51 protein-coding genes and 1 riboswitch are annotated in these 50076 nt (G+C 36.7%); of the genes, 24 read left to right on the top strand and 27 right to left on the bottom strand.

Translation table 11 applies throughout. The features are described from left to right. Positions 1–887 precede the first annotated feature (887 nt). Positions 888–1175: a GIY-YIG nuclease family protein gene (locus LB452_RS12795; RefSeq protein ID WP_224462129.1), complete on the top strand. Its 288-nt coding sequence runs from the start codon at positions 888–890 to the stop codon at positions 1173–1175. A 684-nt stretch (positions 1176–1859) separates the two neighbouring features. Here the strand turns inward: LB452_RS12795 and LB452_RS12790 are convergent. The 8 genes from LB452_RS12790 to LB452_RS12755 all read right to left on the bottom strand — a co-directional run bounded on the left by LB452_RS12790 (position 1860) and on the right by LB452_RS12755 (position 6819). Then, positions 1860–2546, bottom strand: coding sequence for a formylmethanofuran dehydrogenase subunit E family protein (locus LB452_RS12790; RefSeq protein ID WP_224462128.1), 687 nt, complete (start codon positions 2544–2546; stop codon positions 1860–1862). Between the two features lie 6 nt (positions 2547–2552). Then, entirely contained in the window at positions 2553–3005 is a 453-nt protein-coding gene (locus LB452_RS12785) for a DinB family protein (RefSeq protein WP_224462127.1), read from the bottom strand. Positions 3006–3017: 12 nt separating this feature from the next. Continuing rightward, positions 3018–3998: a permease gene (locus tag LB452_RS12780; protein ID WP_224462126.1), complete on the bottom strand. Its 981-nt coding sequence runs from the start codon at positions 3996–3998 to the stop codon at positions 3018–3020. 6 nt (positions 3999–4004) lie between these two features. Then, positions 4005–4451 (bottom strand): rhodanese-like domain-containing protein, encoded by a 447-nt coding sequence (locus LB452_RS12775; protein WP_224462125.1) that lies wholly within the window; start codon positions 4449–4451, stop codon positions 4005–4007. Positions 4452–4461: 10 nt separating this feature from the next. Further along, positions 4462–4845 carry a rhodanese-like domain-containing protein gene (locus LB452_RS12770; protein ID WP_224462124.1) on the bottom strand — a complete coding sequence of 128 codons (384 nt, stop codon included), beginning with the start codon at positions 4843–4845 and terminating at the stop codon, positions 4462–4464. Positions 4846–4950: 105 nt separating this feature from the next. After that, positions 4951–5181: a thioredoxin family protein gene (locus LB452_RS12765; protein WP_224462123.1), complete on the bottom strand. Its 231-nt coding sequence runs from the start codon at positions 5179–5181 to the stop codon at positions 4951–4953. A gap of 81 nt (positions 5182–5262) precedes the next feature. Further along, positions 5263–5562 carry an ArsR/SmtB family transcription factor gene (locus LB452_RS12760; RefSeq protein WP_224462122.1) on the bottom strand — a complete coding sequence of 100 codons (300 nt, stop codon included), beginning with the start codon at positions 5560–5562 and terminating at the stop codon, positions 5263–5265. Between the two features lie 333 nt (positions 5563–5895). Beyond that, positions 5896–6819, bottom strand: coding sequence for an ABC transporter substrate-binding protein (locus tag LB452_RS12755; protein ID WP_224462121.1), 924 nt, complete (start codon positions 6817–6819; stop codon positions 5896–5898). A 3-nt stretch (positions 6820–6822) separates the two neighbouring features. After that, positions 6823–6918: riboswitch (TPP riboswitch) on the bottom strand. Between the two features lie 908 nt (positions 6919–7826). Between LB452_RS12755 and LB452_RS12750 the strand changes: the two genes are divergently transcribed. Continuing rightward, positions 7827–8768: a DMT family transporter gene (locus LB452_RS12750; RefSeq protein WP_224462120.1), complete on the top strand. Its 942-nt coding sequence runs from the start codon at positions 7827–7829 to the stop codon at positions 8766–8768. Positions 8769–8940: 172 nt separating this feature from the next. Here LB452_RS12750 and LB452_RS12745 read toward each other — a convergent pair whose 3' ends face one another. The 4 genes from LB452_RS12745 to LB452_RS12730 form a co-directional block, all read right to left on the bottom strand. Continuing rightward, entirely contained in the window at positions 8941–9810 is an 870-nt protein-coding gene (locus LB452_RS12745) for a polyphosphate kinase 2 family protein (RefSeq protein ID WP_224462119.1), read from the bottom strand. Between the two features lie 127 nt (positions 9811–9937). After that, positions 9938–10948 carry a choice-of-anchor J domain-containing protein gene (locus tag LB452_RS12740; protein WP_224462118.1) on the bottom strand — a complete coding sequence of 337 codons (1011 nt, stop codon included), beginning with the start codon at positions 10946–10948 and terminating at the stop codon, positions 9938–9940. Between the two features lie 5 nt (positions 10949–10953). Beyond that, positions 10954–12414, bottom strand: coding sequence for a SusD/RagB family nutrient-binding outer membrane lipoprotein (locus LB452_RS12735; protein ID WP_224462117.1), 1461 nt, complete (start codon positions 12412–12414; stop codon positions 10954–10956). Positions 12415–12432: 18 nt separating this feature from the next. Beyond that, positions 12433–15615, bottom strand: a complete 3183-nt coding sequence (locus LB452_RS12730) for a SusC/RagA family TonB-linked outer membrane protein (protein WP_224462116.1) — start codon at positions 15613–15615, stop codon at positions 12433–12435. Positions 15616–15891: 276 nt separating this feature from the next. On the opposite strand from LB452_RS12730, the gene LB452_RS12725 reads away from it, so the two are divergent. Continuing rightward, positions 15892–16395, top strand: coding sequence for a carboxypeptidase-like regulatory domain-containing protein (locus LB452_RS12725; protein WP_224462115.1), 504 nt, complete (start codon positions 15892–15894; stop codon positions 16393–16395). Further along, entirely contained in the window at positions 16392–17372 is a 981-nt protein-coding gene (locus LB452_RS12720) for a hypothetical protein (RefSeq protein ID WP_224462114.1), read from the top strand. The genes LB452_RS12725 and LB452_RS12720 overlap by 4 nt, the downstream gene beginning before the upstream one ends. Positions 17373–17413: 41 nt before the next feature. Here LB452_RS12720 and LB452_RS12715 read toward each other — a convergent pair whose 3' ends face one another. Continuing rightward, on the bottom strand, positions 17414–18493 hold the full coding sequence (locus LB452_RS12715; protein ID WP_224462113.1) for a CNNM domain-containing protein: 1080 nt from the start codon (positions 18491–18493) through the stop codon (positions 17414–17416). Between the two features lie 367 nt (positions 18494–18860). Here LB452_RS12715 and LB452_RS12710 point away from each other — a divergent pair, with 367 nt between their 5' ends. From LB452_RS12710 to LB452_RS12660, 11 genes are all read left to right on the top strand, one after another. After that, complete coding sequence (locus LB452_RS12710; protein ID WP_224462112.1) at positions 18861–19157, top strand: hypothetical protein; 297 nt, start codon at positions 18861–18863, stop codon at positions 19155–19157. Between the two features lie 84 nt (positions 19158–19241). Next, the gene (locus LB452_RS12705) at positions 19242–19850 is read left to right on the top strand and encodes a porin family protein (RefSeq protein ID WP_224462111.1); all 609 of its coding nucleotides are present in this window, start codon (positions 19242–19244) and stop codon (positions 19848–19850) included. A 204-nt stretch (positions 19851–20054) separates the two neighbouring features. Continuing rightward, positions 20055–20549 carry a hypothetical protein gene (locus LB452_RS12700; protein WP_224462110.1) on the top strand — a complete coding sequence of 165 codons (495 nt, stop codon included), beginning with the start codon at positions 20055–20057 and terminating at the stop codon, positions 20547–20549. A gap of 171 nt (positions 20550–20720) precedes the next feature. Beyond that, entirely contained in the window at positions 20721–21749 is a 1029-nt protein-coding gene (locus LB452_RS12695) for a sensor histidine kinase (protein WP_224462109.1), read from the top strand. A 5-nt stretch (positions 21750–21754) separates the two neighbouring features. After that, on the top strand, positions 21755–22504 hold the full coding sequence (locus LB452_RS12690) for a LytR/AlgR family response regulator transcription factor (RefSeq protein ID WP_224462108.1): 750 nt from the start codon (positions 21755–21757) through the stop codon (positions 22502–22504). A 42-nt stretch (positions 22505–22546) separates the two neighbouring features. Then, entirely contained in the window at positions 22547–23053 is a 507-nt protein-coding gene (locus LB452_RS12685) for an NADPH-dependent FMN reductase (RefSeq protein ID WP_224462107.1), read from the top strand. A 59-nt stretch (positions 23054–23112) separates the two neighbouring features. After that, on the top strand, positions 23113–23802 hold the full coding sequence (locus tag LB452_RS12680) for a DUF2490 domain-containing protein (protein ID WP_224462106.1): 690 nt from the start codon (positions 23113–23115) through the stop codon (positions 23800–23802). Positions 23803–24000: 198 nt separating this feature from the next. Continuing rightward, entirely contained in the window at positions 24001–24264 is a 264-nt protein-coding gene (locus LB452_RS12675; protein ID WP_224462105.1) for a hypothetical protein, read from the top strand. Between the two features lie 34 nt (positions 24265–24298). Next, positions 24299–24988, top strand: coding sequence for a DUF2490 domain-containing protein (locus LB452_RS12670; RefSeq protein WP_224462104.1), 690 nt, complete (start codon positions 24299–24301; stop codon positions 24986–24988). Positions 24989–25036: 48 nt separating this feature from the next. Beyond that, positions 25037–25780, top strand: coding sequence for a carbonic anhydrase family protein (locus tag LB452_RS12665; protein ID WP_224462103.1), 744 nt, complete (start codon positions 25037–25039; stop codon positions 25778–25780). Positions 25781–26059: 279 nt separating this feature from the next. Continuing rightward, positions 26060–26593 (top strand): phosphoribosyl-AMP cyclohydrolase, encoded by a 534-nt coding sequence (locus tag LB452_RS12660; protein ID WP_224462102.1) that lies wholly within the window; start codon positions 26060–26062, stop codon positions 26591–26593. Positions 26594–26672: 79 nt separating this feature from the next. Here the strand turns inward: LB452_RS12660 and typA are convergent, their stop codons facing one another. Continuing rightward, positions 26673–28469, bottom strand: coding sequence for a translational GTPase TypA (gene typA, locus LB452_RS12655; RefSeq protein ID WP_224462101.1), 1797 nt, complete (start codon positions 28467–28469; stop codon positions 26673–26675). A 123-nt stretch (positions 28470–28592) separates the two neighbouring features. After that, on the bottom strand, positions 28593–30002 hold the full coding sequence (locus LB452_RS12650; protein ID WP_224462100.1) for a hypothetical protein: 1410 nt from the start codon (positions 30000–30002) through the stop codon (positions 28593–28595). A gap of 134 nt (positions 30003–30136) precedes the next feature. On the opposite strand from LB452_RS12650, the gene LB452_RS12645 reads away from it, so the two are divergent. Further along, positions 30137–31768: an ABC-F family ATP-binding cassette domain-containing protein gene (locus LB452_RS12645; RefSeq protein WP_224462099.1), complete on the top strand. Its 1632-nt coding sequence runs from the start codon at positions 30137–30139 to the stop codon at positions 31766–31768. A gap of 78 nt (positions 31769–31846) precedes the next feature. Here LB452_RS12645 and mltG read toward each other — a convergent pair whose 3' ends face one another. The 3 genes from mltG to dapF are packed head-to-tail and all read right to left on the bottom strand — an operon-like array spanning position 31847 to position 34185. Further along, positions 31847–32890, bottom strand: a complete 1044-nt coding sequence (mltG, locus tag LB452_RS12640; RefSeq protein ID WP_224462098.1) for an endolytic transglycosylase MltG — start codon at positions 32888–32890, stop codon at positions 31847–31849. Further along, positions 32880–33407 (bottom strand): GNAT family N-acetyltransferase, encoded by a 528-nt coding sequence (locus LB452_RS12635; protein ID WP_224462097.1) that lies wholly within the window; start codon positions 33405–33407, stop codon positions 32880–32882. Before LB452_RS12635 ends, mltG begins: the two co-directional genes overlap by 11 nt. Then, positions 33394–34185: a diaminopimelate epimerase gene (gene dapF / locus LB452_RS12630; protein WP_224462096.1), complete on the bottom strand. Its 792-nt coding sequence runs from the start codon at positions 34183–34185 to the stop codon at positions 33394–33396. The genes LB452_RS12635 and dapF overlap by 14 nt, the downstream gene beginning before the upstream one ends. A 125-nt stretch (positions 34186–34310) precedes the next feature. Between dapF and LB452_RS12625 the strand changes: the two genes are divergently transcribed. The 4 genes from LB452_RS12625 to obgE all read left to right on the top strand — a co-directional run bounded on the left by LB452_RS12625 (position 34311) and on the right by obgE (position 38001). Continuing rightward, complete coding sequence (locus LB452_RS12625; RefSeq protein ID WP_224462095.1) at positions 34311–35717, top strand: trypsin-like peptidase domain-containing protein; 1407 nt, start codon at positions 34311–34313, stop codon at positions 35715–35717. Positions 35718–35849: 132 nt separating this feature from the next. After that, positions 35850–36389 carry a hypoxanthine phosphoribosyltransferase gene (gene hpt, locus LB452_RS13595; RefSeq protein WP_322966422.1) on the top strand — a complete coding sequence of 180 codons (540 nt, stop codon included), beginning with the start codon at positions 35850–35852 and terminating at the stop codon, positions 36387–36389. Continuing rightward, positions 36382–36954 (top strand): adenylate kinase, encoded by a 573-nt coding sequence (locus LB452_RS13590; protein ID WP_322966421.1) that lies wholly within the window; start codon positions 36382–36384, stop codon positions 36952–36954. The genes hpt and LB452_RS13590 overlap by 8 nt, the downstream gene beginning before the upstream one ends. 24 nt (positions 36955–36978) lie before the next feature. Beyond that, positions 36979–38001 (top strand): GTPase ObgE, encoded by a 1023-nt coding sequence (gene obgE / locus LB452_RS12615; RefSeq protein WP_224462094.1) that lies wholly within the window; start codon positions 36979–36981, stop codon positions 37999–38001. Here the strand turns inward: obgE and LB452_RS12610 are convergent. Next, positions 37998–39146: a sensor histidine kinase gene (locus LB452_RS12610; protein WP_224462093.1), complete on the bottom strand. Its 1149-nt coding sequence runs from the start codon at positions 39144–39146 to the stop codon at positions 37998–38000. The two genes, obgE and LB452_RS12610, sit on opposite strands and share 4 nt — an antisense overlap. 116 nt (positions 39147–39262) lie before the next feature. Between LB452_RS12610 and LB452_RS12605 the strand changes: the two genes are divergently transcribed. From LB452_RS12605 to LB452_RS12595, 3 genes are read left to right on the top strand one after another with little or no spacing between them, the layout of a single operon-like run. Next, complete coding sequence (locus tag LB452_RS12605; protein WP_224462092.1) at positions 39263–40426, top strand: 5-(carboxyamino)imidazole ribonucleotide synthase; 1164 nt, start codon at positions 39263–39265, stop codon at positions 40424–40426. Between the two features lie 2 nt (positions 40427–40428). Then, entirely contained in the window at positions 40429–40908 is a 480-nt protein-coding gene (gene purE / locus LB452_RS12600; protein WP_224462091.1) for a 5-(carboxyamino)imidazole ribonucleotide mutase, read from the top strand. Between the two features lie 55 nt (positions 40909–40963). Continuing rightward, the gene (locus LB452_RS12595) at positions 40964–41476 is read left to right on the top strand and encodes a DUF4136 domain-containing protein (protein WP_224462090.1); all 513 of its coding nucleotides are present in this window, start codon (positions 40964–40966) and stop codon (positions 41474–41476) included. Between the two features lie 140 nt (positions 41477–41616). Here LB452_RS12595 and LB452_RS12590 read toward each other — a convergent pair whose 3' ends face one another. From LB452_RS12590 to pyrR, 8 genes are read right to left on the bottom strand one after another with little or no spacing between them, the layout of a single operon-like run. Continuing rightward, a complete protein-coding gene (locus LB452_RS12590; RefSeq protein WP_224462089.1) occupies positions 41617–42519 on the bottom strand; it encodes a Ppx/GppA phosphatase family protein in 903 nt (300 codons plus the stop codon). A gap of 2 nt (positions 42520–42521) precedes the next feature. Continuing rightward, the gene (ppk1, locus tag LB452_RS12585; RefSeq protein WP_224462088.1) at positions 42522–44594 is read right to left on the bottom strand and encodes a polyphosphate kinase 1; all 2073 of its coding nucleotides are present in this window, start codon (positions 44592–44594) and stop codon (positions 42522–42524) included. Continuing rightward, positions 44594–45079 carry a SixA phosphatase family protein gene (locus LB452_RS12580; protein WP_224462087.1) on the bottom strand — a complete coding sequence of 162 codons (486 nt, stop codon included), beginning with the start codon at positions 45077–45079 and terminating at the stop codon, positions 44594–44596. Before LB452_RS12580 ends, ppk1 begins: the two co-directional genes overlap by 1 nt. 1 nt (position 45080) lies before the next feature. After that, on the bottom strand, positions 45081–45731 hold the full coding sequence (gene pdxH, locus LB452_RS12575) for a pyridoxamine 5'-phosphate oxidase (RefSeq protein ID WP_224462086.1): 651 nt from the start codon (positions 45729–45731) through the stop codon (positions 45081–45083). Positions 45732–45788: 57 nt separating this feature from the next. After that, positions 45789–46697, bottom strand: a complete 909-nt coding sequence (locus LB452_RS12570; protein WP_224462130.1) for a ribonuclease Z — start codon at positions 46695–46697, stop codon at positions 45789–45791. A gap of 4 nt (positions 46698–46701) precedes the next feature. Further along, positions 46702–47034, bottom strand: a complete 333-nt coding sequence (locus tag LB452_RS12565; RefSeq protein ID WP_224462085.1) for a ribonuclease Z — start codon at positions 47032–47034, stop codon at positions 46702–46704. Continuing rightward, entirely contained in the window at positions 47024–47962 is a 939-nt protein-coding gene (locus tag LB452_RS12560) for an aspartate carbamoyltransferase catalytic subunit (RefSeq protein ID WP_224462084.1), read from the bottom strand. The genes LB452_RS12565 and LB452_RS12560 overlap by 11 nt, the downstream gene beginning before the upstream one ends. 9 nt (positions 47963–47971) lie before the next feature. Continuing rightward, positions 47972–48511, bottom strand: coding sequence for a bifunctional pyr operon transcriptional regulator/uracil phosphoribosyltransferase PyrR (gene pyrR / locus LB452_RS12555; RefSeq protein WP_224462083.1), 540 nt, complete (start codon positions 48509–48511; stop codon positions 47972–47974). 138 nt (positions 48512–48649) lie between these two features. Between pyrR and LB452_RS12550 the strand changes: the two genes are divergently transcribed. Then, entirely contained in the window at positions 48650–49879 is a 1230-nt protein-coding gene (locus LB452_RS12550) for an Nramp family divalent metal transporter (protein ID WP_224462082.1), read from the top strand. Positions 49880–50076: the final 197 nt, after the last annotated feature.

The following is a 50076-nucleotide window of genomic DNA, read 5'->3' as shown; positions in this document are numbered from 1 at the left end:
ATTTGAGTTTATATCAAAATGGAAAAGATCTAAATCGAAGTATAAGTTGCGAACTTAGAGTGCTTTGGTAGTGTATCTTTTCCGTTTTTAATTTAATCATTTTATAAAAAACGAATCTAAAGGAGTGATTTAGTTGCTCGACAAGGGCAAGAAAATAGTATCGAGAAGTTTGTCTAAAAGCATAAATACTTATCAAAAAATTGTTCAAGTTGAGTCGAGTTCTCGATACAATTTGTTTCGCTGACGCTTCACAAATCACTCGAACTGACAAGAATCGAGAAATGCTGTCACTTTGAGTGATTTAGTTGCTCCTCAAAAGCAAGTAAATAGTATCGAGAAGTTTGTCTAAAAGCATAAACACCTCTCAAAAGATGTTTCTATCAGGTCGAGTTCTCCGAATGTCAGTTCGAGTGATTTTATGAAATGAAATGGAATAAAATTGTATCGAGAACTGGGTTTACTATCAAAGCATCAAATAACTAGAAAAAAGTCTTGCGTCAGGTCTAGTTCTCGATACTATTCGTTTCGCTACCGCTTCACGAATCACTCGAACTGACAAGAATCGAGAAATGCTGTCACTTCGAGTGATTTAGTTGCTCCTCAAAAGCAAGTAAATAGTATCGAGAAGTTTGTCTAAAAGCATAAACACCTCTCAAAAGATGTTTCTATCAGGTCGAGTTCTCCGAATGTCAGTTCGAGTGTCCGCCTCAGGCGGATGTATCGAGAACTGGGTTTACTATCAAAGCATCAAATAACTAGAAAAAAGTCTTGCGTCAGGTCTAGTTCTCGATACTATTCGTTTCGCTACCGCTTCACGAATCACTCGAACTGACATTACTCAAAGATTAAATAGAAATTTATTAATTTTAAATAAATCAATTTAACTTATGTATTGTGTTTATATCCTCCTTTGTTCTGATCAAACATTTTACACTGGTATAACTTCAAATTTAGACAAGCGGTTACAAGACCATCAAAGCGGTAGGCATTTTGGAAGCTATACTTTTGATAGAAGGCCAGTTGAATTAAAGTATTATGCTGAATTCACTGAAGTTGAAAGAGCTATCGCTATGGAGAAGCAAATCAAAAAATGGTCAAAAGCTAAAAAACAAGCTTTGATTGATGGTCAGTTTGAAGACTTACCAAATCTTGCTAAAAAGAAATTTGAGGATTGATTAAATCACTTTTGGATCAGGTCGGGTTCTCGAAATGTCACTTCGAGTGATTTAGTTGCTCGACAAGAGCAAGTAAATAGTATCGAGAAGTTTGTCTAAAAGCATAAATATCCTCAAAAATTGTTTCCGTTAAGTCTAGTTCTCCAAATGTCACTTCGATTGTCCGCCTCAGGCGGATATATCGAGAACTGGGTTTATTATCAAAGCATGGAATAACTAGAAAAAAGTCTTGCGTTGGGTCAAGTTCTCGATAAGATTCGTTCCGCTGCCGCTCCACGAATCACTCGAACTGACAAGGATCGAGAAGTTTGCCTAAAAGCATAAACACCTCTCAAAAGATGTTTCCATCAGGTGGAGTTCTCCAAATGTCACTTCGAGTGATTTTATGGAATGAAATGGAATAAAATTGTATCGAGAAGTACTTTCGTAAAACATAAATACTTATCAAAAAAAATGTCCGCGTTAAGTCGAGTTTTCGAAATGTCAGTTCGAGTGATTTTATGAAATGAAATGGAATAAAATTGTATCGAGAACTGGGTTTATACTAAAACATGAAGTAATTGGAAAAAATACAACCATCAAGTCGATTTCTCGATACTATTCGTTTCGCTACCGCTCCACAAATCACTCGAACTGACAAGGATCTAACTAACATAGCTTGAGTCATACTCCATCCTAAAACAATTACTCCATTACATTTTTATTTATAATATCTGTTTTGGGATAGTTATGTTTAGAACGAGGTGACCATTGAAAATCGGTGATGACCTCAACATCAAATAACTCCTTTGCAGGGGTACTTAACAAAACAGCACTAAACTCATCTTCTATCTGTTTCAAATGGTTTAATTCTTCAAGATTCAATCGCTCTTTGATGGCGAGTTGTCCAAGACTATCTATTTCTTCTGGTTTTACTCCTGCCTTTAAACTTACACTTAGCGCTTTTTGGTGATCAAGTCTTTGTAAGTAGTAAATTCCATCGATAGAATTATCCACATAAAATGTATTGTATGGATACCTTCCTCCAGTGAGATACATGGCAGCATCCGTCAAACATGGTGACGACTTACTGATGATTCTGGTGTTGGTACGATCGACAGGCCCTTCGGGGTACAACTCTTTAAAAGCTTCATGCAGACCCAGATACCCTACAACCAAACCATCGCATAAATGCCCGTGAAGTTTTACTAAATCATCCAGTTGTATATCTTGAACATGATTAAGCTGACCTTTGGAAAAGTCAGTATCAATTACCTTTATAGCGGGGGCTTTGGAGGTATCAATTTGAGCGGAGGGATCTGAACATGAAACCATGATGGTACTTATAAAAATGATTAGATATGTAGAATTTATAAAACTCAATGATTTCATTGTCATTTATTTGATAGTTCCGTATTTATGGACAATCGCTATCTGACCGGCGTGATAGGCGGTGTGGGAAGTCACCCTTCCAAAAGCCTCCGCCAGGGTTTTCGTGCCAAACTCGTCGGTGCTCACTTCACTTTCCCAGGCCTTATCGTCCTGAGCTTCGATGGCTGTTTTGAGCTGCTCAAAAGCGTAGTTACTCATGTCTTTAAGCTTATCTAAATCAGTCCACTTACCTGTGTCTTTACCGTCGATGATGGTTTTAGCAGTAACTCTGACACCATCCAGTTTAAAAATGTTTTTGGCAAATAGCAATTCAACCTCAGCGATATGTCGGATTAAAAATCCGAGTGAATTAGGCCCGTCGCCCAGGGTTTTCTTCAAATCTTCTTCTGAAATGGATTCTACTAGATTGGAGAATCGGGTTCGGGCTTCGAGCCATAAGTCTGTAAAATGAGACGTCATAGGTCTTGAGTTTTAGAGTAAAATATTAAATAAGAATCCGGATAAGATGATGAACAGGGTGACTACCCCAAAGAAAATCGCGATCAGTTGCCAAGACATCACTTTCTTGAGCAAGGTCCCTTCGGGAATAGATAAACCAACAGTAGCCATCATAAAAGCAATAGCGGTTCCCAGCGGCACGCCTTTGGCGACAAAAACCTGAATCACAGGCACAATTCCTGCGGCATTGGCATACATCGGTACCGCCAGAAGGACTGCCAGCGGAACGGTCCACCAGGCGCCGCTTCCCAGATATTCTGCAAAGAAATTTTCGGGCACATAACCGTGCATCGCCGCCCCTATTCCAATACCAATAATGACGTAAATGAGAATGCCTTTGACCAAATCCCAGGCTTCTTTGGTGATATCTGGTAAACGCTGCACAAGGCTTTGTTTGGAATCATCTTGATATTCTTCAGTATCAGCTTCAGAATTATTCAGAATTTTCTGTACCCAATCCGACAGTAATGGCTCCAGATTGAATTTCCCTAAAATCCAGCCGCCCAAAGTTCCTAAAATGATACCTGATCCAGCGTAAATTAAAGTCGCTTTCCAGCCAAATAAACCAAGGAACATAGCAATGGCGACTTCGTTCACCAAGGGTGAGGTAATCAGAAAGGAAAAGGTCACACCCAGTGGTATTCCTCCTTGAACGAAACCAATAAATAAAGGTACAGAAGAGCAAGAACAAAAGGGCGTTATGGCTCCAAATGTAGAACCTAACAAATACTCTAAACCGTAAAGTTTTTTTCGATTCAGGTAATTCTTTAAACGTTCAATAGGGAAATACATATTAACCACTCCCATGATAAACACAATCACAAAAAGAAGCACCAAAATCTTAATGGTGTCGTACACAAAAAAGTTTAAGGCTTCACCAAGACTGGAGTCTGGAGCAATGTTGAACACCTTATAAATCAGCCAGTCGGCGAAAGCTTGTGTCCATTCGAACATAATATATTAATTTTTAAGATTTTTGATGAATTCATTAGCCCGATCACCTCGGAGGTGTTCAGCTAGTCCTAATAATCCATCTTTGAGATAAGCGGCTTGATAACCTTTACTCCTCAGATACATCATCGCCATGATCGCCCGGTCCTTATGCGGACAGGAAGCCACAATAAGTTTATCTTTAGGCAATTCAGAATACCGCTGAGGTAAAGTGGGCAAAGGCATTTTTAAAGCATACTCCATCCTCCAGGCCAATTGTTCTTCCTCAAAGCGGATATCTACTAAAATCGCTTTGTCCTCGAGTAAAAGTTGAACAATTTCTTTGGAAGAAATCTTCATCTCTTTTCGGCTCTCATAAGTGAAATTAGTGAGATAAGTATCCAGTTCAGTTTGCGAATATGCCGAGGTCAGGCTTAAAATTATAAAGCTTAAAGAAAGTAATAGTGCTTTGGTCATAACTTTGAGTTTAACAGCAGTCGGTTGAACTGCAACAATCGCTTGAGGCTGATTTCACTTGCGCTAGGCTTCCTTTGACAGGAAAACCTTTTTCAGCCCATTTGATAATACCACCCTCCAGATTTTTCACCTCCTGATATCCCTGATTGATCAGATAATAAGCCGTTTTAAGACTTCGGGCTCCACTCCTGCAGACCATCACTAGAGATTGATCTAGTGGGATTTCAGTGTAGCGATCTTCAAATTCACTCAATGGCACATGAAGTAGATTTTGAACATCAAAGCTCAGTTCTTCAAGCTCCTCATTTTCTCTTACGTCCACTAATAGGGCTCCCTCATTTTCAAGCTTGGAAGTTGTCGTTGGGCAGATATTTTTAATTTCTTGATCTTTCATTTCTTATTGCATTTTGTTTGAATTGTACTTACTCCAGGTATAGATTCTGATTTCAAATCAGCAAACAAATCATCAGCGAATCCTCAAATCATATCATCCATACTACTAAAGGTAGCTTTCAATTTCTGAAACACTGGCGGCTTTGCCTTTGACCTTGATGTCTTCGTCGATCACTAAAACAGGAGTTGATAACACATTGTATTTCATGATTTCCTGAATGTCTTCGATCTTTTCAACATTGGCGTCAAGGCCTTTGTTTTTCAAAGCTTCATTGACATTGTTGAACATGGTTTTACATTTTGGGCAACCTGTTCCTAGAATTTTTATAGATTTCATAAGTCTTACGTTTTTAATTGTTCGCAAATATACGAACAATAATTCGCAATTCGTAAAACTACGATCAAAGATCTAAAAAAATTAGTTGAGGGCTGAAGAAAGTAATTTTTTGGCTAAATCGAAGTTTTCACGATTGATGCAATACTTAATGGTAGGTGAAGTAATGTTTCCCTGAATAAGACCAGCATTTTTCAATTCCTTCAGGTGCTGAGATAAGGTTGACTTAGCTACTGGTAAGATTTCGGCCATATCACCGTGGAAGCAACAGGCCTGAGAATTAAGCAACTCCAAAATCGCTAACCGAATGGGATGACCAAGTGCTTTAGCAAACTTGGCAGTTTGTAATAATTCTTCTGAAAGTAGTTCTTTTGTAGGTTGCATAACTTTAATCTGTTCGCAAATATACGAACTTTAGATCAACTTCATTATGAAATTAATCTTTGTTTGTTGTTACTGATTTCTACTTCGCTCAGAAGAGTTTTCGGGAAACTTGTCACTTCGAGCATGCCCGACGAAGTCATTCAGGCGGGTGATCCCAACATTTTCGTTCGGATTGTATCGAGAAGTCTTAAATCTTAAAGCATTTAATAAAGTTTAGAAAAATGAATTAGTTAGAATGAGTTCTCGATACAATTCTTTGCCTAAAAGAAGTCAAAGAAATCGAACTGAAGAAGTCATCAAGCACAAACTCTAACTTAAATCAATCACTAAAATTTACTCGTTTAGATATTCATTCGTAAAAAGCAGTTGTTGATCCAATTGATTTTTCTCATCCTTATCAATCAATTTATTTTCAGCTAACCAATGGACAAAAGAATTCCAACGCTCAGCTTTCATTTCTCCCCATTGATTAGTGTCAGTGAGGTAATATTTACTGATGTAACGCTGACTTTCTTTTAAAAATTCCATATCCTTATTATCGACGTGAGGCAATAGCAATTCGGCAGCTTCGTCCGGGATTTCGGCGGCCCACTGAAAACCTTTTGCAGTGGCTGCCAAAAAGTTGATCATCGCCTTTTGCTTTTCCTCAAGAATTTCCGGATGACTGAGTAATACAGGAGAATAGCCATAAGGAATATCATACTCCTGGAGCTGAAATACATTGAGCTCTACTCCTTTTCTTTGAGCTTCTACTCCTTCCCAGGGCATAAACACCCAGGTCGCATCGGCTTCTCCTTTGAGTAGCGTATCCCAGATGCCTAGTTTCTCTGGAGTGATTTTGATGTGCTTACCTTCTCCACCATCATTTTTGATCATCTGCGAAATAATCGTGTCTTCAAAACGCGCATCATAGGACGCGTATTTCTTTCCGTCCAGCTGTTTCATATGATCGATCCCTGAAGTTTTGAGAGTGACAATCGCGCTTGTATCTTCCTGTAAAATGGCGGCAATGGCCATCAAATTGGGCTTATCGGGCAGAGTTTGATAAGAAATCACTGACTCGGAAGGTGCAATGGCAAAATCAACATCTTTGTTGGCTAATAATTTTGCTGGTGTGGATTCATAACTATCGACCTGTGGCGATCTCAAATGCACGTCCAAGTTTAAATCTGAGTAAAAACCTTTTTCAAGTGCTACAAAAAATCCAGTGTGAATGGTGTTAGGCGTCCAGTCCAGAGCCAATGTCAATTTATCCATAAGTGTATGATTTATCATTCATTACTACGCTTGCATTACCAAGATCAGTTTTAAGAGTATATTCTCAGCCCTTATTTTAAGGCACCCCTGTGTGAATCTCAAATGTATTGAGAGTGATCATCAAATACAAAGAAATTCTTATTTAATTGTAAGTTGGGTTTCCATCTCGACAAATGAGCTTGCCCGAATGAATTCGTTCAGGTGGGCTTGCCCGAATGAATTCGTTCAGGTGGGCTTGCCCGAATGAATTCGTTCTGGCGGGCTTGCCCGAATGAATTCATTCAGGCAGGCCCTGCCCGGCAAAGTCATTGAGGCAAGTAATACCGGTATTTTCGTTGGGATTGTACCTGCCTGCAGGTAGACAGGTCAAAGCTAATCTACGATGCCATCCACCCTTTAGGGCTAGGCAAAGATGGCGAGTGTTAAATTCCAAAAAAGCCTGTCCGAAACAATCACTCAGGCGGGCCTGCCCGAATGCCTTATCAGGCGGGCTTGCCCGAATGCCCTGGCAGAGGGGCGTCCCGACAGATGGCGTTGGGAAGTAATGTAAACAAGTCGTGTTTCGTGTTTCGTATTTCGTGACTCCTGAATCTTCTGCTCATTGTTGACCATTCACCTTTAACTTTTGACCAACCCTAGCTGGCGGTGATTCGACGGTAGGAGAATCGCGGCGCAATGAATAAAGCCAAAATGTATCGAAGCCAGCATTTTTCATCATTTAAATTTTGTTAATGACTTTTGGTAAAGTCGAGTACTCAAAATGATTTTTTATTAAAAAAAGTCCAAAGCATCCTTTGAATTGACGAGGACCAACAAGAACTCTTATCGTATAGCCCGCCTGACTTTAGCAGCAATACAGACAAGCTCAAATCAAAATCTGCCAAGTCTCAAAAATCAGAATACTGCAGTAATATTATTAAACATTAACTATTATACTCCGAAGAAAATATTTTTTTAAGGTAATTCCTGAATTTCTTTGATTAATTGCTGCTTTAAATTATTGTATTATGACTAAAAAGACTGTCTTACTCGTTGTAGGGTTTGTGATTTTTTGGAATTCAGGATTTGTTGGCGCTGAATATGGTCTGCCGTTTGCAGGCCCTTATACTCTGCTTTTTTGGCGTTATTTGGGATTAACACTACTTTTATGGACTTATCTTAACATAAGAGGACGTTTTAAATGGGTCTCATGGAAGAAAGCTAAACCCAATTTACTGATTGGAATATTGGCACATGGCGTTTGGCTTACGTGCGCATTAGTTGCCATCTCAAATGGTGTGCCTGCTGGAATCGTTGCGCTTATCATTTCATTACAACCCCTTGTCACAGGCTCCGTATCGGGTAGGATTACTGGAGAACGTAATTCCATTCAACAGTGGCTGGGGTTAAGCATTGGTTTTTTGGGAGTCGTCTTAAGTGTTGCCTATAGAATTGATATAGAAAATTCTACATCAGTGGTTAGTTACCTTATCCCCTTAGGTTCGATAATTGCTATGGTAATGGCGAGTTTATTCCAACGCAATATGGAATTAAATAAAAGCGTAAATAAATTACCTTCAGGCCTATCCCTGTTTTATCAAGGTCTGGGTACAACTGTTGTCCTCTTTTTTCCGGCTGTTTTTTTCGAAAATTTAGTCACTGAATGGACAACTGAATTTATCCTCACTCAAGTTTGGCTCATTCTTGGTGTTTCACTTCTTGCATACACTTTCGTTTGGAAGCTGATAGAACGCATGAGCGCTACAAGTTTTTCGAGCTTATTCTATCTTGGGCCACCAGTGACGATGTTTATGGCCTGGCTTATGTTTGGAGATGCGATATTGGTTTGGGACATTCTAGGTCTCACCGTTATTGTAGTAGGCTTGCTAATAACGCAAATCAATTTTAAAAAACAATTTACTCATCTTAGAAAGACACCTAGACTTCGAGGACTAACTAAAAACCATTAGTATGCTTGCTGAAATCTCACTGAAGTCAATCCTGGTAACGGAGCCTGCCTTGCCTGCCAAAGAAACTCAGGTAGGCTAGATATACAACCTTAGCTCTTATGGCTAAGCCTGCCCGCCTCAGTAGGAGAATCGCGGCTCATTGATAAAAACCGAAATATATCGAAGCCGGCAGCTAAGAATCCTTCAACTGCTGTTTATAATACGAAATCTGATCCTGAAGCGCTTCGGGGAGACTTGGGTTTTGGATATCTGTATAAGTTTCCATGCGTTCTTTTATAGTTCTGGCCACGAGTAATCTTGCATGATGCTTTGAATCTGAAGGGATGATGTACCAGGGGGCATGCTCTTTTGAAGTCTCAGAAATTGCCTGCTCGTAATATTTGGTGTAATCATCCCAAAGCTCTCGATCCTTTAAATCTTCTGGTGAAAACTTCCAGTTTTTACTGGGTTTGTTGAGTCTTCTCAAGATTCTGCGCTTCTGTTCACCTTTAGAAATATGAAGAAAAAACTTAAAAACAATACACCCATTTTCATGAATGGTCTTTTCAAAATTATTGATTTGCTCCAGCCGTTTGTTCCAAAACTCTGGTGTAATGTCCTTTAGAGAATTGATATGTGGAATCCTTTCATTTAAAACTATTTCTGGCTTAACCCTTGAAATAAGCACATTTTCATAATGCGATCGGTTAAAAACAGCATACTTACCTCTGGCTGGTAAGGCTCTGTAATGCCTCCATAAGAAATCATGGTTCAGCTCTCTTTCTGAAGGTTTTTTAAAACTGTAGGAAATCACTCCTCTCACATTAAAGTCTTTGAAGACTTCACGGATTAAACTGTCTTTCCCTGAAGTATCCATTCCTTGTATACAAACAAGAACTGAATATTTACCGTGGGCATAGAGCGTGTTCTGCATCTTCCCAAGTTCTCGTCTCTCTTTCCTCAGCTGCTTTTTTAAAGACTTATTGCTGAATTTATGATCGAGCTGAGTGGGAAAGTCGTCTAACTTCAATTGGCCTTCAACTTTAAAGTCCAGTAATTCCATAGTGCTAATGTAACGGATTATGATTTAGTTATTTGCAATAACTAAAAAAGAATAGAATCAGTGAATGCAGAAAAGGATAAGATTACCAAAAAGTATGTTTATTCTTGGTCTCGTAATTCACTCCATTCTACTCCACCACAACATCGGAAATTCTTATCGAAGTCGCTTGAAAATAAGCGTCTGCAGCTCTATAAATAAAAGCAATGCTAATGTCTTCACCTTCGTATTGAGCAAGGCTCAATTCTCCCGTATTGCTTATATCATCAGAACCAGGATTATTGGCTACCATGGCATCGAGTGCAGGCTGGAAGACCTCCCAATTGGCGGTTTCGAAATTAGTACCATCATAGTCAGTCGAAATCTGAAGCCCATAAGCCAGGGTATTTTCATCGATAGGGGCGTCGAAACGCCTGTCAAAATTAAAACTTAATTTAGGATCTTCTGCCCCGCCCAGGCTGATGCTCGGTGAAATGAGCCAGGCTTCAGAATAATCATCTCCAGAGGTGGCTTCTCCAGCTGGCGTAAATGGGTTGGTTCCCACTCCAGTCACTCCTTGTCCAGTGTAGCAAAAGAAACCACCAGTGCCAAAAGAATTCTGAACAACGTCAATGATCGTCCACCCGTCCGGAGGAAGTTCAAAACTTCCATTGGGCCCGCAAACTCCAAAGTTTTCTATAAATGGTAAATCGTCTTCCTGCACACGCTCGTTGACTAGATTGAAGCTTAAATATCTTCCGTCAAATTCATTGGTGGCAAGTCCGGGACCAACAGCAATGATTTCAAATTCCTGAGCAAAACCATCAAACCGAATCCCTTCTTCTATCAGAATCATTTCAAAACTTGCAGAGGTTGCTCCGGCACTCACCGGAATGTTTATTTCTCCACCACTAAGCGGCGGCTCAGTGGTAAAAAGGTTTCCGTAGGTATTTTGAGGGGCGATGATTCTTATATTGGAAGCTTGTGGAGAAGCCGGTGAAATATCAAAATTGATCGTTACCGGCTGGAGTGTATCTGTCACCACTTCTACATCTGGAGAAGAAAAACTTACCAAAGCTACCGAATCATCATCGCTACAAGAGGTTAGTAAGATCAAACTCAGAAGTACGAAAAAAATAGGTTTTATTTGAAAGAGTCGCATAAGTTTTAATTTTGAATTGACCACATTACTGCATTTACATTATCCCCCAGAGGAAATTGACGCTGAATCGCTTGCTGGAGGTTGTCTACATTTTGATTGATTTCAGAAAAAGGATACATCCAGCGTTTGGGAACACCTTCCTCATTGATGATTCCACCGCCATCCACATTAAATTCTGGGAAACCTGTTCTTCTGTTATCGTAAAAAGGCTCCCAACCTGAATTCAAGAACATAGCTGTGTGCTTTTGCGTCAGAATTTGCTCCAAACCTGTTGAAGTCTGATAAGTAATGATGGGTTGAGCTAAATAGTTATCGACCAGATTGGCGTCTATGTCATAGTAGTCCATGGATGCTCTGATGCCCGCCTCATAAAAGCCATCGGCATCTGCAGGAATCCAATTGCGATGAGCGGCTTCCGCTAAGATAAAATTTAACTCTGCGAAGCCTAGTGAAAGGTTAACCTCGGCTTCAGCATCTTCTACATAACGGCTATTTAGCGACGAACCTTCTCCACTGGTAAGTCTGGCCACGTTAGCGTTAAGAGGAGCACTTCCAAGAAGTCCTGAATAACTATCAAATGAAAGTGGATCGTCGTCACTGGAATTACTATCGGGCGAAGCCATTTCAAACAGTCGTGGGTCACTAAAAGTTTTAAGTCTTTCCACAAAGGTTTCTTCCAAAATATAGGAAGTTGTAATAGAAGCGTTTCTCCAAAACGGATAAACATTTCCTGTTTCTTCGGAATAGGAATAAAAGGCATTATCGTCTGTAGATTCCATAATTGGATAAACCCCAGCATTGGAATAAATGGTGTTGAACCGTGAAGGTAAATTTAAATTAGGATCGTCCTCTCTTACAGATAAGCTCATCAAGACTCTTAAATGAAAACTATTGATGAATTTCTTCCACTTGAGTAAATCATTGTTAAACACAACATCGCCATTGATAGCTGGTCCTGTAACTTCCAGCAGAGAGTTAGCTTCTTCCAGCAATTCAAAAATCCTGAGATACACCTGTTCCTGCGGATCATAAACAGGTTGAAAATTACCAGACTCGGCTAGCATCGCCTCCGATTGTGGAATATCTCCAAATTGTCTTGTGATTTGCTCGTAGATGAACGCCTCAAAAAATCTGGCTATCGCTGTGAAGTTTTGGTTTTGGAAATTTACTGCTTCCTCTTCCATTTTCTTCACCTGTCTCAATGTGTTATAAAACCCAAAGCTTGCTCTGTCCCAGCCATAATACTGAGAATCTTCAACCAAATTGACATTGACCAAATGTCTGGAGGCCATAGAAGCATTTAGATCTATGGAATTTAGGGTGCTCACTTCAATGTTGGTAAGCAACAATCCCGGATTAGCCTGAGTTGTCCTGTTGGGATCGTTCTGAAATTCGTCGTAATCCTGGCAACTCACTAAAAGAAGTAAACCGAAAACTAAAAGTAAATATGAGGTCTTGAACTGCATGTGTTGTCGTTTTTCTAATTAAAATTTAGCATTGAGGTGAATCCCGAAATTTCTCATGGATGGCGTTTGCATGTTCTGGTCTGTACCAGAATCTGGATCGAGGTAATCAATTTCCGCCCACAAAGCCAGGTTTCTTCCTATAAGGGATACGGTTGCGGTTTCTATAAATGTATTTTCCAGCAGCTTTGAAGGAAAATTGTAACTTAAGCTCACTTCTCTAAGTTTTAGGAAGGACATATCGTAATAGTGATTCCCGTAAGCTCTTGAATGGTAAGTAGTCATGTAATCTTCATAATTCACCACCTGTTCGTTTGAAGCATATTGCCTGGTATCGCTAGTGATGTTTCCTTCAGTATCGTATTGGACATCTCCTCCAACCACAACAACTCCATCGGCTACATAATTGCTTACCCCGCTAGCTGAGGCTGCCCTATATTCATTGACCGAACCTGGGTGAGAGCCTGACCACCATAAATTTCTCAAGGTTCTGCTTTCTGCCAGTCCTCCTATTCTACCATCAATTCCTACGAAAAGATTGAAATTTTTGTACCTGAAGTTATTAAGGAAACCATAGACCCAATCCGGATCTCTAAAACCGATATGCCTGTTGAATGGGTCTCTGATGTTTATTCCGTTATTTCCAATAATGGGCTGTCCATCTGGAGTTTCCTGCCACACGGTGGTGAACAGTTTATCCACCCGATCGCCTTCTCTTAGCTGACCAATATTTTCCTGATTGTCGATTTCACTGATATAGGTTCTGTACTGACTCAAATTGAAAGTGACATCCCAGCCAAAGGTTTTATTCTTTATCGGACTTGCGCGAGTGACCAATTCAAACCCCTTTTTTTCAAATTCATTGGCGTTGATCAATCTTGAAGAAAATCCGGAAGCAACTGAAATTGGAACATTGGTGAGGTTATTGAAATTTCTTACATAAATGAAATTGGTATCGAAGCTTAATCGGTTTTCGAAAAAACCAACCACCAAGCCTCCTTCAAAAGCTGAAGAGGTCTGTGGACTTAAATCTGGACTGATCAAATTACCAGGAAAAACAAGTGAAGCATTGTTCTGCCAGTTTAGCCCGCTATTATATGCGGCAATATGAGAATAGGTTCCTCCAAAATCACCATTGGAGACCTCAGCCCAACTTCCTCTTACTCTTAAATTAGAGATGACTTCAGGTAAATCAAACATCTTACTGGGAACGTAACTCAAAGAAACAGACGGATAGAAGAATGAATTATTTTCTTTTGGTAAGGTGGTCACCCAATCGTTTCTTCCAGTGAACCCAAGGTAGATTGAATTGAAAAAACTTAAATCTAAGGTCGCATAAGCTGAACTGATTCTGGATTCGGATTCAAAATTACTGCCCTGTACCGCGTTTCTAGAATTGGAAATATTATAAAAATCGGGAACGTTGAGTCCGTTAGTGCTCACACTGGAAGCCGTACTGCTTCTGTAAAGATTGGACACCCCAACAGTCGACTGTATATTAAAATCTTCAGAAAACACTTTGCTATAATTCATGAAAACATCAGTATTGAAATCGAAGCCGGAATTATAGGATTGTGAGAAATTACCATCGGTTCTGTTGAAGTCTCTCACAAAACTGATGGGCTGTTTGGTTGTTCGATCAAGAGAAAAATAGTTGAATCCATTTCTCATATTAATCGTTAAATCTTTGGCTAAATCATAAGTTAGAAACACCTGGCCATAAGTTACGTCTCGGTAGTATCCTCTGTTAAATTCATTAGCCAAAAAATGAGGATTGTTGTAAAAACTGGTACTGTAGTGTCTTTGCTGAAAACCCTCCTGCCCAGGGATCCAGTAATCCTTCAAATCATTTACATCCACGTTTGCTCCCATCCATAGCGCCAGGTTGTAAATGAAACTTTGGGAGCTAAAAGCGACTTCAGGAATATTGTCAGATTGTTGTTTGTTGTAATTTAGAGACGCGTCTACGGTAAGTTTTTTATGTTTAAATCGTCCGGATACACTGAAATTCGAGTTGTTCAAATCAGTATTGGGAACAATACCACGCTGATAGCGATTACCAACAGACACTCTAATGTTTCGCTCAGCATTTCCTGCGGTAACGGCTAAAGTTGTATTACTTATCACTCCGGTTCTAAAAAAATTATCCAGATTATTTTGTCCTCTGGAAACCCAAGGCAAAGGGACTCTCTCGCCCGTAACCGGATCAATAGGGCTGTTGTATTGTACACGCTCCACAAAACCACTTGGTGTTGAAGGATCTGGTCTGTCTAAACGAGGGCCCCAGGAAAATCCACTACCTTCCTGACCTGAGCCGGTTCCATCTGTGTACTTGTAAACTCCGTTACGTCCAGACCCATACTGGCTTTGATTTTCCGGAACTCTTAAAAAATCAGTTTGAAACATGGTATTGGAAGATACTTCTACTTGCAAGCCTCCGTCTGTATTTCCTCTTTTAGTAGTGATCAAGATAGCACCATTTCTACCAATGGAGCCGTAAAGTGCTGAAGCAGGTGCGCCTTTTAGAACGTTTATGGATTCAATATCATTACCATTGAGCTCATAAAGATTTGTGGACGTGTTGGGAACACCATCGATCACGATTAATGGGCGTTCACCTCTCAAGCTGTATCCTGGATTGGCAAAGAAATCAGTCGAGTTAAAAACCGTCAAACCAGCAACTTTACCAGTTAAATTCGATATCACATTGGCTTCCTGAGTTTTAACTAGAGACTCACCGTCTACTTTTTGTGTAGCGTAACCTAAACGTTCTTTGGACTTTTTAATGTTTAATGCAGTGACGACCACTGCATCCAGAGCATTGATATCACTTGTTAACTTGACCTCAAGATATTCGGTATTTTTTAATAAAATTTCTTCTGTTTTAAAACCTATGTAGGAAAATGTAAGTCCAGGAGTAGGTTCCTCAAGATAGATTTCAAATTCTCCATCATAATTTGTAGTTGTCCCATTTACTGTGCCCATGGCTATAATAGATACTCCAAGTAAAGGCTCACCAGATAATTTATCGGTGACCTGACCACTTATGGCCAGAGGAAATGAAGAATCTGGAATAAGGTCCTGCTGAGTTGCAGAATTCAAATTATTAGTTTGTGCAAGCGATTGCTTCTGAAAGGGGCACAAAGCAAAAACCAGGATAAAAATATACTTGAGGAACGATTTTAAACGGAGATTACAATTCATATGAGAAGTGAAATTTTGATAAATATACTTAAGTGTAAAGTTAATTGTTTTTTAACTGATTTAATAAACGATTGATTGTGTGATCAATAGATTTTTAGACTTTTTTCAAATCCAAAAATACTTATAAACTTAAGTAACCTAAGTGTACAATTGTTAAATAAAAGACTAAGCCTTGGTTTCGACAAACTTTAGAAAGGTTTTAAATTAAGTGATTTCATCTTAAATTTAATTGTGTAACAATCTCACAACCAAAGCGTCTCATTAGAAATCAATCTTATGAAATCAAGCTTTACTCTCGCTCTCTTCCTTTTAATCAGTATTCAGTTTTCAGCACAAAGCCTCCGAGGGCGTGTGGTGGAAGCCAGCAATCAACAAGGAATTCCTTTTGTGACCGTTCAACTTGGAGACAATTATGGTGTCATTTCCAATGCAGAAGGTTATTTTGTTCTTCAACGCAAAACCACTTCAGAAGAAACGCCAATCTTATTTTCATCTATGGGGTTTGAATCTGTTGAAATACTTTTGAAAGATTTTGAAGAAAACCAAATCATCAGTTTAAAGCCTGCAACTTACGAGTTGGATGAGGTATTATTGTTTGATAAGCAATTGACTGCTGAAGAGATTCTTGAAAAATTTGAAGCCAATGCTAAAGAAAATCATCAACTCAGCAATGCGAAAGTTCAGGTGTTTTTAAGATCGAATGACGACTACAAAGCTGAAACTTTTGGAATAGATATTAAAAAGCATCCTACCTCAGCAAATCAGAACGTAAAGAGATGAACGCAAACATGGAGGACCTGGGGAATAAAATCACTTCAAAGTCTTCCAAATCCTACCGTGAACGCTTAATCAACATTTATGCTCTCGAAGACACTTTAGTCAATGAGTACCAAAAGGCACTCAATTTAATCAATAGAGAGACAACATTTGATACTGAAGACATACAGGAAGAAGTTTTCTTCGAATTGATGAAAAGCTTAAAATCTCCATATTCTTTTAAAGTAAAAACCGGTATAATTCCCATAGATAAAGATGTGTCACTTAATGAATTGATTGAAGATATAGAAAATGATAAGCTCAAATTACCTGATACTGTTTACCATAAAAACAGCTGGCGAAGAGAGAGTTACAAAAACAAAGCGACAAGATTTAATAAGGATTTCCTTACTTCAACCAAGCATTATAATTACGAACTTATGGGAGTTACCAAAGTTTACGGCGAGCCTTGTTATCATATTAAGTTTTCACCAAATCCATGGAGATGGAAAGGAAAATATGTTGATAATCTTTACATCAACACCAGAGATTTCGGTATGGTAAGTTACAACTACGATTTAGATGAAGGAGAAAAAGCGATGAATGTCAACCTGAAATTTGTACTCGGTATAAAAGTAAATAGTTTTGTAGATAGTGGATTTTTAATATTTACCAGAAATAACGATAATACCTATTATCCAAAATACATCAAGCAAACCGACGGAAGTTATGCTTACATCAGTCGTAGTTTATCATTCAAAGAAAACAACCCTGATCGAAGTCAACGAAAACAACTGAAATTGGCCTTTGAACTAGAATACAATTTGATGGAAACTACAGAATATGTAGGAGTAGAATATCAATCGATATCACCAGATCTTTTTAACTCACTGAGTTTTGATGAGTATATTCTTATTGATGAAGTTGAAAAATACGATACTAATTACTGGAAAGATTATAACATTATAGAAGCAACTGAAGCTATAAAAACTTATAAATAAAGATTTTGCTATGCTACTTAGATCAGAAAAAGTGATCGAATTTACTCTTTTTTGTTTTTGAGTTTCTTATCGATTCTGTTTAAAAAGCTGTTTTTCTTTTCAAGTTTCTTCTTCCACAATTCCTTGGCATATTTTTGCATGTCGGTAACGCTATCTTTTTCATCAACGATTTCCAGACCCAAAATCGTTTCTATAATATCCTCCATAGTTACGATCCCGTCCATGCCTCCATATTCATCAACGATAATAGCAATATGCTCTCGGTTTTCTAAGAGTTTTTCCCACAAAGTGAAAAGAGGCATTGTGCCGGAAACGGCACTAATTTCACGTTTAAGGTCTTTAAGCTGAAGCTTCTGTTCACCTTCTGCAAGCTTTTCCAGCAGTTCCTGACGGAACACGCAACCGGTTATATTGTCCTCACTAATTGAGTAAACCGGCAATCTGGAAAACTTGGTGTATTTCTGGTTTTTTAAAAATTCCTGCAAAGTGGTATCTTCATCTTCAGTAATCACAACCACTCTAGGGGTCATAATTTCTTTGACCATTATATTCTTAAGTCTTAAGATGTTCTGTATGATTTTGTTTTCTTTTTCAGTGAACAGTCCTTCTTTATTACCAATACTTGCCAATGCAGCAATTTCTTCCCTACTGGTAGATTTTTCATTTTTATTGCTGGACAACATCTTTGTAATGACTGAGGACATCATGACTAATGGATAAGTCAGGAAAATCATAACTCGAAGAATCTGATATGATATTTTGCTTAAGCGTTTCCAATATCTTGCTCCTAAGGTTTTGGGAATAATTTCGGTAACTACTAAAATCAAAAGTGTAAGAATTGCCGATACTATCCCGAAATAAGCGTCTCCAAATACTTTTACTGCCTGGGCTCCTACTCCAGCTGCACCTATGGTATGAGCTACTGTGTTTAAGGAAAGAATGGCTGATAAAGGTTTATCGATTTCTTCTTTGTAAGACATGAATGAATTGGCCCACACATGTCCATTTTCTTTTTTTACAATGAGATAGGAGCGGTTGGTGGATAGTAGCACAGATTCCATTATCGAACATAAAAAAGACACGAATAGAGCTAGAAATAAATATGCAAAAAGTAAAAACATTCTTTTATTTCAAAACTAAAACATATAAAAGGCTTTACTGCCAATTTTTTGTTATCCTAAGCTTAGAAACTTTAAACAAAATTTGTTTGTCATTTTTGGTCATAACAAAATCCGTTCATTTTCATTTAAAAAACAATCTTCAACTTAAATCAAAAAAGGGCAAGGTAAAGATTCTAATCGTCTGTCCTTTAGTGTTTCACGATCTAAAGACAAAACGGTTGAATTTGAACTCGCAACGGAAAACCAAAGACCATTGCTATTACGATATTTTTAAGAAAAGTAGAATTTTCTTCACAAATTAAAATTAAATGAAATTTTATTGGACACTATAGTCTATAAATTTGCCGTTGTAAAGTAAACATTGATTATGAAAGAGAATTTTGATTTAATAGAAGACGTAGCGAACTTTACAAGTGCTGGCACATCTCAATTATTTCTAAATACTCCTGAAGGAGTGGAACAGGTAGAGGTAGAAAATATCTCTCATTTGGATTTTGATTATAAGAATACTGATCTTGGACGACTATACGCGGAATTTTCCGAGAACATCATTAAGATTCAGAAAATAAATTTTCAAAATAATAGCTTCTTCAATTGCTATTTCAATTGCGAGGATACCATAGAGATCCTAAAATTTGATGAAAATGGTACTCAGATAAGCTAAACTCTGCCAAGTAATTAAATTATTATCGAAGTCTTTGACTTCAAACTCACTTTTTAAATTTAACAAGGCTTAAACTATTTCAAGATGAACAAAAGATTGAAACAATTAACTTATGCTCTAGCCTTAGGCCTTATGGCATTTACTACACAAGCACAAGAAAATGTCTTTGGGGTGAAAGGTGGACTGAATTTATCCAACTTTTTTACAGAAAATGTAGATGATGAAAATTTACGAACAGGACTCAACTTTGGAATATACTCCAGAAGTCCTTTGATAGATGAAGTACTCTATCTTCAAGCGGAACTTGGCTATTCTGGCAAAGGAGCTAAACTTGAAGGCAATGGTGGAGAACTAGAATTAGGTTTAGGATACTTAGAATTACCTATTTTGGCTTCCCTTGGATTTGGTGACTTACTGTTCATAGAAGGTGGAGCTTATGCGTCTTACTTGCTTGATGCCAATATTTCTGGAGAAAATAGCTTCGGTGAATTCTCAGATGATATTAGTACCGATAATTTTAAAGATTTCGATTATGGTCTAGCTGTCGGTGCGAATGTCAACCTATCTCCTTTAGTTATAGGAGTTCGTTATTACTATGGATTACAAGATATAGTAAGTGATGACATACAGTTTTTTCCCGGTTTGGAAGCAAGAAACTCAACATTCCAAGCTTATGTAGCTTTTGAGTTTTAAGTCAAAAAATGATTTTAAAAAAAGCGTATCTAAACGGATGCGCTTTTTTTATGCGTTAGATTTAGAACTTTTTAAAATTGAAAAACAAAGTCTTCAGTGAATGCTCAGAAAAGCTCTCAAATAATTGGCTTAACATTGGCTTAACATACGTATAAGTAAGACTTACTAAGCTTAAATTTGCTTAGAATAATATAATATTTAGTTATGAAAAAGTTACTTATTGCTGTGTGTTTCATAGTTGCCTTCGGATTTCAATCTCAGGCGCAATCTATTGCTGAACATGCTATTGGATTAAGATTTGGAGGAAATAATGGTTATGGAGCAGAGATTTCTTACCAGAATGCGTTAGGAGATAATAACCGTCTGGAAATCGATTTAGGATGGAGAAACAATGATAGATTTGATGCTTTTAAACTGACCGGTTTATACCAATGGGTCTGGAACATTGAAGGAGGATTCAATTGGTTTGTCGGTGTTGGTGGTGGACTTGGTAGTGTGAGTTATGATGAACGCTATGGCAATGATGATTTCAATGATGACAATGAAGTCTTTATCTTTGGTGCTGGTAATATTGGTATCGAGTATAATTTCAATATCCCCTTACTCATTGCATTGGACTTTAGACCCGAGATTGGTTCTGGAAATTATAACAACGACTTGGATTTTGATATTGCTTTGGCTCTACGTTACCAATTCTAGAAATACATTAATAAAGTTTAAGTTGAATTTGAAGCCTCAGAGATAATCTCTGGGGCTTTTTTTATGTCAAATTCAAGCCAAACTTCCATTCATCTTTCAAATTCATCGACTCATCGGAAAAATAATTTTAAAGAGTATCTTTCAAATTACTTTTGACTCAAAAGATAAGTCATGAAAGAAACTTCTTTACAAACACTGATAAAGTTCATTTGGATATCTGCCCTGATCGCCTTATTCATTCACCTCATCAATTTTATAGCTGTTGGCTGGTCGCTCAACTATCTTACAAATTATAAAGCTATATTAGGTCACTTTGCCTATGCCTTTATTATTGGCATATTTAATATTGTATTTATTACGTTCATACAAAGTAAATTCTCGTGGCGTAAAGAACCTAAAGCCTTGATTATTATAGGAATACCAGGCACAGTTATCGTTTCAGTATTTGGTTTTTTCGTAGCGAGAATCGTTCATAGTGTTTGGATTTACGGCCATACATTTGAGCGGTTTTTAGAAAATGAAAGTGTATTTAGTTATGTCTTTGCTGTACTCATCGCTATCATAGTCAGTTTAGCTTTTCACGCCTATTACTTCTATAGATTTGGAGCCGATGCAGAATTGAGAGCTCAAAAGGAAATTATAGAACATACCAAAGCCAAGCACAAAGCGCTAAAAGATCAGCTAGATCCTCACTTTTTGTTCAACAGCCTGAGTGTCTTAGCATCACTCATTGAAGAAGATCCAAAACGAGCTACTGAATTTACCACCAGTCTGTCCAAAGTTTATCGCTACGTCTTAGACCAAAGGCAGGAAGATTTGGTAAGTATTTCTTCTGAATTGGATTTTGCCAAAGTCTATTTAAATCTATTATCTACTCGATTTGAAGATAGTCTGATATACAGTATTGATGTTTCAGACGAATCTGATTTTACCGTGCCGCTTTCATTACAGCTCTTGATTGAAAATGCTGTAAAACACAACAAAGTAACAGAAAAGAATCCCTTACATATCAAAATCTATAAGACTGAAGATTATCTAGTTATCCAAAATAATGTCAGTCCTAAAGCGACTAATTCTGAAAGAAGTGGGATTGGTTTGCTCAACATCAAAAAGCGATTTGAAGTTTACACTAAAACTCTAATAGAAATTGAGAAGAAATCAAACACATTTACTGTAAAGTTACCTTTAATTAAAACTTAGAACTCATGAGCAAAATAGTTATAGTTGAAGATGAAAAGCCAGCGGCAAGACGACTTGAGAGATTGCTTTCTGCACTTCAGTATGAAATATTAAAGAAATTGCACTCTGTAGAAGAGGCCATCGACTGGTTTCAAAAACAACCTAAAGTGGACTTGATTTTTCTGGATATTCAACTGAGTGACGGTTTGTCCTTTGAAATATTTGAAAAGGTTGATATTGAAGCAGATCTAATTTTTACCACGGCTTACGATGAATATGCCTTAAAGGCATTTAAAATCAACAGCATCGACTATCTTTTAAAACCTATTGACCCTATTGAGCTTACATCTGCTTTAAAAAAGTATGAGAAACGCAAGTTTTCTCAATCTATCGATGCAGAACTTTTGAAAAGTTTGTTGGTTCAACCACAAAATGAGCAAACTTACAAAACACGTTTTTCCGTCAAGGTAGGCGAAAAGCTTAAAACCTATTCAGCAGATGAAATTTCTTGCTTTGAAAGTTCAGATAAAGCCACCTCTCTGGTCACTTTGGAAGGTAAACATTATGTCATCGATGAATCGCTCAACCAACTTGAACCCAAACTTTCACCAAAGGATTTTTTCAGAATAAACAGAAGCCACATTATTCATTATCAATCGATTCAAGACATGGTGAGTTATTCTACGAGTAGAATCAAAATTAATCTTAAGGCTTTAGATCAACCCGTTATTGTAAGTCGAGAGCGTGTTAAAGACTTTAAAACTTGGATAGGATAATAGTCTCTAAAGTTCTGAAATTACTTATATTCAACATAAAAAATGAAGATTTTATGCATCTCAGGTTCTGCTTCTAAGGCTAGTAGCAATGTCAAATTTTTAAAAGCTATCGCAGAGCATTTATCTGAAAACCACACGATAGAAGTCTATGAAGGACTTTATAATTTTCCTTTATTTACGCCAGAACGACTTAACGCGGGCATGCCTGAACAAATCAATCTTCTTCGCGATAGAATTGTGAATGCTGACCTTGTCATATTTTCTACGCCAGAATACAACCACAACATACCTGCAGTGCTTAAAAATATGCTGGAATGGTTGACAGATTCCGGCGAATTGTTTGGAAAAAAAGTATTGCCTATCACCTTCACCCCTAAAGCCCCGAGAGGAGAGCATGCGCTTCAATCTTTCCAGATGAGCTTAAAAGCTCAGAAAGCAAGTATTATTTCTGAAGCCAATTTTTATAAAACCGATATTGAGTTTGTAGATGATCTCATCATTTTGCCTGACGACATTAAGTTGATGTTTGATGGCCTTTTAGACTTTTAAACCTCGTGGTTTGTCTAAATTTGCCGATTCGTTTTTGTTCAAAATCAAACCTCATTTAAATGAAATATTTTCTCCTTAGTCTTGGACTTTTTCTATCGTTTAATGCCTTTTCTCAGATAGAGGAATCCAAACTCGGAAGCTGGTACATGTACTTTTACAATGTCAATTTTGAAGAATCCAATTTTGGGGTTCAAGGTGATTTTCAGTACAGAAACTGGAATACCATCGGAGACTTGGAACAGCTCATGCTGAGATCTGGAGTCACTTATAAAGCTGATGATTCTTCTGTTTTATTTACTTTAGGTTATGCCAATATAACTACTGGAACACCTGGAGAACAATCTTCAACAATAAATGAAAGTAGAATTTATCAGGAAGCGCTTTTCGGTCAGGAGATTTTGCAAAGAGTTCATCTTACTTACAGATTTAGGTATGAACAACGCTGGGTAGAACATCAGGACTTCAGAACTCGATTTAGATATAATCTATTTATTAATGTGGGATTGAATTCAAAAAAGCTTTTGCCAAAAACTTTTTATACTGCCTTTTACAATGAATTATTTATCAATGGAGAACGCGATACAGGACCAGGCGATGTAGAGCTTTTTGACAGGAACCGGACTTATTTTGGTTTAGGCTACATCATAAGCAATAGCTCTAAAGTTCAGCTTGGATGGATGCGACAAGAAACTGAAGTTTGGACCAAAAATCAGCTGCAGTTCAGTTTTCATCACAATTTGAATTTTTAAGTTTATCCGCAACTCTTTTTTCTGAAAAGATAGTACAATATTCTAAAAAACATAGAAAAGGAAAGGTACACAGCCGAGTAATATCATGAAGGCATTATTATTAATATCAATTAATATTTTAAAACTTATAGTTAAATATTATTTATAGTTAGATCAGTATTTGCAAAAAGCTAGTATCATTTCTGAATAATTTTTAAAATGAAGATAATCGTATTCATATTAGGTGTTGTACTTCTTTCGAGTCAAGTTGATTACTATAACATGGACTTAATTGAAACATCTATTGTTCTTGATATTGAAGAGAACAACACCTTAGTTGAAGAATATGTGATTACCTTCCAAAACTCGTCTTCAGAATCTAATATTATTCCAGAAACTTTAAAAGTCTGGAAATCTTATATACTCACATTTGATCAGATCCATCTTGATCAAGAAATAGACCCTCCTGAAACCTTAGGTTAATTGTAAAAACTATAATTAACTTAATATAAATTCAATGAAACATATTTTATTGACGGTAAGTCTTGTCTTGTCGTCATGTACATATGCCCAAGTCGAAGAATCAAAACTTGGTAGCTGGTATATGTATTTCTATAACGTCAATCTTGAGAATTCCAACTTTGGCATTCAGGGAGATTTTCAATACAGAAATTGGAATACCATCGGCGATTTGGAGCAGTTGTTATTAAGATCTGGGGTGACTTACAGACCAGACGATTCACCTGTTCTCTTCACGCTTGGGTTTGCAAATATTACCACAGGAACACCAGGAGAAAGTACTTCAACAGTTAATGAAAATCGAATTTATCAGGAAGCGCTTATCAATCAGAAAATACTTCGGAGGGTTCATCTCGTCCACAGGTTTAGGTATGAACAACGGTGGGTAGAAGATCAGGAGTTCAGAACCAGATTGCGTTACAACCTATTTGTAAATGTAGCCTTAAATGCGAAAGAATTGGTTCCAAAAACTCTGTATGCAGCATTTTACAATGAGCTATTCATCAATGGTGAGCGAAACACTGGAAATTCTGACGTGGAACTTTTTGACAGAAACAGAACCTACTTTGGTTTGGGATATGTCCTGACAAAGAGTACGAGACTTCAACTTGGCTGGATGCGACAGGAGACAGAGGCCTGGACCAAGAATCAATTACAATTTAGTTTACATCAAAATCTAAACTTTTGATTGATCAAAAAGCTGTTATCAAATAATAAAATTTAATACACTAAAAAGATGAAAAAAATTAAAGTTTTAGCGATGTTTTTTATCGCAGTAATAATGATAGCCTGCACCAAGCAAGCAGAAGAATCAGCAACTGAAAATCTTCCTGAGGTAGAAAAAACAAAACCACTTGTTCAGGAAGTTTTAACTCAACAACAAAGGGATGCATTATCTCCAGATGATATTCTAAACACTTTTATAGAAGGTAATAAACGTTTTATCAATAATAACCTTACAGCAAGAGACCACTCCGAACAGGTAAGAAGGAGTGCTTCAGGCCAGTTTCCAAAAGCAGTTGTGCTTTCATGTTTAGACAGTAGAGTCCCAGTAGAAGATGTTTTTGATAGAGGAATCGGAGATATTTTTGTGGGAAGAGTAGCAGGAAACTTTGTGAACGAGGATTTATTGGGAAGTATGGAATTTGGCTGCAAAGTAGCTGGCTCAAAACTGATTTTAGTAATGGGTCACGAACATTGTGGAGCCATTAAAGCAGCTATAGATGATGTGAAATTAGGCAATATCACTGCAATGCTTTCAAAAATTCAGCCTTCTGTTGACAAAGTACAATATGAAGGTGACCGAACTTCAAAAAATGAAGAGTTCGTTGCTAAAGTATGCGAAAGTAATGTGATCCATACAATTGAGGGAATAAGGGCAAAAAGTCCAATTCTGAAAGAAATGGAAGAAAATGGAGACATTAAAATTGTTGGAGCTGTGTATGATATGGATTCAGGAGTTGTAAATTTTTTAAAATAAACATTAGCTCTTATTTAATGAGATCTGATTAGAAAGCTGAAATAGCTTACAATCAGGAACCTCTACATATATAAATATGGCTTCAATTAAAATAAATAATAGAAATAGGAATACTTATTAAATATCCAATTACAAATTAATAAAGGGTAAAAAAAATCAAATTTTAGAAAAATGAAAATCAAGAAACAAAATACTTTAAAATTTATATTCATTGGCTTAAGCCTAATTTTTTTCACTAGTTGTGAAAATAATTCCACAAAGAGGCAGCAAAATAATGAAATGAAAGAAAAACCATCTGTAAATTTAAATGAAGATGTACTGCTTTACTCTAAAGAATGTATTACAGAGTATGAGGTAGTAAAAGCTCAAAGAGAATGGGCAGATGGAATTGTGAGAATAGGCAAGGTCTACACCGATGGTGGAGATTACAAAACTGAAGCTGCAGAATTCATACAGGAAATGTATGGATATGACCTTGGTAGTGTGCTCTTCAAACCTACCCTCGCATCTGTTTCTCAATTCAGAAACAGCTTTGATTCTGCAAAGTCCTACTTTGTTGGAGATAATCCTGCCTATCCGGAAGATTCAGGTTTTGCTATCAAACCCTATACTAATGTAAAGTGGGAAAATGTTGGCATCATCAATAATAACTGCAGAATGGCTATAGCTATGGGTAATTATTACTTTACTCCAAAGGACGGAAATGGTGATGTAAAGGTTGAATACACTTTTGCATACGTCAAAGACAAATCTGGAAAGATCAGGATAGCCTCTCACCAGTCCTCTTTGCCTTATGTTCCACCAAAGGAATAAGCCCTTTATTTAGGATCATTAAAAAAGCCTGTTCAAGTTAACGAACAGGCTTTTCTATTATATAAAAATCAACTTTACTCTAGATGATTTTGTAACGCTTACGGTCTGTTTCTGTTAAATAGATTTTACGTATTCTCAAGAAATGAGGAGTTACCTCGACGTACTCGTCTTTTTGTATGTACTCTAAAGCTTCTTCCAGAGAGAATTTCTTAGCTGGAACAATTTTGGCTTTATCATCTGCACCAGAAGATCTAACGTTGGATAGCTTTTTAGTTTTGGTGATGTTCACAGTCATATCATCAGACCTTGAGTTTTCACCAATAACCTGACCTTCGTAAATCTCTTCACCTGGGTCTACAAAAAACTTACCTCTATCTTGTAATTTATCAATAGAATAAGGAATTGCCTTCCCTTTTTCCATAGATACCAGCGATCCATTTTGACGTTGTGGAATATCGCCTTTCAGGGGCTGAAACTCCTTAAAACGGTGAGCCATAATAGCTTCACCAGCTGTAGCAGTCATCAATTGGTTTCTTAATCCAATAATACCACGGGAAGGAATTAAGAACTGAATAGTCATTCTTTCTCCTTTTCCTTCCATGCTAAGCATTTCACCTTTACGTAAGGTCACCATTTCAACTGACTTTCCAGAAATATTCTCAGGTAAATCGATAGTTAATTCTTCAACTGGTTCACACTTTACACCATCGATTTCTTTAATGATTACCTGTGGTTGTCCAATTTGAAGTTCATAACCTTCTCTTCTCATCGTCTCTATAAGAACAGACAAGTGCATAACACCACGTCCAAAAACATTGAACTTATCTGCAGAATCTGTTTCTTCTACTCTTAGTGCTAAGTTTTTCTCAAGTTCTTTGTGTAAACGATCCTTGATGTGTCTGGAAGTCACAAATTTTCCATCTTTACCAAAAAATGGCGAATCGTTGATGGTGAACAACATACTCATCGTTGGCTCATCTATAGCGATAGATTTTAAGCCTTCAGGGTTTTCGATATCAGCTACTGTATCACCGATTTCAAAACCTTCCAGACCTACTATAGCACAAATATCTCCCGCTTGTATTTCTTCGACTCTACGTCTTCCAACACCTTCAAACGTATGAAGTTCCTTGATACGTGTTTTGGTAATAGAACCATCACGTTTTACCAATGCAACTGGCATATTTTCCTTCAAAACTCCTCTATGCAAACGACCAATAGCTATTCTACCCGTGTAGGAAGAAAAATCTAAAGAGGTAATCAGCATTTGAGTATTTCCTTCTTTAACTTTAGGAGACTCAACATGTTCTAACACCATATCAAGCAAAGGCTCAATATTTTCTGTTTTTTCATCCGGACTATGACTCATCCAGTTGTTTAAAGCAGAACCATAAACCGCAGGAAAATCCAATTGCCATTCCTCGGCTCCTAGTTCATACATCAAGTCAAATACCTTTTCATGCACCTCGTCTGGAGTACAGTTTGGCTTGTCTACTTTGTTAATGACAACACATGGCTTAAGACCTAAGTCTAAGGCTTTTTGTAACACAAAACGCGTCTGTGGCATTGGTCCTTCAAAGGCATCTACCAGAAGTAAAACACCATCGGCCATGTTCAAGACCCTCTCTACTTCACCACCAAAATCGGCGTGACCAGGAGTGTCAATAATATTTATTTTTGTGTCTTTGTATACGACAGAGACATTCTTGGATACAATAGTAATTCCACGTTCTCTTTCCTGATCGTTGCTGTCCAGAATAAGTTCTCCAGTCGACTCGTTTTCACGAAACAATTTACAGTGGTGCATAATTTTGTCCACCAAGGTTGTTTTTCCGTGGTCAACGTGAGCGATAATCGCAATGTTCTTGATATTCATAAAAAGGCATAATTTTAAGTCTGCAAAGGTAGGTTTATTTTATGTATAAAAAACCGCTTTAATAAAATGATAATTTACAGCATTCAAATTGAAATAAAAACCTAAAAATCAATATTTTACATCTTAATTCTTACCAAGCACGTTTAGAATGTGCTTCTCAAGTTCAGGATCAAAAAGACTTAAGGAATTGTTGGTAAGTGTATAGTCCTTGTCCAACACATAAACTCGGTTAAGATAGTTTCTGAAGAAACCATAAGTATTGGGAGGAACATCAGAAATGACTTGAAATTCGGTTTGTGAGAAATGATTAAAGCGCTTTAATGCATTAGTCCACAGGTTAGGGTTCTGAAAATCCAGGTTGATGCTGATAAAATTTATGTCCGGATAATTCTCCCGAAGTTCTTTTATCTTGTTCATATTATTATTTTTACTTTCGGGCGATAAAGCAGACCAGGTGTACATGACCGTTGGTTCCAACTGAGAAACTTGATGAAGCTGAACAGTATCCATTGCAGGTGTTCTAAAATTCATATATTTTAAATTTTTCCCGACTAAATATTTACTTTGAATTTGAGTGAGTTGGTGTAATTCTGTCTCATTCAAAGGTGGGAGATCAAACTTCTTAATAATTTTCAAGGTCTCCTTAAGCTCTTTTTCGGTTTGAGAAAAAACTATTTCCCGTCTGATTAATCGGTTAAAAAAATTAGACTTTAAGTAGTCATTTTTAAATATAGCATGAACAAGGTTCAATCTGCGCTTTAAGTTTTGATGATCATTCAAATCAAAACAATCTCTATTATCAGTCTCACAAATTTCAATAGACCTGTTCCTTAAATAGTTGTCTAAGAATCTCATGTAACTAAAATTCGAGACTAAATCAGAATTATTAAAATTCACTTCTTTTCTGTAATCGAAATAATCTTCTGGAAATTCTTCAAACTTACTAGGCACATATTTTTTCATTAAAAACGCATAGCGCTCTTTCATGTCATAATATTCATATTCAATTGTGCTTTCAGCTATGTTTTGAAAATAAGGGGTAAAATCTGAATTTTCTTTCAGTTTCTCAAATTTCCTGAGGCGATGTATTAATATAGAATCTGTTTTTTCAATAAACTGTTCTGGTGTGATTTTATAATAGGATAAGATCAAATCATTATCTTGTTCATTCAAAAGAAACATGTCAACAAGAAAATTATTTTCTACTGAGGAACTTCCTCCAAAGCTTAATGATTCGTCAAATTCTAGAGTATTCACCCTCAGGACAGAACTATCTCCAGGCTTAAGATAAACATTTTGACTTTCAGGATAATGTTTAAAAGTGTAAACAGTCTCTTTCTCTTGGTGGAATCGATAACCAAAATTATTTCTGGAATCCAGAGGTATTGTATCAATTATTGTATCGTTATGTTCAAGAGTAACATAATTCAAATTGGGATTCACTACCCGGCCACCAATAAAAGTGAGATCATTATCTTGTTCTTTAGAACAGGCCGAAGCTATTATTAAAATACAAAGAAATAAGTATCTCATATAATGTATATAATATCACAAAACTAGCTTTACCAAGACTTTAAGCATGTTAAGCCACCGTTAAAAAAGCAGGATTATAAATCCTTTACCAGTTATGATAAAATGAGTACTTTTGCAAAAAATTCAGCTATATTATGCTTTCAGTTTCAAATCTTTCTGTCCAATTTGGTAAACGAGTCCTTTTTGACGAAGTCAATACCAGTTTCACTACTGGTAACTGTTATGGAATTATTGGTGCAAACGGTGCTGGTAAATCTACTTTTTTAAACATCATTTCTGGAAAAATGGATCCTACCTCTGGTCATGTCCACCTTGAACCAGGCAAACGCATGTCCGTATTGGAACAAGATCACTCGATGTACGATGACTATAATGTCCTGGAAACGGTGATGATGGGTAATGAACCTCTCTTCAAGATCAAAAAAGAGATGGATGAAATTTATGCGAAAGAAGATTTTAATGATGCTGATGGAGAGCGCGTTGGAATTTTGCAAGTTGAATTTGAAGAGATGGACGGATGGAATGCAGAAAGTAATGCTGCTTCCCTACTCTCCAATCTTGGTATTGGATCGGATGCCCATTATACATTGGTCAAAGATCTTGATGGTACACAAAAAGTACGAGTGCTCTTAGCCAAAGCTATTTTCGGAAATCCAGACGTATTGATAATGGATGAGCCTACAAACGACCTGGATTATGAAACCATCTCCTGGTTAGAAAACTTTCTGGCAAATTTTGATAATACAGTAATAGTAGTCTCTCACGACCGTCATTTTCTTGATGCGGTTTGTACTCATATTTCTGATATTGATTTTGGGAAAATTACTCACTATAGTGGTAATTACACCTTCTGGTATGAGTCCTCTCAACTAGCCGCCAAGCAAAGAGCGCAACAGAATAAAAAAGCCGAAGAAAAGAAAAAGGAATTACAACAATTTATTGAGCGTTTTAGCGCCAATGTTGCTAAATCCAAACAAGCTACTTCGAGAAAGAAGATGCTTGATAAGCTTGACTTCCAAAATATAAAACCTTCGAACAGGAGATATCCAGCCATTATCTTTGAAAAGGAAAGAGAGGCAGGAGATCAAATTCTTCATGCTGAAAATTTATCGGCGAGTATTGATGGTGAGACAATATTTAATAATGTCCATATTAATCTCAACAAAGGCGATAAAGTCGTTATCTATTCTAAAGATTCCAGAGCTACAACTGCTTTCTATGAAATCATCAATGGTAAAGCTGAACCTGATACAGGTACTTATAAATGGGGAGTAACCACCAATCATTCTTATTTACCCAATGATAATAGCGAGTATTTTGAAAGTAAGCTTTCACTAGTAGACTGGTTAAGACAATGGGCTAAAACTGAAGAAGAGCGAGAAGAAGTCCACATTCGTGGATTTCTGGGTAAGATGTTATTTAGCGGTGATGAAGCCTTAAAAACCTGCGATGTTCTCTCTGGTGGTGAAAAAGTAAGATGCATGGTAAGCAGGATGATGATGACGAGAGCTAATGTCCTTATCCTCGATGAACCTACCAATCACCTGGATTTAGAAACTATTACAGCTTTCAATAATTCGCTTAGTAACTTCAAGGGTAATATCTTATTGACGACTCATGATCACCAATTTGCTCAAACTGTTGGAAATCGTGTGATTGAACTTACACCAAACGGAGTCATAGATAAATTCTCAACCTTTGATGAATACATGTCGGATCCTAAGATAAAAGAGCAGCGTGAAAAGATGTACGCTGTGGGAGTTTAAGATGAAACTTTTAAATTCAAAAACTATAAAAGGCCTTAAAAATTGATTTTAAGGCCTTTTACTTTATTAGCTTATAATTTATCTGTAAATCTCCTGCTTGTTTATCCAATTCTGATAAACTCTTGCATTTCTATTATGCTGTGACAAGGTTTTAGCAAATTTATGATACCCTGGATTTTCAGGATCTGCTGCAAAATAGAGATAGTCATGAGTTTCTGCATTGAGAATAGCCTCTATTGAGGAAACATCTGGCATAGCGATAAGCCCAGGTGGTACGCCTTTATATTTATAGGTATTGTAAGGAGAATCCAATTCTAAATCTTTATAAAGTACTCGTTTGATTGGCGTCTCAAAATCCTGATTTTCATTTTGAATTGCAAAAATCACCGTTGGATCTGCCTGTAATTTCATGCCATTTTTCAACCTGTTAAGGTAAACACCAGCAACTTTTGGGCGTTCTTCTACTTTTGCTGTTTCTTTTTGAACAATTGCCGCCAGAGACATCACTTGAACAGACGTAAGATTTACGTTATCTGCTTTAGCGACTCGCGTCTCATTCCAGAATTCGTTATAATAATTCACCATTCGATCCCGAAACTCCTCACCTGATGTATTCCAATAAAATTCGTAGGTGTTTGGAATATAATACTTCATGCTTTCCAGCGGCGTGATATTCTTAGAATTTAAAAACTCATCCGATAGCATTGCCTGCAGGAGTTCTAGACTGTCAGCCTCTATCTGTTCAGCGACTCTGCCTGCTAAATTCTCCAACCTGTGTTGATTATTGAAGCTTACCTTTATTGGAATATTTCGTGATCTCAGTGTATTTATGATTTCATTATTGTTCATGTCTTTTTTTAAAACAAAATGACCGGGCTTCACATTGGATGCATATCCCTTTTTTTTGGCCACAGTAATGAAATTTTCGGTATCCTTCAGCAAAGGATGTAACTGATTGACCACTTCCTGCAATGTACTTCCAGTAGAAACATAAACTGATGTTGTATCAGTTTCAAAAGATGTGTTAGGTGTGAAAATGACGTTATAGATATACAGGCTTACTCCTCCAAGGACTAGTAGTCCAACAACAGAAACTGCCACTAATATTTTTTTAATGTACATGATTTATTTTTTGTAATAAATATTCACTTTGAAATTTACCAGAGTTGTATCTCCAGTCTTTTTTCAAACCAACTTCTTCAAATCCAAAGCTTTTAAAAAGCTTCAAACTTCTGGTATTTTCTTCAATAATTGAAGCAAACAATTGGTGCAAATCTAAAATATCAAACGCATAATCTATCATCAACTCCAAAGCTTCAGTACCATAACCCTTAGCCTGATAGTCTTCTATAATCAGTATGCCCAAACCTGCTCGTTTATTTTTGGGATCAAAGTCATAAAGGTCAATAAAGCCAATAGGCTGTTTGTTATGAAGCGCAATCACCAGTCGCATTTGCTTTACTTCGTAGATGTCTTTGTGTGAATGATCTAAATATTCTTTTAATATGGGTCTGGAAAAAGGTTGTAACGTGTCACTTAAATACCAAAGATCTTCATCATTTTCAACCAACTCCAAAAAATCTAAATCTTCTGGTGTAAGGGCTCTTAATAGTATATGTGTGCTTTTAAGCTTTACCATGGTAATCTCCTTCAAAAACAAATATTGCAGGTCCTTTCAACCAGATATTTTTAACTGCGTTAGGGCCTTCAATTTCAAAATCCACCTCTAAGTCACCACCCTTAGTGATAACCTTTACAGGCAACTTATCAATCTTATTTGACATTTTGGCAGTGATTGCGGCGGCTGTAACTCCAGTTCCGCAAGAAAAAGTTTCGTCTTCAACACCTCGCTCATAAGTCCTTACATGCACCATGTCATCCAACACTTGAACAAAATTGACATTTGTGCCTTTTATCCCTTCGTAGTTTGGTAAATTTCTTATTCGACGACCTTGAGTAAACACATCAAAATCATAAATATCATCTACAAAAGTCACATGATGAGGTGAACCAGTGTCTAAAAATGAGGCTTCACGACTTAAATTGACAGTAGGAACATCCGCCATTTTAAGATTAACGATGTCCTTTTTTATTATAGCAGAATGAAGTCCGTCAACAGCCTCAAAGGTAGTTTCGGTATTTATAATGTCCAGTTGCTTTGCAAAGGCAACAATACATCTACCTCCGTTACCACACATAGAACTTTCATTTCCATCTGCATTAAAATAGACCATTTTGAAATCACACATTTCCATAGATGATTCCTCCAAAAGGATAAGTCCATCTCCTCCTACACCAAAACGCCTGTCACAAAGCTTCTTTATAATTTTGGTATCGTTTTTGAAATTCAAAGATCTATTATCTATTAAAACAAAATCGTTTCCCGTGCCCTGGTATTTATAAAAATGTAAAGCCATCATTTAGGTTTAGAATCCGCAAATATAGTGAATTAATAAAGGAAGTAAAGCGGTTAAAAATGGGTTAAATATAATTTTGAATTGATTATCTGAAAGTAATTTTAATCATAAAATAATAAGTTATTATGAAGAAAAATGTTCAATTAATATCGATTGCATTATTCGCTAGTGTACTAAGTATTGGCGGTTACAAATTTTTTGAAGAAGAATCTAAAACTGTTAGCCAGGGCTATGAAATTCCATGGCAAAAAGAAAATTTGAAGTCAACTTCTCACTTAGCTTCCTATAGTGAAGAACCCTCTGAATTAAATTTTACTGAAGCAGCAAAAAAGACAGTAAATGCAGTGGTTCACGTAAAAAATGTTACTACTTATAGACAATCCAGAAGTCCTTTTGACTATAGCTATGGGAGCGGAGAAACAAGAAAAGCAATAAGGGGCGCTGGATCTGGAGTTATCCTAAGTCCAGATGGACTTATCGTAACCAACAATCACGTTATTGAAGGAGCTTCTGAAGTACAAGTCACTCTCAATGACAACAAAACTTATGTTGCCGAAGTCCTAGGAACTTCACCAGATAACGATATTGCTCTCTTGAAGATTGATGCTACTGAATTGGACTATTTAATCTTTGGTGATTCCAATGAGGTTCAAGTTGGTGAATGGGTTTTAGCTGTTGGTAATCCATTTAACCTTACTTCTACAGTTACTGCAGGAATCGTAAGTGCAAAAGCAAGGGACCTCGGGAGATCGGATAATAATTTCCAATCTTTCATACAAACAGATGCAGCTGTGAATCCTGGGAATAGTGGAGGTGCTTTAGTGAATACACGCGGCGAACTCATTGGTATAAATACTGCCATCACTTCTCAGACAGGTTCTTTTATAGGTTACTCTTTTGCAATACCTAGTAACAATGCCAAAAAGATTGTTGAGGATTTAATTGAATTTGGAAACGTGAGAAGAGCAATTTTAGGAGTAAGAGGTAGCGACCTGAACAGTATGATTGCTAAAGAATTGAATATAGAGAACTCGCAAGGATTTTACATCGCCAATGTTGACCCGGAAAGTGGAGCAAATGAAGCTGGACTGAAAAAAGGTGACATTATCAAATTTATAGATGATATTAAGATTAGAAAGTTTGCGGATATGACTGGTTATTTAAATTCAAAAAATCCTGGAGAAACGGTTGAGATAACCTACTTGAGGGACAATGTAGAGCGAAAAACTGATGTTACTCTAGATATCTTTAAAGTATACCGCATTGAAGATATCGGTGTAGAAGTAACAGAAATTTCGGAAGAAGATTTGAAAAAATACGGAGCTGAATCTGGTGTACTTATTCATAAAGTATTGCCTGACAGTTTCACTAAAAGCGACATCAGTGGTCTGTTGATCACAAAAATAAATGAAAAAGAAGTGAATTCTATTGATGATGTGAAAACCATTATCAATAATAAGGATTCCAATGATCCGATGCTCGTCACTTTCTTAAGTCCAAATGGACAAGAGAAAACCTACGTTTTTAGGTAAAACTATTTTTTATTTTATTACAAATCAAAAACTCCCATTTTTTCAATTAGATCTGGGAGTTTTTATTTTAGTTTTATGAGTATCCTTTATAGTTTTTGAATCCTTATATTTGCCCTTCATAAATTTATGACAATGGTAAAGCTTCATGATTTGGAATTCGAGCCCTATCTTGATCAAAATACGATACAGGAATCTATAAAAAGGCTTGCAAAACAGATAGCTGCAGACTACGATTCTAAAACACCGGTTTTTTTGGGAATACTCAACGGCGCTTTTATGTTTTTATCGGATTTGATGAAATATTATGAAGGCGATTGTGAAGTAAATTTCACCAAACTAGCTTCTTATGAAGGTACTTCATCAACAGGTCAAGTCAATACATTACTAGGAGCTGGTAACTTGAAAGGAAGAGATGTCATCGTCGTGGAAGATATTGTCGATACTGGTAATACTCTGGAGCATATTGTCGAAGTTCTTAAAAATGAAGGAGTTGCCTCCTACAAGATTGTAAGCTTATTTTTTAAACCTGAAGCTTATAAAAAATCTCTCAATATAGATTACATTGGATTGGAAATCCCAAACAAATTTATAGTGGGTTACGGTTTGGATTACAACGGATTAGGAAGAAACATTTCTGAAATATATCAACTAAAATCAAAGCTCAATGATTAATATAGTGTTATTTGGTCCTCCGGGAGCAGGCAAGGGAACTCAAGCTGAAAATCTTAAAGAAAAATATAGTCTAAAACACATATCGACAGGAGATTTGTTTAGATACAATATCAAAAACAAAACTGAACTTGGTCAATTAGCTAAATCCTATATGGATAAAGGCGATTTAGTGCCAGATGAGGTGACCATCAAAATGTTGAATGCCAAGGTTGAAGAACACCTCGACAGTAAAGGTTTCATTTTTGACGGTTTTCCAAGAACTAAGGCTCAAGCTCAATCTTTAAACGAATTGATGGAATCCAAAGATTCTCAAATCAATGCTATGATTGCTTTGGAGGTGCCAGATGAAGTTTTGGTCGAGCGCCTTTTGGAACGCGGAAAAACATCTGGCAGAAAAGATGATGCCAACGAAGACATTATTCGCAATAGAATAAAAGTATATTATGGGGAAACTGAAGTCCTCAAAGAATTTTACAAAAAAGAAGATAAATACTATGGTGTAGATGGTGTAGGTTCCATTCCGGAAATTACAGGTCGCATCAGTAAGGTTATAGATTCTTTATAAAACTAAAGCATTTAGCTTAATACTATGACAGAAGGTAACTTTGTAGATTACATCAAACTCCATTTAAAATCTGGAAACGGAGGAAAAGGCTCCGCTCACCTGAGAAGGGAAAAATACATTCCTAAAGGTGGTCCTGACGGTGGTGATGGTGGTCGCGGTGGTCATGTCATTTTTAAAGCTAATAAGGATTTATGGACTCTTTTTCATTTAAAATTTAAAAGACACATAAAAGCCACCCATGGTGAACATGGAAGCAAACAAACAAGTACTGGTGCAGACGGTGAAGACCAATATATAGAAGTTCCTCTTGGGACTGTTCTTAGAGATACCGACACAAACGAAGTCATCAAAGAAATGACAGAGCATGATGAAGAGTATGTTGTCGTGGAAGGTGGAATGGGCGGAAAAGGAAATGCCCATTTTAAAAGTTCCACTAATCAAACACCAAGGTTTGCTCAACCAGGAATCCCGGGACAAGAAAAAGACATCACTCTTGAATTAAAGCTCCTTGCAGATGTAGGTCTGGTAGGCTTTCCAAATGCAGGAAAATCCACCTTACTTTCTGTTATAACTGCTGCCAAACCTAAAATTGCCAACTACGAGTTTACAACGCTAAAACCCAATCTTGGAATTGTTCAATACAGAGATTACAAAACCTTTGTTGTAGCAGATATCCCAGGGATCATCGAAGGAGCTGCCGAAGGAAAAGGTCTGGGTTACAGATTTTTAAGGCATATTGAAAGAAATTCAACTTTGTTATTCCTTATTCCTGCAGATGCTCCTAGCGTCAAAGAGCAATATGAAATCTTGCTTGACGAATTACGACGGTATAATCCAGAACTTTTAGACAAATCGAGAGTGATCGCAATTTCAAAAGCAGATTTACTCGATGACGAGCTCAAGACTGAATTGGCCGAAGAAATAGAACACGCTTTTGATGGTATTCCTCACGTATTCATTTCTTCTGTTGCACAGCTAGGCTTACAGGCGTTGAAAGATTTGCTATGGAAAACCCTAAATGAAGATAAACACAAAGTTGAAAATTAATCTTTAGGCAGCTTTATTTCGAAGACCGTACCAGATTCTGAAGAACTAGATAATACTTTGATTTTTCCAGAGTGATAATCTTCAATAATACGCTTGGAAAGCGATAATCCCAAACCCCAACCACGTTCCTTGGTAGAATAGCCAGGCTGAAAGATGGTTTTAAATTTTGAGGATGGAATTCCCTTTCCCGTATCATTGACGTGAATTTTGAAATAATTCTTATCTTCAAAGAGAGAGATTTTTAAATCTCCACGACCCTTCATAGCATCTATTGCATTTTTTGTAAGATTTTCTATAGTCCAGCTCAGTAAAGTTGGATTCAATTTGCACTTAAGGTCTTCGTCGGGTAATTCTATAGAGAATTGGATGAGCTTAGAACTTCTGTCTTTTAAATAATTAAATGAATTTTCAACAGCTTTATTGAGACTAGAAAGTTCCAAAGTCAGTTTTGAACCTACTTTGGAAAACCGTTCAGTTATCGTTTTAAGTCTATCGATGTCTTTTTCAATATCAAGAATATATTCAGGATTGACATTCTCCGATCTTAGAATTTCCATCCAACCCACAAGAGAAGATAGTGGAGTACCTATTTGGTGTGCCGTTTCTTTTGCCATTCCTGCCCAAAGCTTATTTTTCTCACTGTTTTTTGCGGTTACATAATACAGGTAAATGAGTCCAAGCAAAAGAAAAATGATGAGCAATAAAATAAACGGATAGTATTTAATTTTTGTGAGAATTGATGAATCTCCATAGTACAGGTATTGCTTTCCGGCTTCCCCCAAGTCTATGATTATTGGCTGATTTTGATTTTTAATAGACTCAAAATACTGCCTCAATTTCAGTGAATCACTTGCAATTGCTTCAGGAATATTATTCACCTCTTGAAATCCATTGGAGGTGTTGACGATAAACATCGGAATATCGTTTATCGTGTTTAATATTTCCAATTCCAAATTGAGATCCTGCTCCTCCCCTGCCTTGTTGACTGAAGCTTGAGCTGAAGACCAAATTCTCATTTTCTCTCGTTCTTCGTTCTTTACCCCCTCATAGAAAACAGAGATATTCCAAACCACAACGCCAATGACAATTATAGAAGTGAAAAGAATAAAAAGCCTAACATTGACGGTATTCTCGAAAAATTTCATGAAGAAAGATTTATACAATAATAATCAAAACGAAACTGCTTTACTATAAACTTTTCAAAGTTGAAATTATTTTAAAAATAGTACACAACAGTATTTAAATCTGTTATTTTTGTCTGATGACACATTATTTTTCTTCAGATTTTAAATTAGGGATTTTAGGAGGTGGTCAACTGGGCAAAATGATGCTTTATGACACCCGGAAATTTGATATTCAAACCTTTGTAATGGACCCCAATCCTGAAGCTCCATCTAGGGTTTCCTGCAATTATTTTGAAGTTGGAAGCCTTATGGATTATGACACAGTCATGGCTTTTGGAAAAAAGGTGGATCTCCTTACTTTTGAAATTGAATCCGTTAATGTCAAAGCTCTGGAAGACCTGGAAGCTTTAGGTAAAAAGGTATATCCATCAGCGGCCACATTACAAAAAATTCAGAATAAAGCCACACAAAAAAGTTTTTACGACCACAACCAGATTCCTACGGCTCAATTTCAGATTTTCCAAAACTTAACTGCCCTTAAAAAAGGAGTTTCTGAAGGAAATATAAATTTTCCATTCGTTTGGAAAAGTGCTACCGGAGGTTACGACGGCAAAGGTGTAAGTGTTATAAAATCTAAGGAGGCTATCCATAACCTTCCAGATGTAGAATGCATTGCAGAGGATTTAGTGGATTTCAAAACTGAAATAGCGGTCATTGTCTCGAGAAGTGTTTCTGGTGAAATCAAATCCTATCCAGTCGTCGAAATGGAATTTCATCCTGAAGCAAACCAAGTAGAATATGTGCTTTGTCCTGCGAGGATCAGTGAAGATGTAGCAAGTAAAGCTAGAGAACTAGCCCGAAAAGTCTCTAGTAAATTTGAACATGTTGGACTCCTCGCAATTGAAATGTTTGTTACAAAAAATGATGATATTCTTGTCAATGAGGTTGCGCCCAGGCCACATAATAGCGGTCACTTTAGCATCGAAGGGAGTTTCACCAATCAATTTGAACAACACCTAAGAGCAATTCTAGACCTTCCTTTGGGAAGCACTGAGAGTAAAACGAATGCTGTGATGGTGAATCTGGTAGGTGACGATAATTATACTGGAGATGTCTTTTATGAAGGTATTGAAGAAATCATGGCGCTGCCGGGAGTTACTCCGCACATTTACGGAAAGCGAGAAACACGCCCATTCAGAAAAATGGGACATGTGAACATTATACATTCAGACATCAGCGAAGCAAGAGCAATCGCTGCAACTGTAAAATCAAAAATTAAGGTCATATCCAAAAAATCCTGATTATGAATAAAGTTGCGATCATCATGGGAAGTAAAAGTGACCTCCCGGTCATGCAAGATGCGGTAGATATATTGAAAGAATTTGGAATTGAAACCAAAGTTGATATCGTATCTGCGCATAGAACTCCAGAATACATGATGGATTTTGGAAAAAACGCTCATAAAAATGGTATTGATGTCATTATAGCTGGCGCCGGTGGAGCAGCACATTTACCTGGTATGGTAGCATCAATTACTCCTCTTCCTGTTATTGGTGTTCCTGTGAAATCCAGCAATTCTATAGATGGATGGGATTCAATTTTATCAATTTTGCAAATGCCAGGTGGTGTCCCAGTAGCTACTGTTGCGTTAAATGGAGCGAAAAACGCAGGAATACTTGCAGCTCAAATACTTGGTGTGAAAGATGAGGGCTTACAAAATAAAGTTCTTGACTATATGAATGAACTTAAAGTCAAAGTTCAAAAAATGAGAGAAGACCTTTAATGTTTAGCTAAAAAGGATTTCTTATTGGAATCTAATTTTTAAATTTCAATAAAAAATGAAAGCAAGTCTTAGTCTAATATTACTTTCAGTATTACTAACATCCTGTAATTCCACTAAAGTTTTCACAGATTACGCTTCCGATGTTGATTTTAAGGAATATAAAAGTTTTGCATTTTATGCTATTGAAAATTCTGGATTGTCACAACTGGACGAAGACAGAGTATATAACACCATACAAGATACCTTAATTACAAAAGGCTTTGAGGATAAATTGATTCCAGATTTTAAAGTCAACTTTTATGCGGAAGTTTTCAATCAAACCTCCAATAGTAATTTTGGCATTGGAATTGGCGGTTATAATGGAAGAATAGGTGGAACTGTATCCCCTCAAAATACGAAACGCAGTATTGCATTAACCGTTGAATTTGCTGATGGCCTCACCAATGATTTATTCTGGCAAGGTGTAGTCGAAGCAAGATTTAATGAAAATCTGAAAGGAAAAGAACGAGAAGAGTTCTTCAGAATTCTTGTGGGTAAAGTCTTAGAAAAATATCCACCTGAGAAATAATTACATGCGAAAAAATTAGCGCATAGTTTTTAAACTTTGCTACTTAAACTTTAGATGTTTTAAATTAAACTTGATTATCAAAAGATTGATAATCTAATAAAGTTTCTATTGCTTTTTTAAAAACTTGTCAAAGACTATAGTTAGGCTTTGACAAGTTTAGAATTTTGATAAAGGGACTTTACAATGCCGTCAACTAAGCCGATTTTAGGTACGTGTACAGATTTTGATTTACTCCACTTCATAGCTGATAAATAGATTTTTGTCGCAGGTATAATTACATCTGCTCTATCCTCATTAAGACTTAATTCAGAAATTCGCTCTTCAAAAGTGAGAGAGTTTAAGAGCTGGTAATATGAGCTTAAGTAAAAGTAAGACAAAGGTTTGCCGAGTTTTTTATTGCTCGACTTAAAGATGTTATTGATATTTCCTCCAGAACCTACCATTTCAATTCTTGAATATGACCTGGTAACTTTCTTGACCCAATGCTCAGCTTCACTCCAGACATCTTCAGCAATCGTATTGTTTAATATTCTAACAGTACCAAGTTTGAAGGATTTAGATTCGATGGTTTTTCCTTCAGAAAATAGGGTGAACTCAGTACTTCCTCCACCTACATCGACATACAGATAAGTTTTATTATCATCTACTAAAGTATGCAAATCTGTAGCTGCAATGATGGAGGCCTCATCGGAACCATCTATAATTTCAATATCAATCTTGCATTCGGAAGCAATTTTTTCTGCCACCGCTTTTCCATTTTTAGCATCTCTCATAGCAGATGTCGCGCAGGCTCTATAAGCATGAATTCTATGAGATTTCATCAAAAGACTGAAAGCCTTCATAACATCAATCATTCGTTCTGTGCTCTCATCAGATATGTAAGATTTTGTAAACACATCCTGTCCTAGTCTTATAGGAACTCTAACTAGCGATGTTTTTTTAAAAGTTACTGGTTTGTTATCGGGCTCTGTTACTGTAGAAATAAGTAATCGCACAGCATTGGAACCAATATCTATTGCAGCAAATTTTTTGATGGATAACATATTTATTGTTTATTATCTATTGATTTAAGTTTCTGTTTATAGTAGTTGTAAGTTTCAAACTGACTTCTGAAATCTTTACCTTCTTTTTTCCTGTAAGAATTATCTTCTTTGGAGGCAAAATCTCTAGCTTTTACATTGTCTTTCCAGCAAATTTCAAAAGTTTCAATAAGTTCTTGCTTTATATCATCATCGTATATGGGACAGGTCACTTCAACTCGATGATCTATGTTTCTGGTCATCCAGTCTGCCGAAGAGATAAACACTTTTGGATGGTTTTCATTTTCGAAAATATAAAGTCGAGGATGCTCTAGAAATTTATCAACAACGCTTATAGATTGTATGTTTTCACTCATCCCTTTTACTTCTGGAATAAGACAATTAATTCCTCTTACTATCAACCTTATCTTTACTCCAGCTCTGCTAGCTTCGTACAGCTTATCTATCATTCCATAATCTGACAAACTATTCATTTTTATCGAAATTCCAGACTTCTTACCAGCTTTGCAATTGAAAATTTCCTGGTCAATCAAATCTGAAAATTTTGACCGGGTATAATGTGGAGACACTATAAGGTGCTTATATCTTTTTATTTTATAATTAACTTCAAAGAAATCAAAGACTTTTTCAATATCTTTTAGTATGCCTTGGTGAGCTGTAAACAGTGTATAATCGGTATAAATTTTAGCGGTAATTTCATTAAAATTTCCGGTACTAATAAATCCGTAGTACTTTATCTTTTGATTTTCTAGGCGCTCAATAATACAAGTCTTACAATGTACTTTAAGACCTGTAACTCCAAAGATAAGTTTCACGCCTTCGCGTTCCATCTTCTCCGCGTACTTAATGTTGTTAGCCTCATCAAAGCGTGCTTGTAGTTCTATGGAAACTGTCACACGCTTACCGTTCTTTGCTGCATTGATGAGCGAACTGGCAATATGCGAAACCGATGCCAATCTATAAATGGTGATTTTTATGGATTTTACCTTTGGATCCAAAGCGGCCTCCCGCAGGAATTTTACGGTATAAGAAAAAGTTTGATAGGGTGTATACTGAAGGTAATCCTTTTTTGAAATTTTCTCCAACAAGCTCCCTTGAATCTCCAACCCTGGAATTGGCAGAGGTTCAATTTTATCGTAAAGCAAATGTTTAGCCCCAAGGTCTGGAAAGTTCATATAATCACGTCGGTTGTGGTATTTTCCTCCTGGAATTAGACTATCAGTAGTATCAATTTCCATTTTCTTTAATAGAAAATCTAAAGTATCCTGCTCTATTTCCTTATCGTAAACAAAACGTACGGGATCTCCTTCAATTCTGTCTTTGACACTCTCCATCAACTTCTCGATGTAACTTTTACTAAGGTCACCTTCAAGATCTAATTCCGCGTCTCTGGTGATTTTAACCATGTGTGCAGAAATGCTTGTATAGTCAAAAATATTAAAAATAACATCTAAGTTATACCGGATTAGGTCGTCCAGCAATATAATGTACTTTTTTCCATCTGTTGATGGGATAACTACAAAACGTTCTATGCTTGAAGGGATTTCAATCAAAATATACCGATTTGTAAGTCGGTCCTTTTCAAATTGTACCATCTTTACAGCCAAATAAGCTTTGGAATCTTTTAGGTTGGGAACTTTATCAATATCATTTAACATGATAGTGACTAGTGCGGGGCTCACCTTTTGAAGAAAAAATTCTTTTAAAAATTTAGCCTGTTCTGAAGTGACCTCATTTTCATCTATGACATAAATATCATGATCCTTTAACTGATTTTGTATAGAGTCTAAAATCTCCAAACTTTCCGCTTGCTTTTTAATGACTATCTGCGTGATTTCTTTGAGCAAACGTCCAGCGTTAAAGCCACCTAAAACTTTTTTGCCTGCTTTCCCAGCCAGATCAATACGTTTTACTGTTGCGTATCTCACCTTAAAAAATTCATCTAAATTATTAGAGAAAATACCTAAAAACCTAAGCCTCTCAATAAGAGGTACACTTGGATCTGCAGCTTCCTGAAGAACGCGTTGATTAAATTTTAACCAACTTAATTCTCTGTTGCCATATTTATTTTCTCGCATTAGCGTAAATTTTTTGGGAATAAATATAAATGGGTTTCTCCTTTTTGAATTTGTTTCCAGGATTCGATTTCAAAGATAATACTAACCAATCCTGTTGTGGGTAGATTATCAGTTTGCAAACTACCAAGCCTATTGACCAATTCTGTATAAGCTGGGTTATGACCAAATAACATTACATTATTAACGCCATCATCAATATTTCGAATAAACTGAAGAACCTCATCAGAGTCAAAAGTGTACAATTGCGGGATGACATGAAAATGTTGATCTTCAATATCAAGTTGATTTTTGAAAAGCTTAGCCGTCTTTAGTGCCCGAGTCGCAGGACTTGAAAATACTTCAAGAGAAAAATCTAAATGAGCTTTAAAAGCGGAGATGACATGATCTGCATCTTTGTAGGCGCGTTCTTTTAGCTTTCTTTCTTTATCTTCAACAGGAGAATCCCATGAGGACTTACCGTGTCTTACAAAAATTAATCGCTTCATATCAGGGAGCTAAACGTTCAATCTTCCAATCGTACTCAGAGTCTGATTTTGTAAATTTAAATCTGTCGTGTAGTCTGTTCGGACGACCTTGCCAAAACTCTATAGATTCTGGTCTTACCAGAAATCCACCCCAATTCTCCGGTCGAGGAACTTCTTCGTTGGCATATTTCTTTTCCAAAGCCTCCAATTCATCTTCCAATACTTTTCTATTTTTGATAACACTGCTTTGATTGGAAACCAAAGCGCCAAGTTGGCTCCCTTTGGGCCTGGATGCAAAATAATTGTTGGAAACATCCTCAGAAACCTTTTCAGCTTTACCTTTTATGATCACTTGTCGCTCTGTGTTTGGCCAGAAAAAGGACAAGCACGTATGTGGATTATTCAAAAGGGCTTTTCCTTTTTCACTTTCATAATTAGTATAAAAAACAAAGCCATTTTCATCATAAGATTTTAAAAGAACAACGCGACTTTTAGGGAAACCATCTTCACCAATTGTTGAAACAGTCATCGCATTAGCTTCATCCAAACCTCCAGATTTTTCGACATCATAAAACCAGGTTCTAAATTGTTGAATTGGATTTTCATCTAGATTCTCACGGATTAGACTTGATTTTTCATAGGATTTTCTATAATCGTGTAGTTTATTTTCCATGTTAGCAAATTAGAAAATAATAGCTTCAGAAGCAATTGAATTCAGAAAAGATTGAGACTATTCGTACCTGAAAATTTTACCGGTTTCAGCATTCTCAACATTGTCGAAAACAATTTTTGCTTCTTCTTCAAACAAGGATAAATTCTTATAACGTGCAGAAAAATGCCCTAAAATTAATTTCTGAACACCAGCTTTTTGAGCGATGATACCTGCTTGTTTTGCAGTAGAATGTTTTGTTTTATCACACAAATTTTCCTGGTCTTCCAAAAAAGTGGATTCGTGATAAAGTAAAGTTACTCCCTTAATCTGAGGAACAATGTCTGGCTTGAATATCGTATCACTACAAAAAGCATAACTAGGAGCTGGTTTAGGATCTTCGGTTAATTCTTCATTCTTTATGAGTTCACCAGATTTGGTCGTTACATCTTTGCCCTTCACAATACTCTTATAGTAAACTTTATCAATATCTAGATTCTGAACTTTGTCAATTAAGAGTTTCCTATCTCCAGGCTTTGCTTTGAATAAAAATCCGTTGGTGTAAACTCTATGTTTAAGCGGAATGGTTTCAACAGTAAGTTTATCGTTATCGAGAATCAATTCAGGATGACTGGAATCCAACTGATGAAATATCAAAGGATAAGAGGTAAAAGCATGACTCAGCTTGAGTTGAAGTTTTATGATTTCTTCCAAACCTTGTGGAGCATAAATATGTAATTCTGTAGTTCTGCTCAACAAACTGAATGTAGATAGCAAACCAATCAGTCCAAAGTAATGATCTCCATGTAAATGAGAGATAAAAATATGACTTATGCGAGAAAATTTTACTTTATGCTTTCTCAAACGAACTTGAGTTCCTTCCCCACAGTCGATAAGCATAAATTCTCCATTGATATCCAGAACTTGAGAGGTAGGATGTGCATTTGCTCTTGGTGTTGCAGAATGACAGCCTAAGATAGTGAGTTTCATCATATTAAAATCCCAAATCGCGTTCAATTTCTTCAAGACCAATTAAATCTTCTGCCTCCTGATGGGTCGGTACGACGTGGATTTCTTCCGGAACTGAATCTATATTAATAGTATCGTTTACGATGACCAAAGACTTTTTTCCTTTTCTGTGATTAAACGAAAGTTTGAGAAACATCAAAAGTTGATCTAATGTTAACTCACCGTATTTCTGTATATCAATAACAACATTTTGATCTTTGAATCGATCCTGTATTCTGGTGAGGTAATTGGCGAAGTCTTCTACATCGTCTTTTTCGTCATGTAAGATTATATAATTATCTTTTTCTTCAGTTGTCATAGTTCTTAATTTTTGAAGCTAGTAAATACATCACAGCCATTCGAATGGCAACTCCATTTTCTACTTGATTGAGAATGATTGAGTGCTCAGAGTCTGCCACATCACTTGTGATCTCCACTCCTCTATTGATCGGGCCAGGATGCATTATAGTAATCGGCTTGCTTAAAGTTTCCAATAACGCCTTATTGACACCATATTGCTGAACATACTCTCTTGTGCTTGGAAAGTAAGAATGTTCCATGCGCTCATGCTGAACCCGTAACATATTCGCAATATCACACCATTCCAAAGCTTTGATCAAGTTTGACTCAACTTTCACACCTAGACTTTCAATGTGTTTTGGCATCAGAGAATTGGGACCGCAAACTTTTACTTCTGCGCCTAGTTTTTTAAGTGCAAAAATATTGCTTAAGGCTACTCTGGAATGCATTATGTCTCCAACTATTGCGATTTTTTTGCCTGATATATCTCCATATTTTTCTCTTATTGAAAAAACATCCAGAAGGGCTTGTGTAGGATGCTCATGGGCACCATCACCGGCATTAACGATGCTTGCGTTGACGTGTTTGGAAAGAAAAACTCCAGCACCAGGATTGGGATGACGCATCACCACCATATCTACTTTCATCGCCAAAATATTATTGACCGTATCTATAAGGGTTTCTCCTTTGGAAACTGAGGAGGACGAAGCAGAAAAGTTGATAACATCTGCACTTAGTCTTTTTTCTGCCAATTCGAAGGATAATCGGGTTCGTGTACTGTTTTCAAAAAAGAGATTGGCAATGGTAATGTCTCTCAGACTAGGCACTTTTTTAATGGGTCTGTTGATAACTTCTTTAAACTGATCTGCAGTTTCAAAAATAAGATGAAGGTCTTCTGCAGAGAGGTATTTGATTCCTAGTAAATTTGAAACACTAAGTTCTTTCATGGTTTAGGGCTAGTTATTCAATAAATAGATTGCATCCTCTCCATCATTTTCATTCCAACAAACTTTCACATGTTCATCATTGATAGCATCGACTTTTCTTCCATTATAATCTGGCTGGATAGGTAAATGCCTGCTAAATCGTCGGTCAATAAGCGTCAACAATTCGATTTTGGAGGGTCTTCCAAAAGACTGCAAGGCAGTTAATGCAGAACGTATGCTTCTTCCTGTAAACAAAACATCGTCTATTAGGACGACATGTTTGTTTTCAACGATAAAATCAATGTCGGTTTCATTGGCTTTCAAGACCTTATCTCCACGTCTGAAATCATCACGATAAAATGTAATGTCTAGCTTCCCGTAATTTAAAGAAGTCAAGCCATAATCTTTTTTTAGTATGTCATAAAGACGATTTGCCAAAAAGCTACCTCTAGGCTGAATGCCAATGAGTGCAGAATTTTCAAAATTTTTATGATTTTCAACAAGTTGACAAGCTAAACGTTGAAGTATAATATTGATTTCTTTTGCATTAAGAAGCAATTTTTGGCTCATCGTTGAATTTCGTTTGATTTACAAAAGTAATTAAAATTAGCTGTAATATTTAACAGTAGTTTCATTTTATAATTTGACTATTGAAATTGAAGAACATTCAAGAAATTGTAATAAGATTGTTTACTAAAATCTTTGCCTTTGAAAGATTTATTAAGACATATCGGACCAGGTTTTCTTCTGGCTGGTGCTGCTATTGGAGTTTCACATCTGGTCCAGGCCACACGTGCAGGCGCTGACTATGGAGTAGTTTTGATTTTTGCAATCTTGATTGCTTGTCTTACCAAATATCCCTTTATGGAATTTGGCTCAAGATATGCCTCTGCTACAGGGAAAAATCTGATTGACGGCTACAGAACGCTTGGCAAAAGATATCTTAAAGTTTTTGCACTGATTACCATATCTACGATGTTCATTATCCAAGCTGCAGTCACAATAGTTTCTGCTGGTCTAGCTGAATATCTATTTGAATTTGGCTGGTCAAATTTCACGTGGAGTCTTCTTCTGTTGATTTTTTGTATCCTCATATTATTAATAGGAAAGTACAAAAAGCTGGATTTCTTAATGAAAATTGTGATCAGTCTGCTGACAGTTTGTACTTTGTTTTCGGTGGTTGTTGCCGCTTTTCAAGTTGATTTTTCAAGTATCAATTTTAATAAATCGCCAGAATTATGGACACTTAGCGGTGTTGGTTTTGTCATAGCTTTAATGGGCTGGATGCCTATTCCAATTGATGCTTCGGTATGGCATTCCATATGGATGCAGGAAAAAGCAAACCAAACTCACCATCAAACCAATTCAAGAGAAGCTAGATTTGATTTTAATCTGGGTTACATTTCAGCCACTTTACTTGGCATTTTGTTTTTTATGATGGGCCTTTTCCTCATGAATAGCAGCAATATCAGTTTTGCATCTGGCAGTGTTGCTTTTTCAGGTCAGTTAATCGAAATGTACACACAAACCTTAGGAGAATGGAGCAGAGTTCTAATTGCTTTTATTGCTTTTATCACGATGTTCAGCACGACTCTAACGGTGACTGATGCATTTCCGAGAGTGATGTCCAAGTTGGTACAAGAGGACAATCAAAGTCCAAAAGAACTCAATACCTATCGGCTATTTATCATTGTAATTCCAGCGGTAGCACTTTTAATTCTGTATGTCTTGAAAGGTACATTTACCGTTTTAGTAGATTTTGCTTCAGGATTGTCATTTCTGGCCTCTCCAGTTTTAGCCTGGTTTAATCTAAAATTAATGACAAACAAGAATAACAAGATCATGATGAGCTCAGGCTACTTGCTATTTTCCAGAATTTGTTTGTTCTTTTTAGTCTGCTTTGGAATTGGGTATATTGTTTATGAAGCTTTGAATTAGTCGAATATTCGGTATTCGGTAAAACAAAAAAAACTGCTCACTTTCGTGAACAGCTTTTTATATTTAAACTTTGTCCCGTCCTAATATAGCGATACACTAAAATCAAGTGTATATGGAATCACCAACAAATAAAGGGTATGTAAAGCGAACCCAAAAAGATTATTCGCTTTCTTTTAAGCTTCAGGTAGTCGAAGAAA

The sequence above is a fragment of the Psychroflexus longus genome (genome assembly GCF_020164595.1).
Taxonomy (GTDB): Bacteria; Bacteroidota; Bacteroidia; order Flavobacteriales; family Flavobacteriaceae; genus Psychroflexus; species Psychroflexus longus.
This window is presented reverse-complemented; position numbering and strand designations above follow the sequence as displayed.

Coding starts and splice junctions, on each gene's coding strand:
- LB452_RS12565 (WP_224462085.1), bottom strand. CDS start 47,034: ATGACAACTGAAGAAAAAGATAATTATATAATCTTACATGACGAAAAA.
- mltG (WP_224462098.1), bottom strand. CDS start 32,890: ATGTACATTAAAAAAATATTAGTGGCAGTTTCTGTTGTTGGACTACTA.
- LB452_RS12645 (WP_224462099.1), top strand. CDS start 30,137: ATGCTTTCAGTTTCAAATCTTTCTGTCCAATTTGGTAAACGAGTCCTT.
- LB452_RS12625 (WP_224462095.1), top strand. CDS start 34,311: ATGAAGAAAAATGTTCAATTAATATCGATTGCATTATTCGCTAGTGTA.
- dapF (WP_224462096.1), bottom strand. CDS start 34,185: ATGGCTTTACATTTTTATAAATACCAGGGCACGGGAAACGATTTTGTT.
- LB452_RS13590 (WP_322966421.1), top strand. CDS start 36,382: ATGATTAATATAGTGTTATTTGGTCCTCCGGGAGCAGGCAAGGGAACT.
- LB452_RS12740 (WP_224462118.1), bottom strand. CDS start 10,948: ATGCGACTCTTTCAAATAAAACCTATTTTTTTCGTACTTCTGAGTTTG.
- LB452_RS12715 (WP_224462113.1), bottom strand. CDS start 18,493: ATGTTTTTACTTTTTGCATATTTATTTCTAGCTCTATTCGTGTCTTTT.
- purE (WP_224462091.1), top strand. CDS start 40,429: ATGAATAAAGTTGCGATCATCATGGGAAGTAAAAGTGACCTCCCGGTC.
- LB452_RS12595 (WP_224462090.1), top strand. CDS start 40,964: ATGAAAGCAAGTCTTAGTCTAATATTACTTTCAGTATTACTAACATCC.
- pdxH (WP_224462086.1), bottom strand. CDS start 45,731: ATGGAAAATAAACTACACGATTATAGAAAATCCTATGAAAAATCAAGT.
- LB452_RS12700 (WP_224462110.1), top strand. CDS start 20,055: ATGAAAAAGTTACTTATTGCTGTGTGTTTCATAGTTGCCTTCGGATTT.
- LB452_RS12605 (WP_224462092.1), top strand. CDS start 39,263: ATGACACATTATTTTTCTTCAGATTTTAAATTAGGGATTTTAGGAGGT.
- LB452_RS12750 (WP_224462120.1), top strand. CDS start 7,827: ATGACTAAAAAGACTGTCTTACTCGTTGTAGGGTTTGTGATTTTTTGG.
- LB452_RS12610 (WP_224462093.1), bottom strand. CDS start 39,146: ATGAAATTTTTCGAGAATACCGTCAATGTTAGGCTTTTTATTCTTTTC.
- LB452_RS12670 (WP_224462104.1), top strand. CDS start 24,299: ATGAAACATATTTTATTGACGGTAAGTCTTGTCTTGTCGTCATGTACA.
- LB452_RS12710 (WP_224462112.1), top strand. CDS start 18,861: ATGAAAGAGAATTTTGATTTAATAGAAGACGTAGCGAACTTTACAAGT.
- LB452_RS12580 (WP_224462087.1), bottom strand. CDS start 45,079: ATGAAGCGATTAATTTTTGTAAGACACGGTAAGTCCTCATGGGATTCT.
- LB452_RS12695 (WP_224462109.1), top strand. CDS start 20,721: ATGAAAGAAACTTCTTTACAAACACTGATAAAGTTCATTTGGATATCT.
- LB452_RS12735 (WP_224462117.1), bottom strand. CDS start 12,414: ATGCAGTTCAAGACCTCATATTTACTTTTAGTTTTCGGTTTACTTCTT.
- LB452_RS12690 (WP_224462108.1), top strand. CDS start 21,755: ATGAGCAAAATAGTTATAGTTGAAGATGAAAAGCCAGCGGCAAGACGA.
- LB452_RS12765 (WP_224462123.1), bottom strand. CDS start 5,181: ATGAAATCTATAAAAATTCTAGGAACAGGTTGCCCAAAATGTAAAACC.
- LB452_RS12770 (WP_224462124.1), bottom strand. CDS start 4,845: ATGAAAGATCAAGAAATTAAAAATATCTGCCCAACGACAACTTCCAAG.
- LB452_RS12780 (WP_224462126.1), bottom strand. CDS start 3,998: ATGTTCGAATGGACACAAGCTTTCGCCGACTGGCTGATTTATAAGGTG.
- LB452_RS12720 (WP_224462114.1), top strand. CDS start 16,392: ATGAACGCAAACATGGAGGACCTGGGGAATAAAATCACTTCAAAGTCT.
- LB452_RS12685 (WP_224462107.1), top strand. CDS start 22,547: ATGAAGATTTTATGCATCTCAGGTTCTGCTTCTAAGGCTAGTAGCAAT.
- hpt (WP_322966422.1), top strand. CDS start 35,850: ATGGTAAAGCTTCATGATTTGGAATTCGAGCCCTATCTTGATCAAAAT.
- LB452_RS12560 (WP_224462084.1), bottom strand. CDS start 47,962: ATGAAAGAACTTAGTGTTTCAAATTTACTAGGAATCAAATACCTCTCT.
- LB452_RS12570 (WP_224462130.1), bottom strand. CDS start 46,697: ATGAAACTCACTATCTTAGGCTGTCATTCTGCAACACCAAGAGCAAAT.
- typA (WP_224462101.1), bottom strand. CDS start 28,469: ATGAATATCAAGAACATTGCGATTATCGCTCACGTTGACCACGGAAAA.
- LB452_RS12680 (WP_224462106.1), top strand. CDS start 23,113: ATGAAATATTTTCTCCTTAGTCTTGGACTTTTTCTATCGTTTAATGCC.
- obgE (WP_224462094.1), top strand. CDS start 36,979: ATGACAGAAGGTAACTTTGTAGATTACATCAAACTCCATTTAAAATCT.
- LB452_RS12745 (WP_224462119.1), bottom strand. CDS start 9,810: ATGGAATTACTGGACTTTAAAGTTGAAGGCCAATTGAAGTTAGACGAC.
- LB452_RS12590 (WP_224462089.1), bottom strand. CDS start 42,519: ATGTTATCCATCAAAAAATTTGCTGCAATAGATATTGGTTCCAATGCT.
- LB452_RS12755 (WP_224462121.1), bottom strand. CDS start 6,819: ATGGATAAATTGACATTGGCTCTGGACTGGACGCCTAACACCATTCAC.
- LB452_RS12665 (WP_224462103.1), top strand. CDS start 25,037: ATGAAAAAAATTAAAGTTTTAGCGATGTTTTTTATCGCAGTAATAATG.
- LB452_RS12660 (WP_224462102.1), top strand. CDS start 26,060: ATGAAAGAAAAACCATCTGTAAATTTAAATGAAGATGTACTGCTTTAC.
- pyrR (WP_224462083.1), bottom strand. CDS start 48,511: ATGAGCCAAAAATTGCTTCTTAATGCAAAAGAAATCAATATTATACTT.
- LB452_RS12795 (WP_224462129.1), top strand. CDS start 888: ATGTATTGTGTTTATATCCTCCTTTGTTCTGATCAAACATTTTACACT.
- LB452_RS12730 (WP_224462116.1), bottom strand. CDS start 15,615: ATGAATTGTAATCTCCGTTTAAAATCGTTCCTCAAGTATATTTTTATC.
- LB452_RS12760 (WP_224462122.1), bottom strand. CDS start 5,562: ATGCAACCTACAAAAGAACTACTTTCAGAAGAATTATTACAAACTGCC.
- LB452_RS12725 (WP_224462115.1), top strand. CDS start 15,892: ATGAAATCAAGCTTTACTCTCGCTCTCTTCCTTTTAATCAGTATTCAG.
- LB452_RS12705 (WP_224462111.1), top strand. CDS start 19,242: ATGAACAAAAGATTGAAACAATTAACTTATGCTCTAGCCTTAGGCCTT.
- ppk1 (WP_224462088.1), bottom strand. CDS start 44,594: ATGCGAGAAAATAAATATGGCAACAGAGAATTAAGTTGGTTAAAATTT.
- LB452_RS12785 (WP_224462127.1), bottom strand. CDS start 3,005: ATGACGTCTCATTTTACAGACTTATGGCTCGAAGCCCGAACCCGATTC.
- LB452_RS12675 (WP_224462105.1), top strand. CDS start 24,001: ATGAAGATAATCGTATTCATATTAGGTGTTGTACTTCTTTCGAGTCAA.
- LB452_RS12775 (WP_224462125.1), bottom strand. CDS start 4,451: ATGACCAAAGCACTATTACTTTCTTTAAGCTTTATAATTTTAAGCCTG.
- LB452_RS12650 (WP_224462100.1), bottom strand. CDS start 30,002: ATGAGATACTTATTTCTTTGTATTTTAATAATAGCTTCGGCCTGTTCT.
- LB452_RS12635 (WP_224462097.1), bottom strand. CDS start 33,407: ATGGTAAAGCTTAAAAGCACACATATACTATTAAGAGCCCTTACACCA.
- LB452_RS12790 (WP_224462128.1), bottom strand. CDS start 2,546: ATGAAATCATTGAGTTTTATAAATTCTACATATCTAATCATTTTTATA.